Raw genomic sequence first — 50,000 nt, forward strand, 5'->3', positions numbered from 1 at the left:
ATCACTCCTGATACCCCCGACCGGTCAGCCAGGGGCGGGTTCAAACATGGGTCAAATCTCAATGGAAACTTATGCCCCTCCCGGGTCACTTCTCAGCGCAAATCTACAATCAGCAGCAACATCACACCCGAAGCGCCGATGATGGCCGCCAGCAGCGGCGAGGCGAGCGCAAGGGCCCCCGGGACCGAGGCAAGAAACGCCGTTACGAGGCTTATGGCTTCAAACAGCGCGCCGCCGATCAGGCACCACCACCAGCCACTGATTGCGGCGACGGGCGGCTGGTCGGGGCGCTGGTCCGCAGCTTGGCCGTTGCGCCAAAGCTCGCGCATGGCGCGGGGCGGGATAACGAGGTTGATCCCCGGCACGAACCAGCTACTCGCAGCCCATAACGGCGCATAGGCGAGGGAGGGAAAACCCAGATCGCGCAAGTTGGCATGCGCGCGCCAGACCCATAGCGCTGCTGCCACCACGATCAGGCAGAGTGTAGGCAATACCGCAAAGAAATTGAGCAGCAGCGCCGCGCCAAGGGCATCGCCAATCGCGCTGCCGTTGTCGGTGAAGGTCAGAACGCCGTAGCCGAACGAGAGGACCGTCCATAGGATGTGCAGGGCGAGCGCGCCGATCAGCAGCCGGGCACGCCAGCGCAGCGCAGCGTTCAGTCGGCTTTCCCCCATCCGGCCCCGAACCTCCCCTGCGTCAACCGGCCCGGCTCTGCGGCGCGGCGTCGTCTCCGGCCTTTACCCCTTCATCGCCGCCTGCAGCTGGCTCAGGATCACCTGGCTCTGCTCGGCGCCCGATTGCGGCACGAAATCGCCGGTACGGTCAGAGATTTCGGCCCAGTGCGCAGCAAAGCCTTCGACCGAGCGGTCATCGCCGGTCAGCAGCACGCCCTTGTTCATCGTGACCCATGCCGAATGATAGACGCCCGCGCCTGCGCCGACGATGGCGTTGCTCGGCGCATCCTCCGAAACGAGGAACAGCGCGGCGGGCACGACGTTTTCAGGGCCGAACGCTTTGTAGGCCTCTTCGGGGAAGATATCCTCGGTCATCCGCGTGCCCGCCACCGGGGCGAGGGTGTTGACCCGCACGTTGTTTTTCGCGCCTTCGAGGTAGAGCGTCTTGGTGAGGCCTGCGAGGCCAAGCTTGGCCGCGCCATAATTGGCCTGACCGAAATTGCCGAACAGCCCGGTCGACGAGGCGGTCATCAGGATGCGGCCATAGTTTTGCGCGCGCATCGTATCCCAAACGGCCTTGGTCGCATTGGCCGAGCCGATCAGGTGCACTTTGACGACGAGGTCGAAATCGGCGGGCTCCATCTTGGTGAAGCTCTTGTCGCGAAGGATGCCCGCGTTGTTGATCAGGATGTGAACCTCGCCCCAGGCTTCCTTGGCTTTGGCGACCATTTCGACCATCTGCTCATATTCGGTGACCGAGCCGCCGTTCGACATCGCTTCGCCGCCCGCTGCCTTGATTTCCTCGACCACGGCCAGCGCAGCATCGGAATGGCCGGTGCCGTCACGCGCTGCGCCCAGATCGTTGACCATGACCTTTGCGCCGCGCTTGGCCAGTTCGAGGGCATAGGCCCGGCCCAGACCGCCGCCTGCACCAGTTACGATTGCGACCCGGTCTTTGAACGAAATGCTCATGCCCATTGCTCCTGCAAGCCCTCATCGGGGCGTTATATGACCGCGCGGATGCCACGCCATTGCGCGATTGGCAACTGCGATGGAGCCATCGCCGGGAGGGGTTTCAGGCCCCGGGCCTTTAGGCGATGCGCTTGACCCAGCCGTGCGGGTCGGGCGCGTGGCCGCGCTGGATCGCCACCAGCCGCTGGCGCAGCCGCTCGGTCAGCTGGCCGGGGCCGCCGCTGCCGATCGTGAACGCGCCGGATGCGTTGGCGACTTTGCCCACCGAAGTGACCACCGCCGCAGTGCCGCAGGCAAACGCTTCAACCAGCTTGCCGCTCTCCGCATCGGCGCGCCACGCATCGAGGCTGTAGCGTTCTTCGCGCACAGTGAGGCCTTCATCGCGGGCGAGCGTGAGCAGGCTGTCGCGGGTGATGCCGGGCAGGATCGTGCCGCCCAGCGGCGGGGTGATCAAGCTGCCATCGTCGAACGCGAAGAACAGGTTCATGCCGCCCAGTTCCTCGATCCATTTGCGCTCGGCCGCATCGAGGAACAGCACCTGATCATGGCCGCGGGCAAAGGCATCGGCGGTGGGCACGAGGCTGGCGGCGTAGTTGCCGCCGCACTTGGCCTCGCCGGTGCCGCCAGCCGCAGCGCGGGTATAGTCGCTCACCCAGATCGAGACTGCGCTGGCGCCCGATTTGAAGTAATTGCCCGCCGGGCTGGCGATGACCAGAAAGCGATAGGCCTTGGCCGGGCGCACGCCCAGAAACGCCTCGGTCGCGAACAGGAACGGGCGCAGATAAAGCGAGCCGCCCGGCACGGTGGGGAACCACTGCCGATCGGCAAGCACGAGCTGCGTGACAGCATCGACGAACAGCGCGGGCGGCATCTCGGGCATCGCCAGACGGCGGGCGGAAGCATTGAAGCGCGCGGCGTTGGCCTCGGGCCGAAACAGCGTGATGCCCCCCATAGTTCCGGCCGTAGTTCCGGCATCCTCCAGCGCATAGGCCTTCATACCTTCAAAGATTTCCTGCGCGTAATGCAGCACAGCGGCGGCCGGATCGAGCGCGATCGGCCCGTAAGGCAGGATCTGGGCATTGTGCCAGCCGTGCGCTTCGGCCCAGTCAATCGACACCATGTGATCGGTGAAGGCCGTGCCGAAGCCCGGGTTGGCAAGGATTGCCGCGCGCGCATCCTCGGCCATCGGAGCGGGATGGGGGTTTTGCGCAAACGGGATCATATCGGGGCCGGGCATTAGTAAGGAGTCCTCTGAGTGGCGAACCGCGCCACGCCCTGCTTGTACTATTGTTGCGCGAAAGGCAACAGTAAAGCAATAAATGTGAAGGGCCGCGTCCGCCTGACGGACACGGCCCTTCGCATGGTCAGCGGCCGGAAAGTGCCGCTTACGAAGCCTTTATCGCCAACTGGTGGTTAGCAATAATGCTCCGTGATACGGTTTACCGACCTCGCTGCTGAACCATGAGACATCGGATCACCTCCTTTCGCTGTGTTGAACCAGAGTTGCCGCCGTTTCAGACGACCCGACCGGACAAGCTTCGCTTGATCACGGCCTTGAGCCGGAATGTGATTCATCTGAGAGCGCAGAACAAGTCTTGCATTCATTTATTTTCACGTCAAAATAGCAATTTCCCGCTGCTTCGTTGTGGATAAACCGTCGCTCTTTTGGCGGCCTCATCACCGCCCTGCAGGTCCGCTTTACCGGCAATCTTCGATCACCCGCCCCACTTCCGCCCATGCTGGCAGGACCAGCGTGGGCAAGCCGCTGATATCCAATGTAAACCTCCCCTTGCTGAAGGCCATTTGATCGAGCACCCGGTCTTGCGGATCGAGCTCGATCGCGAGCGCTGCGGGCTTGACATTGGCGGCTGGTCTGGCAGCGATATTGCGGGTGCCGCTGCTGGTGCTGATCGATGCCGCCACGGCGCTCTGGCCGGGCGCCGGACGCAGCAGGATGATCATGCGCCGCGCGCTGTCGCAGCGCAGCACGAGGAGCGGCATCGCGCCCGTAGCGGCAAAACGAGCGGCGGTGCCGCCTTTTTCTGCGGTATAGGTCCAGCTGCCGGGTGTCTGCGCCGCTTCCCGCGCGGCGGGCGGGGTGGCGGGCCGAACCACTTGGACGGGGCGCGGCGCAGGCAATGCCGCGCCGCTGCTGGCGCGCATAGGCGGTGTTAGCGGCAGCGGCGGCGGCGCAGCGCAACTGGCAAGGCCCAGCATCGCCGCCAAGACCGCCGCCAGCGCCGCCGGAGCGCGGGTCAGGAGGGGCTGGACAGGGGCGCAGACAACGGAACGGTTGATCTTCATGCCCTCGCTATGGAAGAGAGCGCGCGTGACCTCAAGCCGAACCACCAAAGGAAAGCTGCGCGCCGACCAGCTATTGTTCGAGCGCGGCCTCGCCGAGAGCCGTTCGCGCGCGCAGGCGCTGATCTTGGCCGGGCTGGTTTTCGCAGGCGAGACCAAAGTTGCCAAGGCGGGGCAGCTGTTCGATCCCGATGCTGAACTTGAAGTGCGCGGGCGCGATCATCCGTGGGTTTCGCGCGGAGGGATCAAGCTGGCGCATGCATTGGGGCATTTCGGGCTTGATCCGGTGGGCCGCACCGCGATGGATATCGGCTCGTCTACCGGGGGCTTTACCGATGTGTTGCTGCAAGGCGGCGCGGTGCATGTGTTCGCGGTGGATTCAGGCACCAATCAGCTGGCGTGGAAACTGCGGCAGGACCCGCGCGTCACTGTGCTCGAACAGACCAGCGCGCGGGTGTTGAGCGCGGCGCAGATCGACCGCCCGGCCGATTGGGTGGTGTGCGACGCCAGCTTTATCGCTCTGCATAAAGTGCTTCAGGTGCCGCTAGCGCTGGCGGCGCGGCCGACGCAGTTGGTTGCGCTGATCAAGCCGCAGTTCGAAGTCGGCCGAAGCGAAGTGGGCAAGGGCGGGGTGGTGCGCGATGCGGCGCTGCACGAGCGCGTTTGCGCGGAAGTGCGCGCGTGGCTGGTGGGCGAAGGGTGGGAAGTGCAGGGTATTGTCCCAAGTCCGATCACCGGGCCCGAGGGAAATGTGGAATTCCTTATTTCCGCTTTCAGGACACTCGCGTAAAGCAAGCGTTGCCGAACAGCGGTCCGGTCGCCAATGTCGGCATCTAATCAATTGGGGGCGATTTCGGCACACAATGATACGACATCTTGCTTCTCCCGTGCAGCTTCGCGCCAGCCTCATCCGCTGGGCGCTGTTCACCGTGCCGCTGACCATCGGCCTTGGCTTTTTGTCGGGAGGCGCCGGGGGCAGCGGACCGGACAATGCCTGGTTTGCGGCGCTGACGCGGCCCGCGATCTTTCCGCCGCCCATCGTCTTCCCGGTGGCGTGGACGCTGTTTTACACGCTGATGGGAACGGCGCTGGCGATGGTGGCGGCGGCGCGCGGCGCAACGGGACGCTGGATCGCGGTGGCCGGTTTCGTGGTCCAGTTCGCGCTGAATCTGGCGTGGAGCCCGGTGTTCTTCGGCCAGCATCAGATGGCGGTGGCGCTCGGGATCATCGGCGGGATGTTTGTGACAACGGCGATTACGCTGGTGCTGTTCTGGCGGGTGCGCCCGCTCGCCGGCGCGCTGCTCATTCCGTATCTGGCGTGGATCTGTTTTGCCGGACTGCTCAATTATCAGTTTCTGGCGCTGAACCCAGCGGCCGAAGGGGCATCTGGCGCGGCGGTCCGGGTTAAGATTTAGAAGCCTTGCGGCGGAGCACCGCCAGCCCCATCTCGGGCGCTCACTTGCTAGCTAGGGCACGATACCATGCAATCCGAAAACCCGATGATCGCCGATTTCGTCAAGCTGATGAACAGCGCCGCTGCGACGCTGGCCGGCATGGGCCGCGAGGCGGGCGAAAGCGCACGCGAAAAAGCACGCGAGATATTCGGCGGGATGGACTTCGTCAGCCGCGAAGAATTCGACGCGGTGAAAGACATCGCGACCACTGCCGCTGCCGAGGTCGATACGCTGAAGGCGCGGCTCGATGCGCTTGAGGCCAAGCCGAGCGGCGCCGCCGAGGCCCTATAAGCCAGCCTTGGTCAGCGCCTGATCGAGGTCTTCGATCAGGTCGTCAGGGTCTTCTAGCCCGATATTCAGCCGCAGCAGGCCTTCCCCCACGCCCATGTCGGCGCGGGTTTCGGGGCCGACGCCGTGGTGCGTCGATGAAGCGGGATGGCACATCAGCGAGCGCGAATCGCCAATGTTGTTCGAGATATCGATGAGTTGAAGCGCATCTAGCAGCGCGTGCGCCTGTTCGCGTCCGCCCGCCAGATCAATCGAAAAGATCGTGCCGCCCGCGCTCATCTGCTTGAGCGCCAGCGCATGCTGCGGGTGGCTGGGAAGGTAAGGGTAGAGCATGCGCGGCACGCGCGTCTCGACAAACGCGGCGACCTTGAGCGCGTTCTCGCTTTGACGGCGGATGCGCAAGTCGAGCGTTTCGAGGCCTTTGAGCACGACCCAAGCGTTGAACGGCGCGCAGGTCGGCCCGGTGTTGCGCTGGAATGGCATGAGCACATTGTTGATGAAATCGGCGCTGCCGCAGATCGCGCCGGCCATCACCCGGCCTTGCCCGTCCATCATCTTGGTGGCCGAATAGGCGACCACGTCTGCGCCGAGATCGAGCGGGCGCTGCAATGCGCTGGTCGCAAAGGCATTGTCGACCACGGTGACGATGCCGTGTGCCCGGGCCAGCGCGCAGACATGGTCGAGATCGACGATGTCCATTGTCGGATTGGCTGGGCTTTCGAAGAAGAACACTTTGGTATTGGGCCGGATCGCAGCCTCCCATGCGGCGTTGTCCGCCGCGTGGATCGTGGTGCTTTCGATGCCGAAGCGCGGCAGCAGATTGTCCACCAGCCAGCGGCACGAGCCGAACGCGGCTTTGGCCGCGACCACATGGTCTCCGGCCGAAAGCTGGCACAGTAGCGCCGCGGTCATCGCCGCCATGCCGCTGGCCTGCGCGCGGCAGGCCTGCGCGCCTTCGAGCAACGCGATGCGTTCTTCGAGCATCGCCACGGTGGGGTTCTGGACCCGCGAATAAGTCATGCCATCGGCTTCGCCGGCAAAGCGCGCGGCGACTGTGGCGGCGTCATCGTAAGTAAAGCCGGAGGTGAGGAACAGGGCTTCAGAGGTCTCGCCCATTTCCGAGCGCCAGGTGCCCCCGCGCACGGCCTGCGTTGCAGGGCGCCATGTGGCTGTGATCGAGCGGTCTTGTCCTGTGGTGCGTTTCATGGTGGCAGGCTTTAGGTTTGCGGCGCAGCCCGCGCAAGCGCTGCCATTGCGCGTTCGAGGGCAGTTGGCGTAGGGCCTGCGCCGACGATGTTTGCTGCCCATCAACCTCTGCGCGGCCAGGACCGCGATCCGCTGCTCTGGACATGCGCACTGGCGCTGGTGTTTTTTGCGCTGGTGCTCAATCGCTTGACGATCCCGGCGCGGCCGATGTTCGACGAGATTCATTATCTGCCCGCCGCGCGCCGCCTGATCGAGCTGACCAGCCGGCTCAACCCCGAGCATCCGCTGCTTGGCAAGGAATTCATCGCGCTGGGCATGAAGCTGTTTGGCGATGGGCCGCTAGGCTGGCGCATGCCGAACGCGGTGCTGGGCACGATCGGCGTGTTTGCGGCGACGCGCGCGCTGTGGTGGGCCAGCGGATCGCGCGCGGCGAGCCTGATGTTCGGCGCGCTGCTGGCGAGCAATTTCATCTGGTTCGTGATGAGCCGGATCGCGATGCTCGATATGGCGATGGCAGCGATGCTGGCGCTGGCCTTCTGGCAATGGGCGCTGGCGTGGCGGCGGCAGAAGCGGTTGCATCTGGCGCTATGCGGGGTGTTTCTGGGCCTGTCGCTGGCGGGCAAATGGAATGGCATTCCGCTGCTGGTGATGCCCGGTCTGCTTTTTGCCTGGGATCGCGCCTGGGCGCTGGGGCCGCGCTGGCGCGCTGTGCTGACGGCGCGTGATGTGGGGCCGGTGCGCGGGGTGTCGCTGCTCGAAGCGGCGCTATGGCTCGGCGCGGTGCCGCTGGCGGTCTATTTCGCCACGTTTGCGCCGACGTTTTTCTACAAGGTTCAGCCGATGACACTGCGCGGGCTGATCCCGTGGCAGCAATACATGCTCCAGCTGCAGGACAGCGTGGTCAAACCGCACCGCTATATGAGCCGGTGGTGGCAATGGACGCTGAACTTGCGCCCGATCTGGTTCCTCTATGAGAAGACCGCAGGGGGCCTACGCGGCATCCTGCTCGTGGGCAATCCGTTCACCATGCTGGCGGGGCTGCCCGCGCTGCTGCTGTGCTTGTGGGAGGGCGCGCGCCGCCCCGATCGGCTGCGGATTGGGGTGGTCATTATGTATGTCGCGGCGCTCATTTTCTGGGCGCTCAATGGCAAGCCGGTGCAGTTTTTTTATCACTACGAACTGGCGGCGACATTCCTGATGGCGGCGCTCGCGATCACGCTGGCGGGATGGTGGGAGGCAGGCACCCGCTGGCCGGCGGTGGTTTCGCTGGCATTGGCGGTGGCCATGTTCATCGGCTTTTATCCTATCCTCTCGGCGGGCAAGCTGGCGAACGCGCGGTCTTATGAATGGTATGTCTGGATGAACGGCTGGCACTGATCCCGCCTCGGGCGGGGTGCGGGGCCGCTCAGTATTTGCCCCAGACGAATTTGCTGGAAAGCGCGAAATTCCAGACCGAACCCAGCACGATGCCGATGATCACCGAGATCGCATCGTGAAACCCCATCGTGCGCAGCACCGCCGCCGCGCCGACATTGGTCAGCAGCCCAAGCGAGCAGGTGGCGGCAAACTTGGCCCAGCCACGCAGCAGCGGCAGCACCCCGCGCAGGCGCTTGTCCTGATAGGTCAGTTCGTTGTTGAGCACGAAATTGAACGACATCGCCACCACTGCGGCAATCGTGTTGGCGATGTTGAACGCGGTGTTCGAAGACCACTGACCATAAACGAACGGCGCACCGAGCAATCCGCTGCGCACCAGCCAGAGCACCCCGAACTGGACCGCCACGCCCATCGCGCCGACTGTGCCGAACAGCGCGAAACGGGTGGGGATGATCCGGCCCAGCCACTTGTCGTAAAGCCCGACGAGGAATTCGAACACGACCGTGCGATCAAGCTTCGATTCGCCGGTGGCGCGCGCGGCGAAATTCATCGGAAATTCCTTGACCCGCAGCGGCGCGTCGACCGTAGCGAGGATATCGAGCAGGATCTTGAAGCCCACGCCTGAAAGGCGGTGGGCATCGGCGCGCAGGATATCGGCGCGCAGCATGAAAAAGCCGCTCATCGGATCGCTCAGCTCAACCCCGGTGACGCGGCGGGCAATCCGGTTGGCCAGCCCCGAGGCCTTGACCCGGTCCGGGCGGCCCCACGCCTCGGTGCTGGCGCCCTCGGCAAAGCGCGAGGCATAAGCGACATCGTATTCGCCGCCGACCACCGCTTCGTACATCTTCGGCAGCAGGACCGGATCGTGCTGATGATCGGCGTCCATCACGCTGACGACCGGGGCGGCCGTGGCGCACATCCCTTCGATCGCGGCAGAGGCGAGGCCGCGCCGCCCGATGCGCTCGATCACGCGCACCCGCGGATCATCGCGACCGATCCGGCGCGCTTCGTCGGCGGTGCCATCGGGGCTGTTGTCGTCGACGAAGATCGCTTCCCAGTTCAGCCCGGTGAGCGCCTTGTCGAGGCGTTCAACCATCAGCGCGATGTTGCCCCGCTCGTTGTATGTTGGCAAAATAACGGCAAGTTGCAGCATAACGAGCGCACTTACAGCCTTGCGAGCACCGCGTCACCAATTTCCGTGGTGCCTGCGGTTCCGCCCAGATCGTGGCCGAACACGCCGTCCGCAATCGCGCGGGCCACTGCTGTCTCGATGCGGAGCGCAGCGTCAGCCAGCCCCAGCGAATGGCGCAGCAGCATCGCAGCGGAAAGGATCGTGGCCATCGGGTTGGCAAGACCCTTGCCCGCGATGTCTGGCGCGGAGCCGTGGATCGGCTCGTAAAGGCCAAATGTGCCGTGCGTTGTCTCGCGGCTGCCCAGCGAGGCGGAGGCCAGCATCCCGATCGAGCCGACGCACATGCTCGCCTGATCAGAGAGGATGTCGCCGAACAGATTGCCGGTGACGACCACATCGAACTGGCCGGGATTGCGTACCAGCTGCATCGCGGCATTATCGACATACATATGGCTGAAGGCGACATCGGGGTATTCGCGCGCCACTTCGATAACGATGTCGCGCCAGAGCTGCGAGGTTTCCAGCACATTGGCCTTGTCCACCGAGCATAGTTTGCTGTTCCTGCCTTGCGCCGCGCGGAACGCGACGTGGGCGATCCGGCGCACTTCGGTTTCGCAATAGGACATCACGTCATAGCCCTCGCGGGTGCCATCGGCGGCGGTGCGAAAGCCCTTTTCGCCAAAGTACACATCGCCATTGATCTCGCGCACGATCAGCAGATCGATGGCCGCCGCCACTTCGGGCCGGAGCGCGGAATGATGTTCGAGGCCCTTGAACACAGTGGCGGGACGCAGATTGGCAAACAGGCCGAATGCTTTGCGAAGCCCAAGGATCGCTTGCTCGGGGCGCAAGGCGCGCTCCAGCGCGTCGCAATCGGGATCGCCGACCGCGCCGAACAGCACGCCGTCTGACCCCTCGACCAGCGCCAGCGTTTCGGGTGGCAGTGGATGGCCGTGCGCCTTGTAGGCCGCGCCGCCGACCAGCGCCTCGCCGCGTTCGATATCGAGGCCGAGCGCATCCAGCACCCGCAGCGCCTCATGCGTCACTTCGGGGCCAATACCGTCACCCGCCAGGACCGCAATTTTCATATCTTCCCCTTAACTTGCGCTGATGCGTTTCAATCGATCCATCAGAATCGCGCGCGCCGCCATAACATCGCGCCTGCGATCGGCAAGCAGCCGGTTGCCGATGGCTGCGCCTTGCCGGTCGAGCAAGGCCAGCAGCTGCGCCCATGGCATGTCTGCCGGCGGCGCGGCGCTCAGCCCTTGGCCAACGGCATATCCCGCCTCGCGCAGCACCAGCGCCTCGTAGCCGGCCAGCGCGCGCGCCCAGCCACGCGCCGAGGGCGCATGGCAAATGGCATCGAGCAAGGCGAGGAGCGCGCTATGGAGCGCGGCATAAGGCTGGCCTTCGGGCAAGGTGGCGGCCGTGAGCGCGGCGGCCCAGCCGATCCCTGCGCTCGCCAGCGGCTCGGTCAGCCAAGGCCCCCGGCTGACGACCAGTTCGAGCCGCACCGACGCCAGCTGGCTATCGCCGCGTTCATTGAGCTCGATTTCCAGAACATTGCCCGGGATCAGCAAAGGCCGCAGCATCCGCCCGCGTGCGCCCGCGACATAGGCCGCGAGCAGCCCGTGATCGGCGGTAAACAGGCGCGCCACCGCGCCATGTTCGCCATGCGCGAAGGACGCGCAAAGGATGGCCGGGGCGCGGATCAGCATGCGGCGGGCTGTGCAGCCATTCGGGCAAGCCCGCAAGACTTGCGATTCCCCCGTTGGAACGCGGCGCAATGTGCGGTAGTTTGCCTGCTATGAAGCAACTTTTCCAGCACGCTGCCGTAACCGATGGCATCACCGTTCGCGTGGCGGTCAATTTCCTGCCCGAGCAATCGCGCGTGGACGCGGGAAAATGGTTCTGGGTGTATCACATTCGGATCGAGAACGGCTCGGACCAGCCGGTGCGCTTGCTGACCCGCCACTGGCGGATCACCGATGGGCGAGGGCAGACCAACTTTGTCGATGGCGAAGGCGTAGTGGGCGAGCAGCCGCTCCTTAAGCCGGGCGAAGCGCATGACTATGTCTCAGGCTGCCCGCTCGGCACGCCGCGGGGCACGATGCAGGGGCATTACATCATGGAGCGCGGCGACGAGTCGCTGATCGAGGTGGCGATCCCCCGGTTTCCGCTGGCGGCCCCGGCCACCGCGAATTGAGCGCGGAGCGCGCGCAATGAAGCGGACCCATCTGCCGCTTAACGGCCTGCGCGTGCTGGATGCAGCCGCGCGGCATCTTTCCTTCACCCGCGCAGCCGATGAACTGGCAGTGACCCCGGCCGCGGTCGGCCAACAAATCCGCGCGCTGGAGGATCTGCTGGGGGTGGTGCTGTTTCGCCGCACGACCAAGGGGCTGGTGCTGACGGAGGAGGCCTGCGCCGGACTCAACGCGATCCGCGAGGGTTTCCTGCGCTTTGAAGAAGGCGTGCAGGCGATGCAGGCCGGGCAATCGAGCCACGTCTACACCATCGCCTGCCCGCGCGACTTTTTCGCGGCTTGGCTTTCGCCCCGGCTGGCAGCATTCCGCGCGCAGAGCCCAGCGATGCGCTTCGCCTTGGCAAGCGGGGATGGCGAGACCGACTTTACCGAGGCCAACCTCGATTTGGCGGTGCGCTGGGCCGAAGGGCCGGGCGAGCTTGAAGGCATCCCGCTCGGCGCGCCGATGGTGCAGATCGTAGCTGCGCCAGGGCTTGGCAACGCGGCCCCCTGGATCAGCTGGCCCGGCGATCCCGCGCCCGACGATGATCAGCGCGAGCCGCAGTTTTCGGTGGGCGATGCCGGCACCGCGATCAGCGCCGCTGCCGCCGGGCTGGGCAAGGCGCGCGTGCCCTTGCTGCTGGCAGAGGCCGCCGCTGCCATGGGCCGGATCGAGCTAATGGGCGTGCCCGAGACCGGGCGGCGCGGCTATTGGCTGGTCGCCCCGTTGCCGCAATGGCGGCAAGCCAAAGTGAAGGCGCTGGTGGCGGCGCTGACCGCCTGATCGTGCTACTCCCGGGCGCTATCGGCCCTCTCGCAAGCGCAAGAAAGGCACCATGGCCGAAATCATCGTCCGCCCATATGTCGAGGCCGATAACGGTGCTGTGCTCGCCCTTATCCTCCCGATCCAGCAGGATGAGTTCAGCATTCCGGTCACGGCCGAGGACCAGCCTGATCTGAAAGCCATCGGGCATGTCTATCAGTCCGGCACTGGCGGGTTCTGGGTTGCGGAGAACGCTGGAAGGATTGTCGGCACCATCGGCCTGATCGGCTTCGGCAAGCGGGAGGGCGCACTGCGCAAGATGTTTGTCGCAGCCGATGCGCGCGGCCGCGAACATGGCGTTGCGGCAAGATTGCTGGCCATCTTGCTCGATCATGCCCGCGCGCACGGGCTGACCGCGATCACGCTGGGCACGATCGAGCGGCTTCATGCGGCGCGGCGCTTTTATGGAAAGAGCGGCTTTGCCGAGATTGCTGCCGATGCTCTGCCGGAGGGTTTTCCGCGCATGCCGGTCGATACCCTTTTCTTTCGCCTCGCTTTGCGCTGATCCGCTTTGGCTCAGCCCGTCCGCTCCAGAAACGCATCGAGCGCGGCATTGAAGTCTGCGGGGGATTCCCATGGGACGAAATGGCCGCAATCGGGCACGGGCACCAGCGTGAGGTCGGGGATCAGCGCCTCCAGGCCATCGAGATTGGCGGGGGGCAGCGCCATGTCATCCAGCGCCCAGATCACCAGCGTGGGGATGCCGAGCGGGGGCAGCGGCGGGGGAGCGAAACCTTCGGGCAAGGCAAACGGTGCGTCCATCGTGGGCACATCCATCGGGCTGGCACGATACCAGTTCAGCATCGCGATGGCAGCATCGGGATTGGCCCAATCCTGCATCAGCGCCGCTTGCTCTGCGGGCTCGATCACGGGGGTTCGTTCCCATTTCAGCGCTTGTTGCAGCAGCGCGCCAAGGCCGTGTTCGCGCACCATCGGATCGAACGCGGTGTTGCGGAAATCGCGCATGTATTGGCTAGCGGCGCGCTGCACCGGATCGAGATAGAGCAGGCGCTGAAAGATGGCGGGGTGCGGCGCGTTGGCGATGACCGCGCGGGTGACGCGCGTGTTCTGACCCATGAGCGCCACGCCCCATGCAATCGCGCCGCCCCAATCGTGACCGACCACGGTGAACTGCGCCACGCCGAGCGCATCGGCAAGCAGGAAAACGTCACCGATCAGCTTGTCCGGGGTGTAGCTCCCCACATCCTGCGGCTTTGACGAGCCGCGATAGCCGCGCTGGTCGGGGGCGATACAGCGGAAGCGCCCCGCCAGATGCGCGATCTGGTGGCGCCAGGTGCGGTGCGATTCGGGAAAGCCATGGAGGAACATCAGCACCGGGGCATCGCGCGGGCCTGTGTCGACGACGTCCAGCGCGATGCCGTTGGCCAGCGTGACGCGTTGCATTTCGGCGCTCATTGCGGTGTCTCCATCCGCGTGGCGTAGCCGGCGGCGACCCAACCGGCGACTTTATCAAACAGCGCGTCGGGGGTGCGGCGCGCTTCGCCGAGCTGCTTTTCGGCCCCCACGGCTACAATGATCTCGCGCTCGTCTGCGGCGATGCCGGCCAGCATTTCGGCGACGGCGACATCGGGGTCGATCCCGGCGTCGATATGTGGATCGCTCGCGCCGCGCGCGGTGCCGTCTGCGGTAAGCGCATTGCGCGCGACATTGGTGCGCACCGATCCCGGCGCGATGACATGGACCTTGAGCCCAAGGTGCGCCACTTCGCTGCGCAGCGCATCGGCATAGCCGATCAGCCCGAATTTGGCGGCGCTATAAGCGGTTCGCAGCGGCACGCCGAATTTGCCCGCTACGCTGGAGATCATCACGATCCGCCCCGATCCGCGCGCGACCATATGTGGCAAAACTGCCTGGGTCAGCGCGATGGGGGCCAGCAGATCGACCGCGATGATCCGTTCATAGACTGGATAATCGGTATCGACCGCCAGCGCGCGCTGCGAAATGCCCGCATTGTTGATCAGCATGTCGATGCCATCAGACCATTGCGCGGCTTGCGCAGTGGCGGCGAGCATAGCTGCCTGATCGGTTACTTCGAACGGGAGCAGCAGGGTTTCGCCCAGCCCCTCGGCCACTGCGGCCAAGGCCTGCTCATTGCGGCCCGACAGGATCAGCCGCGCGCCCTGCGCCCCAAGCGCGCGCGCCAGTGCGGCGCCGATGCCCGATGAAGCGCCGGTGATCCACACCGCCTTGCCTGAAAATTCCATGTCTTCCTCTCCTGTTTTGTTCTTATGGATTTGCAAGTGTGATCGGGATTTGCGGCAACGGAATGAATTCATCCTCATCACCGGGCACCGCGGGAAAGCGCCCCTCGGCCCAGTCGCGCTTCGCCTGGTTGATCCGCTCGCGGCTGGAACTCACGAAATTCCACCACACGTGGCGCGGGGAAGCAATCGCCGCTCCGCCCAGCAGCATCACCCGCCCGCCGCGCGCCGACGCCAGCTTCATCGCCGCGCCGGGGGCCAGCACGGCGAGGCTGTAGAGCGCCAGCGCCGTGCCATCCACGCTCGCTTCGCCGCCGACCAGCATGACCGCGCGCTCGTCCGCCTCCGCATCGAGCGGGATTGCGCCGCCGGTGCCGAGGATGATCTCGGCATAAATCGTCGGCGAATGCTGCGTTGTCTGCGCGGCCGCGCCCCATAGCGTGCCCATGATCACGCGCGCGGATACACCGCCGTCCTCGATCAGCGGCAAGTCCGCGTGCTGTTCGAACGCCGGGTCGATCTCTTCGCGTCCGTCGGGCAGCGCGAGCCAAGTCTGCATGCCATAAAGCCGAGGACCGGCGGCTCGCTCTGCTGCGGGGCCGCGCTCGGAATGGACGATTCCGCGCCCCGCTGTCATCAGATTGACCTGCCCCGGGCGGATCGTGGCAAAGCTGCCCAGACTATCGCGGTGCTCGATTGCGCCGGCATGCTCGCCATCAAACAGCCAGGTGACGGTGGCGAGGTTGATATGCGGGTGCGGCCGCACGTCCATCGCCGTGCCAACGGGCAACACGGCGGGGCCGAACTGGTCGACAAAAATGAACGGGCCGACCATTGTTCGCGCCGGGCTGGGGAGCACGCGCCGCACCTGAAACGCGCCAAGGTCGTGCGTCACCGGCAGCAGCGTCTGAACAATGGGCTCGCTCATGGCGCTTCCTCTCCCAATGGGTGGGCGCTATTCGCCCGGTGCCTTGGCCTTGACCGCCAGCGCATGTACCCGCTGGCCAGGAATATCGCCCAGCGCGGCATTGACCAAGCGCTGGCGCTGAAGCCGCGAGACGCCTGTAAAAGCGGCGCTCTCGATCTCGACGGTGAAGTGCGATTCGCCCGATCCATCATCGCCCCGGTGGCCGCTGTGGCTGGCGCTGTCGTTGATCACGGCAAGCCGCGACGGGGCGAAGGCGGTGGTGAGCTTTTGTTCGATTTCTTGGGCAATTGGTCCGGTCATGGCTTCCATCTTAGCGAAAGAACCATCATGTGCCAAAGGCCGATCCAGCGAAAGCGAGAATGCGACACGACAAATTTCACGGCCGCGTCGAAGGCAGCGGCAGGGCCTGCGATGCGCCGGGTTGCCCCACTGCGGGCGAATTTCGCGCACCCGGCGGACGCTCGCCCGGGTTTGACGGGCCGGGCGATTATCGCTGGTTTTGCCTCGATCATGTGCGCCAGTTCAACGCGGGCTATGATTTCTTTGCCGGCATGAGCACGGAGGAAATCATGGCCGCGCAATCCCCGCTGGCAGGCTGGGAGCGCGAAACGCGCGCCTTTCGCCCCGATGCCGGGATCGATGGCGCGCCGCGCTGGAACGATTTTGCCGATCCGCTCGATGCGATCGCGCGCCGCGCGCGGATGCGCCGCGAGGATGCGCTCCACCGGCAGGATGCTGCGCGGCGGGGCATCGGGCCGGAGGAGCGCCGTGCCTACGAGATCATGGGGCTGGGCTTCGACGCGGATCGCAAGGCGCTGCGCGCGCGCTATTCGCAGATGGTGCGCAAATATCATCCCGATCGCAACGGTGGCGATCGTAGCTATGAGCGGCAGTTGCAGGAAGTGGTCGAAGCTTACAACCGGCTCAGGGCGAGTAACGCTTTTACCTAATCGAACAAAGATCAGAGGGAGAGAACATGATGAGCGACGCGCGGACAGGTGAGCATAGTTATGATCAAATCGTGCTGGGGCGGCGCAGCATTCGCGGGTTTCAGCAACGGCCGGTGCCGCGCGCGTTGATCGAGCAAGTGCTGGCGCTCGCGATGCGCGCGCCTTCCAGTTACAACACGCAGCCGTGGAATTTCACCGTGGTCAGCGGCGCACCGCTTGATCGGATTCGCGAGGAGAACGCGCGCCGCACTTTGGCCGGCGTGCCCGATTCGCGGGAAGGCCGCCGGGGCGGAGCCTATCTCGGCGCGCACCGCGAGCGGCAGATCGAAGTGGCCAAACAACTTTTCAGCGTGATGGAGATCGGCCGCGAGGACAAGGACAAGCGGCAGGACTGGGTGATGCGCGGGTTCCGGCAATTCGATGCGCCGGTCTCGGTGGTGGTGACGTACGACCGGGTGCTGCTGGAAAGCGACATCGGACCGTTCGATTGCGGCGCGGTGACCAATGCGCTGGTCAACGCGGCATGGTCGCGCGGGCTGGGCTGCGTGATCAACAGCCAGGGCATCATGCAATCCCCCGCTGTGCGCGAACATGCAGGGATTGCCGAGGATCAGGTGATCATGATCTGCGTCGCGATGGGATATCCTGACGAGGATTTTCCCGCCAATAGCGTTGTTTCAAACCGCAAACCGGTGGCCGAAGCCGCCCGGTTTGTGGGGTTTGAGGATTAGGCCAGGGTCAGCCGCTCAGGCCTGCCGCTCAGGCAGCCACTGGCGCTGCCTGACGCACGCTTTCATCGACGTGGGCGGCGAACTCTTCGAAGTTGGCGATGAACTTGCGCACCAGTTCGCTGGCTGTCACGTCATAGGCATCGCCGTCGGCCCACGCGCCGCGCGGATCGAGCAGCTTGCTGTCGACGCCGGGCACCGCAATCGGCACTTCGAAACCGAAGTAGGGGTCTTCGCGGAATTCGGCGTTGTTCAGGCTGCCGTCGAGCGCAGCATTGAGCAGCGCGCGGGTGGCCTTGATCGGCATGCGCTTGATGCCTTCCATCGTCGCCTTGCCGCCCGACCAGCCGGTGTTGACCAGCCAGCACTTGACCCCGCCCTTGGCGATCCGCTCTTTCAGCAGATTGCCATAGACCGAGGGATGGCGCGGCATGAACGGCGCGCCGAAGCACGTGCTGAAGGTTGCCTCCGGCTCGGTCACGCCGATTTCGGTGCCCGCGACGCGCGCGGTATAGCCCGAGAGGAAGTGGTACATCGCCTGATCGGGGGTGAGCCGCGCGATCGGCGGGAGCACGCCATAGGCATCGGCAGTGAGGAAGATCAGGTTGGCCGGAACCGGGCCCAGGTTCTGCTCGCTGGTGTTGGGAATGAATTCGATGGGGTAAGAACCGCGGCTGTTTTCGGCGAGGCTGGCATCGTCGAAATCGAGCGTGCGGGTAACAGGGTCGATCACCACGTTCTCAAGGATGGTGCCAAAGCGCTTGGTCGTTGCGAAGATTTCAGGCTCCGCCTCGGGCGAAAGGCGGATCATCTTGGCGTAGCAACCGCCTTCGAAATTGAACACGGCCGAATCCGACCAGCCATGCTCGTCATCGCCGATCAGCGTGCGGCTGGCATCGGCTGAAAGCGTGGTCTTGCCGGTGCCGGAAAGGCCGAAGAAAACCGCCGTATGGCCATCGGGACCGATATTGGCCGAACAATGCATCGGCATCACGCCCTTTGTCGGGAGGAGATAATTGAGAATGCCGAACACCGATTTCTTCATTTCGCCCGCATAAGCGGTGCCGCCGATCAGGATCAGCTTCTCGGCGAAATTGACCGCGACCACAGTCTCGCTGCGGCAGCCGTGGCGCGCAGGATCGGCGCGGAAGCTGGGCAGATCGATGATCGTGTATTCCGGCACGAAATGCGCCAGTTCAGCGGCGGTCGGCCGGACCAACAAGGTGCGCACAAACAGGTTGTGCCAGGCCAGCTCGTTGATCACCCGCACATTCACGCGGTAGTCCGCTTGGCTGCCGCCAAACAGATCGGCGACATAGAGCGTGTCGCGCTCGCCCAGCGCGGCGATGAAATCAGCCTTGAGCGCGGCGAAATGCTCCGGCGACATTGCCACGTTGGTCTTGCCCCACCAAACGGTGCTTTCGGTGGTCTCATCGCGGACAATGAACTTGTCCTTGGCGCTGCGCCCGGTGTGCTTGCCGGTGGCAACCACGAGCGGGCCGTCTGCGGCAAGGATGCCTTCGCCATTGTGGATCGCGCGCTCGATCAGCGGCGCCGTTCCCAGATTGACAAAAAGGTGCTCCGGCTCGGGAAAACCCTGCTGCGAAAGCGAAACATTCAGCGCATTATCAGACACGGCAGGTCTCCCAATTGGCGGATCGTCGGCGGCCTTCGAAAAAGGCTTTTCGCCGCCGGGTTTGCCGCCAGAGTCGTTAAGGTTCGAATACGAATGCATAGAATCGACGCCAAGCGCATAAGCACTGCGCATTGCGGCGTCAAACTGCGCAAAGCAAAGAAGTTTTTTTGCGCAGCAAAGTGCATGGGGCGCAACCAGCGGTCGGGGAGCAGGCGGGGTGATTGCCAGCGCGTGTGCCAGGCGCTATTCATCATTTGCGGGGGCACAAGCAGGGATGGCAATCTTGCCGCTGGCAGACCGGAAGATCGCCGTGACACTTACTCCGCCAGAGATAGCAGGATCGGCGATATCAGGCGCGGGGCCAGAGGCCCCTCCTGCCAATCCCCAAGTTGCTTCCCAGCCACCTTCCACAATCGCGCTGGTCGATGATGACCGCAACATTTTGACCACAGTGTCGATCGCGCTGCAGACCGAGGGTTTTGCCACCCGGCTCTATTATGATGGCTCCGCAGCGCTCAAAGCGCTGCTCGATAATCCGCCCGATCTTGCCGTGTGCGACATCAAGATGCCGCAGATGGACGGGCACGAATTGCTGCGGCGCTTGCGCGAGAAGAGCCAGCTCCCGGTCATTTTCCTGACCAGCAAGGATGATGAAGCGGAGGAAGCGCAAGGTCTGGCGATGGGCGCGGATGACTACATCACCAAACCGTTCAGCCAGCGGCTGCTCATCGCCCGCATCCGCGCGATTCTGCGCCGGACCGAGATTGCGCGCCGCGATCCTGCCGGACCGGGCCCGATCGAAGCGCTGCCCGAGCCGATCCGCCGGGGGCGGTTGCTGATCGATCCGGCGCGCCATGCGGTCGAATGGGATGGGAAGCCAGTTTCGCTGACGGTTACCGAATTCCTGATCCTTGAGGCGCTGGCGTTGCGTCCCGGTGTCGTCAAGACGCGCAACCAGCTAATGGATGCGGCGTATCACGATGATGTCTTTGTCGATGATCGCACGATCGATAGCCATATCAAGCGTCTGCGCCGCAAGTTCCGCCTCGCCGATCCGCAGTTCGCCGGGATCGATACGCTTTACGGGGCCGGATATTCCTTCGCCGATTCCTGATGCCCCGCCACCGCGTTTGACCACGCGGTTCGCTTCGCGCCGCCGCGTTTGGCGCACGCGCGGGCTCTCGCTCACGGTGCGCATCCTTGCGGTGAACGTGATCGCGCTGGCGCTGCTTGCGGGCGGGTTTTTCTATCTCGACAGCTACCGCAACCAGCTGCTCGAAGAGCGTTTCAAACTCGCGCGCGCCGAGGCGGAGATCGCCGCCGCTGCGCTGGCCGGCGCAAAGATCGCGCAGCAGCGTGCGTTGCTGGCCCAGATCGGGCCGACGCAGCGGCTGCGGCTGACGCTGTATAGCGCCAAGGGCGGGCTGATCGCCGATAGCTTTGCGCTCGCCCCACCGCCGTTTGCCTTTGTCGACCCCACCGACGAGCCATGGTTCAAGACTGCCGCGCGCTGGCTTGATCGCGCGGTTGAGTTTGTGGTGGGTACGCCCCCGATCGAGCGCTTCCGCGCGCTGCCGCAACCGGCTGCGGCCAATTGGCCGGAGATCGAACGGGCGCGTTCGAGCCAGCATGCCGAAGTCGAACTGCGCTTTGCGCCAGATCGCACCCCCGTCATCACCGCCGCCATTCCGGTTGGCAGCAAGGGCGAGATGCTGCTGACGATGCGCAATGCCATCGACGTCACCCAGTCGGTGCGCGATGCGCGCCAGACGCTGGCGTTGATCGTGGGCTTTGCGCTGCTGCTCTCCATCCAGCTGTCGCTGTTTCTGGCGCGCACGATTGTCCAGCCGCTGCGGGTGCTGGTGCGCGCTGCGGTGCGGGTCCGGCTGGGCCGTGACCGCGCGGTGGTGGTGCCGCGCCTGCCTGATCGCGGCGATGAGATCGGCCTGCTCGCGCGCGCCTTTTCAGACATGACCACGGCGCTGAGAGAGCGGATCGACGCAGTGGAAAGCTTTGCTGCCGATGTGGCGCACGAATTGAAGAATCCGCTGGCGTCGCTTTCGAGCGCGCTTGAATCGATGGACAAGGTCGAGGACCCGCAGCTTCGTCGGCAACTTGCGGCGATTGCCGCGCATGATATGCGCCGGATCGACCGCCTGATCACCGAAATCGCCGCAGCGAGCCGGATCGATGCCGAGCTTACCCGCGTGCCGTTTGCCGCGCTTGATCTGGCGCAGACGGCGCAGGCCGTTGTGGGCGCGCGCGGGATGCGGGCGGAGCAGACCGGCGCCGATATCCGCTTTGCGTTCGGCGGCGGGACGAGCATCGTTCTGGGCGACGCGCTGCAACTAGAACGCGTGCTGGAAAATCTGCTCGACAACGCGGTTTCCTTTTCGCCGCCGGGCGGCGTGGTCGAAGTCGCGGTGCGCGCCGATGGCGGCCGGGTGTGGCTCACGGTTTCAGATCAGGGGCCCGGCATTCCAGACAGCGAGCGCACGCGGGTGTTCGAACGCTTTCATTCGGTGCGTCCGGCAAACGAAGCCTTTGGCGCGCATAGCGGCCTTGGGCTGGCGATCGCCCGCACCATCGCCGAGGCACACGACGGCGCGCTGACCATTGCGGATCGCAAGGACGGCGGGCCGGGCGCGGTGCTTGTGCTCGATCTGCCGATGGCCGAAGAGGACGAGAAATGAGCCCGAGCGAGCGCGATTGGGCGCCCCTTACAGCGCACCAGCCCGCGGAACAATGGCAGGCCACCTGCGTGGCAATCGGGGAGCGCGGCGTTTTGATCGAGGGCGCGCCGGGCATCGGCAAATCGAGCCTGGCGCTGGCGCTGATCGATCGCGGGGCGCAGCTTGTGGGCGATGATGGCGTGCTGCTGCACAGGGACGGACAGGCGCTGCTCGCCAGCCCGCCTCCCACCATCGCGGGCAAGATCGAAGTGCGCAATCTGGGCATTCTTGACATGGCCTGCGCCGCCGCCGCTGTGCCAGTTGCGCTGGTGATCGTGCTCGACCGCGCCGCACCGCGCTTCATCACCGGCCCCGAAGCCGCAGTGCGGGCCGGACATGCATTGCCGCTCATCCGGCTGTGGCCCGACAGCCCGCAATTGCCGCTGCGCGCCGAACTGGCGCTGCTCCATTATGGCGCAGGCGGGGATGGATTTGAGCTGCCAGCTGTGCGCTGATGGGACGGTTGCGCCCCTCGCGGTGCCGCGGCGGATGCTTACGGGCTTTCCATCGTCATGGGTTCGGCGCAAACCCGGCTGATGGTGCCCGATTCGGAGAAACAGCCTCAACGTATCCTGCTGGTCACCGGCGTTCTCGGCGCGGGCAAGACCACGGTGTTGCGCACGCTGGAAGACATGGGCTGGGAAGCCATCGACAATTTCCCGATCCGCTTGCTCGATCGACTGCTGGAGACCGAACCGGGCTCGGCCCAGCTCGATGCCGGCTCGCCGCTGGCGATCGGTTTTGATACGCGCACGCGCGGGTTCGATCCGGCGCGCACGATCGAACGGGTCAAGCGGCTGACCGAGCGCGCCGATCTGATCGTCACCACCCTGTTTCTCGATTGCGGGGGGATCGAACTTGCCCGCCGCTACAACGAGACCCGCCGCCGCCACCCGATGAGCGAGGACAAGCCCGCCGCCATCGGCATTGCCGCCGAACGCGAATTGCTCGAACCGCTGCGCCGCTGGGCCGACGTCGTCATTTCGACAACCGACTTTACCGTGAACGATCTGCAACAGGCGATCCGCGAACAATTCGCCGCGATTACGCCGCACCGCACAACGGTCACCATTAGCAGTTTCGGCTTTTCGCGCGGGACTCCGCCGCTGGCTGATCTGGTGTTCGATATGCGATTTCTGACCAATCCGCATTGGGATCCCGCCTTGCGCCCGATGACCGGGATGGATGCCCCGGTGGGCGACCATATCCGCCAGGATCCGGTATTTTCCGAGGCTTTCGAGCGTATCCGAGACTTGTTGGTGATGCTGCTTCCGCGCTTTGAGGCGAACGGGAAAGCCTATGTCAACATTGCCTTTGGCTGCACCGGCGGGCGGCACCGTTCCGTGTTCATGGCAGAAGAGATCGCAAGCGCCTTGCGCACGCACGGATTTTCGCCCACATTGCTGCATCGCAATCTTGCCTCGCGCGCGGCCGATATGATCGAAGGCGCGCAGACATGATTGCGCGCGGTGGCCGGAGAAAGGTTGCCCGATAAGCATGATAAAAAATGGGGATCGGTGTGTTCTGGAAGACAGAGCGTTTGGCCACCAGAGTTTCGGGCGGGAGCAGACTGCGCTCCGTTGGATTGTCTGGTGTGGCTGGCGCATACCGGCAGGTTGACTTTCGGAGCCAGATTCCCAGATGATCGGTCTTATCCTTGTGACGCACGGCGCGCTCGCCGTCGAATTTATCAACGCCATGGAACACGTTGTGGGCCGCCAGCCTGATATGGCGGCCGTCTGCATCGGCCCAAGCGACGACATGGAAAAGCGCCGCCGCGAGATCGCAGATGCCATCCGGCGGGTCGATAGCGGCGCGGGTGTCATCATCCTCACCGACCTGTTTGGCGGCACCCCATCAAATCTGGCTATTTCGCTGATGGAAGCGGGCCGGGTCGAAGTGATCGCCGGGATCAACCTGCCGATGCTGATCCGGCTGGCCAAGGCGCGGGCGAGCATGACGGTGCGCGAAGCAACGGCGGCGGCCCGCGATGCCGGGCGCAACTACATCACGATTGCATCGGAATTTCTGGGACAGGACGCATAGGATATGACGGAGCAGGGAGCGGAAACCGAATCGGCTTTAGGTGCGCTCGATCCTGCAAACATGGCCCGCGAGGTCATCACCATCGTTAACGCGCGCGGATTGCACGCACGGGCCAGCGCCAAGTTTGTGAACGCGGTGGCCAAGCTGCCCGAAGAGCTCATCATCAAGGTGAGCAAGGACGGGTTCGAGGCCAATGGCAGCTCGATCATGGGCCTCATGATGCTTGGCGCGGCAAAGGGCGATCGCATCGAGATCGCGGTGACCGGCGCAGATGCGCAAGGCGTGCTGCTGAAGCTGGCCGGGCTCGTCAAGGATGGGTTTGGCGAAGATTGACCCAGTCTCGGACAATCCGATGACGCGCCGCACGATCACGGGTTTTTCCAACCCCACGGTCAAATTCGTGCGTTCGCTCCGGGAGAAGAAACACCGCAAGCAGGAGCGCAAGTTCCTGGCCGAGGGTCTGCGTCTGCTCACCGATGCGCGCGATAATGGCCGCATCCCCGAAATCCTGCTGATGGCCGAACGGCGCGAGGCGCATCCTTTGGTGGAGGCGCTCGAAGCCGCGGTCGATGATGCCGGCGGCGATGTTATCGAACTGCCTATCGAACTGCTCGCCAAAGTCACCGGCAAGGACAATCCGCAGGCGGTCGCCGGGGTCTATGCCGAATGGGATACCGCGTTGGAGCGCATAGACCGCATGAGTGCGCCGATCTGGCTGGTGGCGCAGGCGATGCGCGATCCCGGCAATCTGGGCACGATGCTGCGCACCGCCGACGCGGTTGGCGCAGGCGGGCTGATCCTGATCGATGAGTGCGCCGATCCGTTCTCGGTAGAGGCCGTGCGCGCCAGCATGGGCGCGATTTTCACGCAGCATCTGGCGCAGGCCCGCTGGGATGAGTTCATCGGCTGGTTGCGGCAGGGCGCGGGCGGGCAACTCGTGGCAGCATCGCTGCGCGAGGCGCAGCCCTATCGCGGCGCACCTTATCAAAGCCCGTGCTTTGTTATGGTCGGCAACGAGTCACGCGGCCTGCCCGAAGCGATGGAAATGGCGTGCGATCTGCGTGTCACGATGCCGATGAAGGGGCAGGCCGACAGCCTCAATGCCGCGATTGCCGCCGCCGTGCTGGCCTACGAGGTACTGGCCACCATCGGCGGTTAAGCCTGCACTAAGACAAGTGGGGGTATGTCAGCCGCCATGTCGCGCAAGGTTTCCCTCCTCGTCCTTTTCGGCCTTGCGCTGGCAATGCCGGGTTGCACTTCGGCTGCTGCCGAAGGCGGCTCGCCGATGGTTGGCACGCGGTGGCGGTTGACCGCCATCGATGGGCTTGCGCCGGACAAGCCAGAGGCCGCGCGGATGACATTCGAGCGCGACCGGTTCAGTGCCAGCGCGGGATGCAACACCATCGGCGGCGACTATCGGCTGGAAGGCGGGCGCATGATTGCAGCGTCCGTGATGGCGACCCAGATGTATTGCGCGAGCCAGATCATGAGCCAGGAGCAGGCTGTCAATGCGTTGCTGGCCGGTGCGCCCCAAATCGAGCGTCAGGGCCAGCGGCTGCGGCTGGCATCGGCTGGGCATTCGCTAGAGGCCATATCGCTGGCAAATTAGTGCGCCTCGGGGACAACCACCGGGCGGTCTACACCCGGCGGTGTGAGGCGGCGGAACAGCTTGCCCTGTTCGCTCCACAGCACGGCCAGCAGCGCGACAATTCCGCTGAGCAAGAACGCCAGCGCCAGCGGGCGCGCGGTGCCATCGTACGCGAGGCCGATCAATAAACCGAGTAGCGAGCCACCGGCCATGCGCAGGAATGCCTGCACCGACGCGGCGGCACCTGCCATATGGGCAAAGGGCTGGAGCGCGATCGAACCAAAGTTGGCACCGATAAACCCCACCATGCAGATATTCATCGCCATAACCGGCATGAATTGCAGCAGCGTCTCGTGCGGGCTGTAGGCCAAAACGCACTGTAGCGAGCTGATCGCGATGAACGCGAACAGCGCCGCATGCGAAACGCGGCGCGCGCCAAAACGCTCGACAATGCGCGAATTGAAAAAGCTGGCAACCCCCATGCCCAGCGCGGTCGCGCCGAAGATCAGCGGAAAGGCGGTGCCTGCGCCAAAATGCTCCCCGACCAGCTGCTGCGAGGAATTGACGTAGCCGAGCAAGGCCGCAAACGTGAGCCCGCCGCCCACCACATAGCCGAACGCCGAGCGGTTCGACGCCGCGATCAGCATGTTGGAGGCAATGGTCATCGGCAGGATCGGCTGGCGATATTCGGGGCGCAGCGTTTCAGGCAGCCTGATTGCGACCCACACCATGACCATGAGCGAGAGCAGCGCGAGCATGACGAAAATCCAGCGCCAGCCAGCGAACAGCAGCACCGCTTGCCCCATCGATGGGGCGATCATCGGCACCAGCATGAAGATCACGAAGATCGTCGACATCATGCGGGCCATGGCATCGCCCGAATGGCGATCGCGGATGATGGCGCTGGGCAGAACGGAAAGCCCCGCGCTGCTGATCGCCTGCGCCGAACGCAGCGCCAGAAGCGCAGTAAAATCCTGCACAACGGCGCAACCGAGCGAAAACACGATGTAGCAAGCGAGGCTGACAAGCAGCACCGGGCGGCGGCCATAGCGATCGGCCAGTGCGCCCGGAACCAGCGCGCCAAGGCCGCCTGCAACCAGAAACACGCCGACCACCAACTGGCGGCGGTTCGGATCGGCGACATCCAGATCGCTGGCGATCTGCGCGAGCGCGGGCAGCATGGCATCGATCGCCAGAGCCTGCAGCGCCATGATCATGGCCATCAGCGCCACAAATTCGCGTTGCCCCATGATCGGGGCCGGGGTTGCATCACTCATAACTGCCATGCCCCGGCTATAAGCAGAAGTCGGCGCAGTTCACAGTGCTTTATGTTGCACTGCGAAATAGGATAGCTTGCGCCGATGGACAGCGCGCGACGCCATGCAGACAGCGAGGATGAAGAGACTGCGGCGGGGTTCCGCAAGATCATCCATGTCGATATGGATGCCTTCTTCGCCAGCGTGGAGCAGCGCGACGATCCCTCGCTGTGGGGGCGGCCGGTGGCCGTCGGCGGCTCGTCCGATCGCGGCGTGGTCGCGACGGCCAGCTATGAGGCGCGCGCATTTGGCGTGCGTTCGGCGATGCCTTCGGTGCGCGCGGCGCGGCTCTGCCCCGAACTGATTTTCTGCCGGCCCCGGTTCGATGTCTACAAAGCGGTTTCGCAGCAGATCCGCGCGATCTTTCTGGACTATACGCCGCATGTCGAGCCGCTTTCGCTGGATGAAGCCTATCTCGATGTAACCGCCGATATCCGCGGCATCGGCTCGGCGTCGCGGATCGCCGAGCTTATTCGCCAGCGGATTCGCGCCGCGACCGCGCTGACCGCCAGCGCCGGGGTTTCGTACAACAAATTTCTGGCCAAGCTGGCGAGCGACGAAAACAAGCCCGATGGCCTGTGTGTGATCCGGCCGGGCGAGGGAGCGGCGTTTGTTGCGCGGCTGCCGGTCAAGCGGTTTCACGGGGTGGGGCCGCGCAGCGCGGAGAAGATGGCCGCGCTGGGCATTGCCACCGGCGCCGATCTCGCCGCCAAGGATCTAGCCTTCCTGCGCAGCCATTTCGGCAGCCAGGCCGATTATCTCTATCGGGCGGCGCGCGGCATCGATCTGCGGCGGGTGCGGGCCGATCGGCCGCGTAAATCGGTGGGCGGCGAGCGCACTTTCGCGCGCGACATCTCCTCCGGCCCGGCGCTGCGCGCGGCGCTGGAGCAGACCATCGATACGGTGTGGGAGCGCATCGAACGCGGCGGCGCGCAAGGGCGGACAGTGACGCTCAAGCTCAAGTTCATCGACTTCCAAGCGATGACGCGGGCGCGCTCGCTTCCTGCATTCGTCGCAGACAAGCGCCAGTTTGAGCAGGTCGCGCGCGAATTGCTGGAGGCCGTGTTGCCGCTGCCGCAGCCGGTTCGGCTGATGGGCCTTTCGCTTTCAGGGCTGGCCGGCGATGCGCCAGAGCCGTCCAGCCCGCCGGGTCAGGGGGAAATGCCCTTCTGACCCGGGGGTGCCAAGTATTCTTCAGCCCGTCAGCCGAGCAAGGCGCTGAGGAACCAGACGCGCTTCTGGGCTTCGTCGGTCCAATCGTCGGCCATGCCTTCTGTCGCGTTGTCGCCGGCGGTGGAGGCCGCAGCTTTTGCGGCGCGAATTCGCTCGACCAGCTTGGCGTTGTCATCGCGCAGGGATGCGATCATGTCGGCGGCGGCAAGCCCGCTGCGATCGTCGTTTTCGATCACGCTGTGGGCCTGCACCACGCCGATTGAAGTGAGGGTCGCGCCGCCGTTTTTGCGCACGCGCTCGGCGATGATGTCGGTCAGCGCAAAAAGCTCGGCGGATTGCTGGTCAAACAGCAAGTGCAGATCGTGGAAATTCGGCCCGGTGACATGCCAGTGATAGTTTTTGGTCTTCAGATAAAGCGCGAAATAATCGGCCAAAAGGCCGTTCAGGCTGTCAATCAGGGCCTTGGTGGCGTTGTCGCTCGACATAAGAATGTTTCCTTCGGTGCAAGAGCTGTCTGAAACTTGCCAAGCTATCTGGTGTTCCCCGGACCTGGCATCAAGGGCGCTTTTGCGCGTGTTCAGTCAGGTTTGAGCGCCGCCGGGCGCGGCGCGAACCGCAGGACCAAGCCGCCGCAAAGCGCCGATAGGAGCGATCCGGCAAGCACGCCCAGCTTGGCTTCGCTAGCAAGGTCCGGCTGCGCCGGAAACGCCAGCGCTGCGATAAACAGGCTCATTGTAAAGCCGATCCCGCATAGCAGCGCCATCCCCCAGATATGCCCGAAGCCCGCACCCTCAGGGCGCGGTGCGACGCCGAGCCGCTCGCAGGCGAGCACCGCCAGACCGATCCCGAGCTGTTTGCCGAAGAACAAGCCGAGCGCGATGCCCAGCGGCAAGGCCTGACCGAAGCTGGACCATCCGCCATAACCCAGCGAAACGCCCGCGTTGGTGAGGCCGAACAGCGGCACGATGGCAAAGCCGACCACCGGGACCAGCGCGTGCTCAAACCGCAGCAGCATGCTGTCTCCGTTGCGGTCCAGCGCCAAAGGGATGGTGAACGCAGCCAGCACGCCCGCCACTGTGGCATGAATGCCCGAATGGAGCACCGCGAACCACAATGCGCCGCCCAGAAGCGCATAGAGTGCGCGGTGTCCGAGCGCGACCCGGTTCATCGCCGCCATTGCTGCAAACACCGCGCATGCGCCGCCTAACCACAGCATATCCAGCGACGCGGTGAAGAACAGCGCGATGACTGCCACCGCGCCAAGATCGTCGACGATGGCGACAGTCAGCAAAAACATGCGGATCGAGCGCGGCACGCGCGGCCCCAGCAGCGCCAGCACCCCCATGGCAAACGCGATGTCGGTCGCGGCAGGGATGGCCCAGCCGCGAAGAAGATCGTTGTGCCCTTGCGTAACGGCAACAAAGATCGCCGCTGGCATCGCCATTCCCGCAATCGCCGCGATAACTGGCAAGCGGCGGCGCTTTGGCTCCGATAGTTCGCCGATCAGGATTTCTCGCTTTATCTCGAGGCCAACGACAAAGAAAAACAGCGCCATCAGGCCATCGTTGATCCACTCATGCAAGGAATGGAGCCTCGCAATCGGAGTCCATGGCATGGGATCGTGCAATACCGCGTGCCAACCGGGCGCGACCGATGAATTGGCGAGCACCAAGCCTACCGCAGCGCAGGCCATCAGCGCCAGCCCGGGCGCCGCCTCGCTTTGCATAAACTTCCGCACCATCGATCCTTTTCCTTTGGAATCTCGCCATTTTCGAACCATCTGGTGGTTCTTGGTCATTGCTTGCAAACGCATCGTGCGCATACACTGCGCGTTGGAACTTGGCGCTATCAAACGGGGGCCAGGCACGCGGGGGCGCGATCATTATGCCGGTTGTCACCGGTTTCCAATGGCTGGCTCATGCCGAGTACGAGCTGTTGCTCTTTTGTGCGGTTTGGTTCGCGATTGGCGCGCTGGATGAACTTGGCGTCGATATTCTGTGGCTTTGGCTGCGTGTCACCGGACAGGTTCACACCGGGCGTGCCCCTGCCGATACCGATGCGCCACTGCGCGGCATGGCCGCAGTGTTCGTGCCGGCTTGGAATGAATCCGCCGTTGTGGGGGCGATGCTGGCCCATTGCCTGCGGGTCTGGCCGCAGGCGGAGCTGCGGATCTACGCTGCGTGCTACCGCAACGATACCAGAACGCTGCAGGCCATGATTGCCGCTTCGCGCGATCCGCGGCTACGCATCGTCATTCATGACCGCGCCGGGCCGACAACCAAGGCGGATTGCCTCAACCGGCTTTATGCGGCGCTGTGCGATGATGAGCGTCGCGGCGGTTTTCGCGCGCGCAGCGTGATCTTGCACGACGCCGAAGATATGGTTCATCCAGCGGGGCTGGCGCTGCTCGATCGCGGGCTGGACGATGCGGACTTTGTGCAGCTGCCTGTGCGGCCTGAGCCGCAGCGCCAATCGCGCTGGATCGCCGGGCATTATTGCGATGAATTCGCCGAATCGCATGCCAAAGCGATGGTCGTGCGCGATTGGCTGGGGGTGGGCCTGCCCGCCGCCGGCGTGGGCTGCGCCTTCTCGCGCACCGTGATTGAAACCATCGCGGCGCAGCGCGGATCGAGCGATCCGTTTGCGGCCGAATGCCTGACCGAAGATTATGAATGCGGCCTGTTGATCGGCGAAGCTGGTGGGCGCACCCGCTTCCTCAGAATGCGTGACGCACAGGGACAGCTCATCGCCACGCGCGAATTTTTCCCGGCAAGTCTGGGATCGTCGGTCCGCCAGAAGACGCGCTGGCTTCATGGCATCGCCTTTCAGGGGTGGGACCGACTGGGTTGGAGCGCGCATCCGCTCGAGCTATGGATGCGGCTGCGCGACCGGCGTGGGCCGATGACCGCCATTGTGCTGGCTTCCGCCTATCTCCTGATCGCGCTTTTTCCGTTTTTGCTGACAGCGCGCCTCATGGGGCTTTATGTTCCAGAGCCGGTCGGCCCCGCGCTGGGCGTTCTGCTCGTGATCAACTTTGGCGCACTGCTATGGCGCGCGGCGTCGCGCGCGCTTTTCACCGGACGCGAGTATGGCTTTGCCGAGGGCATTCTGGCTGTCTTGCGCATGCCACTGGCCAATGTGATCGCCATCATGGCTGGGCGCCGGGCGTTCGGCGCTTATCTGGCCGCACTGCGCTCCGGGCGGGTAACATGGGATCACACTGCGCATATCGGTCACCCGACGCTGGCTGGCGTGGGGTGAAAGCCACCCTCGCTGACAGGCCGCGGATGGGACGGAGGGGGCAACCCTTGATCGTGCTGGCTGCGGTGCTTATCGGCTGGATCGCGCTCAGAATTGCGATCGTCGGTGTCGTGGCCGCAAACGCCGGGATGGAGAAAGCCAAGTCGGCTGCCTTTTGTATAGTGCCTGCTTGTCGCGCAGCCAGCATTGCAACAGCGCCAGCGACCTTGCCTGCGGCGCAGGCAGGCGCTTGGCCCGTCCTGCGCGGTGCTTTCCGCCGGTCCAAGATCGGCGTTGCCGCGGCAAAGACGTGGCCCCCAAACGCTAAGATTGCGCCGTCTGCGCGTTGGTTGCTTGGCTCCCCGCCAACAGAGGGAGAGGGGCAAGGGGGGGTGATGCTCGCATCCGAACTGCCTGAGCGGCAACCGTTCAGCCTTCTGCCTGCCACCGCTTCTCCCATCGAGAGCACGAACATGGCGTTGGCCGCGCCGCGCCGCGCGCGCTGGTCTGCCGATGGCTGGATGCTCTTGCGGCCCAGTGGCGGCTCGCCGGCCCTCGCGGCGATGCCGGCGGCTTATGGGTCTAGCCAGTTTGGCGCGGTAATCCGCTATGATCTGAAACCTGAAAGCGCCGTGCGCAGCCAGCTTTATCTGCGCGCCACCGGGGCGATTGGCGCAAGCATTCAGGACCGGCAAGCGGCGCTGGGCGCCGCGCTCCGACCGTTCCCAAAGATCCCGGTCGTCGGCCTGATCGAGGGCAGGGTGCAACAAGGCAGCGATACCTTGCGCTTGCGGCCAGCCGCCGCCGTGGTCAGCGAACTTGCGCCATTTCGCTTGCCGTTTGACGCGGTGGGCGAAGTGTATGGTCAGGCCGGGTTTGTCGGTGGGCGCGATGCGGCAGGCTTTTTCGATGCGCAAGCAACCGCGACCCGCGCCGTGCTGAACCTTGGCTCCGAAGCGGAACTGGACATTGGCGCAGGGCTATGGACCGGGGGGCAGCGCGGTGCGGCGCGGCTCGATATGGGGCCGCGCGCTGTGTTGCGTGCGCGGCTTGGAAACCTGCCGGTGCGCGCTGCGCTCGATTGGCGCGAGCGCATGGCGGGGAATGCTTCGCCAGGTTCCGGGCCGGTGCTGACGCTGTCTGCAGGATTCTGATCGGAGCGCGGATTTGCGCGCGCCGAGACAAGCAGCTCAAAAATTCGGTTTCCCGGCATTCCCAAGCGCACTCTTGGGGGCTAGCCTGCATTTCGACATGGACGTTTATCTTCCCATTGCGAATCTTGCGGTGAACGGGCTTGTCATTGTCGGGCTGGGGGCGCTGACCGGGCTATTGTCGGGCATGTTTGGCGTTGGCGGCGGCTTTCTGACCACGCCTTTGCTGATCTTTTATGGGGTGCCGCCGACCGTCGCCGCGGCCTCGGCGGCAAGTCAGGTCACCGGGGCCAGCGTTTCCGGGGCCTTTGCCCATGCGCGGCGCGGCGGCATCGATTACCAGATGGGCGCGGTGCTGGTGGCGGGAGGGATTATCGGCACGGGCATCGGCGCCTTGCTGTTTCGCTTGCTGCAGGCGGTGGGGCAGATCGATACGGTGATCAACATCCTCTATGTTCTGCTACTGGGCGGGATCGGCGGTTTGATGGCCTACGAAAGCATCACCACCTTGCGCCTCCAGCGCAGCGGCGCGGTGGTCCCCCCGCGCAAACGCAGACACCATCCGCTGGTGGCGAGCCTGCCGCTGCGCTGGCGGTTTTATCGCTCCGGCCTCTACATTTCGCCGCTGGCGCCGCTGATGCTGGGCATTTTCACCGGCATCCTGACCATGTTGATGGGCATCGGCGGCGGCTTCATCCTGGTGCCAGCCATGCTCTATATCCTCGGCATCGGGGTGAACGTGGTGGTGGGGACATCGCTGTTTCAAATTCTGTTTGTCACCATGGCGACGACGATGATGCATTCGTTGACCACCCGCGCGGTCGATCTGGTGCTCGCGGTGCTGCTTCTCATTGGCTCCGTCACCGGCGCGCAGATCGGGGTGCAGTTCGCGCAGAAGGCGAAGCCCGAGGTGCTGCGGCTGATTCTGGCTGCGCTGGTTCTGGCGGTCGCCATGCGGCTCGCGCTGGGACTGGGCTATCGGCCTGACGAAATCTACACCGTGATCACGCAGTGATGCGGCCAAGAGGAAACAGGTTTGCGTTGCGGCTCATGGCGCTGATGCTCGCGTGCGCAGCGCTTGGCGGCGCGCGCAATCCCATTCTCGTGCCCGAAATTTCAGAGCATGAAATTCAGGTAAGGCAGGGCTTTACCGGCGCCGATCTTTTGCTGTTTGGCGCGATCCTGACCCCCGAAGGCGCGCGCGCGGCCGAAGAATACGACATCGTCGTCTTGCTCGAGGGTCCAGTGCGCTCGATCATTGTGCGCGAAAAGCAGCAGATTGCCGGCGTCTGGGTCAATGCCGCGAGCACCCAGTTCCGCTCTGCGCCAAGTTTCTTTGCCGTCGCCTCATCCCGCCCGATCAAGAAGATCGTCGATGACAAGACTGCTGCGATCTATGAACTTGGCCTTGGCTGGCTTCAGCTTTCGCCGATCGGCGTGATCGACCCTAAGGAACAGCAGCGCTTTTCGAGGGGGCTGGTCGATCTGATGCGCCGCCAGGGGCTCTATCAACAAAACGAAGGGGCCGTGAAGATCAGCGGTCAGGTGCTTTACCAAGCGCGGATCGCGTTGCCCTCCAATGTCCAGACCGGAACCTACACTGCTGAGACTTTCGCCATCCGCAAAGGCCGCGTGGTCACGTCCGCGATCTCGCGGGTGATCGTCCGTAAAGAAGGCTTCGAGCGTTTCGTTGCTGCCAGCGCGGATCAATACGGGTTCTATTATGGACTTTTTGCCGTGATCATTTCGGTAGGCATGGGCTGGATTGCAGGCCGCCTTTTCGCGCTAGTCTGATCTGGGTTCTAATCTGATCTCTGATCTGGGCTTTCATACGAAATGTTAGCCAGTATTTAACCAGCATCGCTTAATCCCTTGCAGATGAGGACCGCATGATGCGGAGGGATTTTGCAGCGATGTCTGACATGAACGCCAAAGGGTATGACGGGGCGGGGCGGGCAAGTCCCGCCGACCTCGCAGCCAATGGCGCTGCGCCCGCCGTTCAACACGCTGCGCAGGCCGGACCAAGCCCCAAGTCGGACAATGCGCGCCGTCCGATCGGCTATGTGCTTGAAGTTTCTGGTGCCGGCAGCGCGATCGCGCTTGATCTGCGGCGGCTGGATGAATGCATGGCGGACACCGATCCGTCGATCTCGCTGTCCGGGCAGGTTGGCAGCCAGATCAAAATTCGTGTTGGCAACGGCTGGCTGCTGGCCAGCGTGCGCACCCAGCGGCAGGACATGGCCGCTGGCAATGAGGGCGTGATCATCGCCCAGATCGACTTTCTGGGCGAAGGCGACGAAGAGCGCCTGACCAGCCGGATCTATGGTTTCCGCCGCGGCGTGACGCGTTATCCGGTGCCCGGCTCAGCGATCTATCCGGCAACCAGCCCTGATCTTCGGCAAATCTATGCCAGCGACGGCCGGACAAACATTACCATCGGCACGGTTTTCCCCACCCGCGACATCCGCGCCGGGCTTTATGTCGATGCTCTGCTGGGCAAGCATTTTGCGTTGCTGGGTTCCACCGGCACCGGCAAATCGACCAGCGCCGCGCTGATCCTGCACCGGATCTGCGAGCTTGCGCCCGAGGGTCACATCGTGATGATCGATCCCCACGGCGAGTATATGCAGGCCTTTCGCCACACCGGGCAACTGTTCGACGTCTCGAACCTGCAAATGCCTTATTGGCTGATGAATTTTGAGGAGCACTGCGAGGTATTTCTGACCTCGACCGGGACCGATCGCCAGGTCGATTCCGATATTCTTGCCAAGTGCATTCTTCAGGCCCGTCTGAAAAACCGTCTGGCCGAGCAGATCGGCAAGATCACCGTCGATTCGCCGATCCCTTACTTGCTCTCGGATCTGACCAATATCCTGCAAAACGAGATGGGCCGGCTCGACAAGGGGAACACCTCGGTCCCTTATCAGCGCATCCGCAGCAAGATCGAAGAGATCAAGGGCGATCCGCGCTATCAGTTCATGTTTTCCGGCATGCTGGTGGGCGACACCATGGCCGAATTCATCGGCCGGGTTTTTCGTTTGCCCGCATTTGGCAAGCCGATCTCGATCATCGACGTTTCGGGCGTGCCGTCCGAGATTACCTCGACCGTCGTCGCCGTATTGTCGCGACTGGTGTTCGATTATGCAATCTGGGCGCGCGATGAAGAGACTCGCCCGGTCTTGCTGGTATGCGAGGAAGCGCACCGGTATGTGCCCAATGAAAAGACCGCCAGTGGTTCGTCGGTTGGCCGGATCCTCTCGCGCATTGCCAAGGAGGGCCGCAAATATGGCGTTTCGCTGGGTCTGATTACACAGCGCCCCTCAGACCTTGCCGAGGGCGTGCTTTCGCAATGCGGCACGATCATTGCGATACGCCTTAACAATGAACGCGATCAGGCGTTTGTGAAAGCGGCCATGCCCGAGGGCGCGCGCGGGTTTCTCGATGCGATCCCGGCCTTGCGCAACCGCGAATGCATCATTTGCGGCGAAGGCGTTTCAATCCCTATCCGCGTTTCGTTTGATGACCTTGAGATGAATCTGCGCCCGGCTTCGGCCGATCCGTCGTTCTCGGAACTGTGGAGCCGCTCCGGCGGCGAAGACATGGCGGTGGAGCGCACCGTCCAGCGCTGGCGCGCGCAATCACGCTAAGGGCTGACCCAGCCCAATCGCGATCACTAAGGCGTCATGCTTGCGGGGCCATGCGACCGGCGCAATCGCCATCGGCGCTGGTTTCTTCCGAACCGGCGGTGTTCGGCAAAATCTGCGCCCGCTTACGCCATTCGGGGCGGTGATAGGCCAAAGCCGCCATCGCCACCGCCGCAAACGAGCCAACCGGATAGGCCAGCCAGATCGCGTCTGCGCCGATTGCGGGATAGGCTAAGGCATAGAAACCCAGCCGAACCGGATAAAGCGCGGTGCCCATGACGAACAGCGGGACGAGCACCACGCCGCCAGCACGCATCGCGCCGAACAGCATGACGGTGATTCCGAACATGATAAAGCTCCAACTGGCGAGCAGCTGGATATGGCGGGCTAGCATCACCGTCTGTTCCTGACCGCCGAGGAACAGTTCCATCACCGACCGGTCGAAAACGGCGAGCAACACGGCCATCGCGCCGGTGATGGCGAAGTGAAGGATCAGCGCCGCTCGGGTTACTTTATCGAGCCGGTCGGTCAGCCCCGCGCCAAGCGCCTGCGCCACCATGGCGCTGAGCGAGGCGGCAATCGCCATCGCTGGCATCTGCAGATAGGTCCACACCTGCAGCGAAGCGCCATATGCCGCGCTGGCCATCGCTCCCTCGCGGTTCACGAGGCCGATCATGATCAGGCCAGCGGCGGCGATCATGAGCATTTGAGCGCCCATCGGCAAGCCTTTGCCCAGAATGAAGCGCATTTCATCGAGGCGCGGGCGGAGGAAGCCAATTTCCGACCAGCCCAGCCGCACGGGCAAATTGCGCGCATAGACATAGAGCAACATGGCGGCCATCGCGGTGATCGAGGCAAGCGTGCTGGCCAGCGCTGAGCCTGCAATCCCGAGGCGGGGAAACGGCCCGATGCCCAGAATGAGCAGCGGATTGAGCGCAGTGTCCAGCACCACCGAAAGGACCATGAAGCGCAGCGATGTGGCGGCATCGCCCGCACCGCGCAGGCCCATGCCGATGATCAGCGTCACCATGGCGGGCGGCAGCCCGATGAGAAGCACGCGCAGGTAAACGAGCGCGAGCGGAAAGATTTCGGGCGGGGTGGCCATTGCCCGCAGCAATTGCGGCGCAAACAACCATCCGGCCGGGGCGATGATCAGGGCCAAGCCGGTGCACAACGTGAGCGCGTTGGCGAACGTGAGCCGCGCGGCGGCGACATTGCCCGCGCCAAAAGCCTGGCCGACTTTGATCATCGCGGCCATGCCAAAGCCGAACACGGTCGCAAAGACGAGGAACATGATCACATTGGCGTTGGCCGTGGCCGCCAGCGCATTCGGCCCCAATGTGTGCCCGACCCAGATCGAATTGATTGATCCGCTGAGCGACTGGAGAATGTTGGAAGCCAGCGTGGGCGCTGAAAACATCAGCAAAGTGCGCAGGATCGGGCCTTGGTTGAGATCGCGGTAGCCGCTGCGGGTTGGCGACGGGCCGGCGCGCGCGACTGGGCTGTTCGCCAAGGTCAATCCGCCTTGCGCAGCGCGGCCAGCGCAGCGAACGGCCCGGCCGCAGCGGCTTGGTCCAGACCGTGTTTGGCGCGGAACGCGGCAGCGCCGGGCCCCTCGGCAAAGAGATCGATGGCCAGCGCGAGCGACTGTGCGACAGCCTCGCCCAGATCGAAAGCGGTTCCGTCATACTCGATATCGTCGCAATCTGCGGCGGTGATCTCGATCTCCTTGTCGGGCACGAGCGCGGTGACTTGGGGCACGAAGCGCAGTGTCACCGGCTCGTCGATACGGACGGGAAAGTCTTCGCCCGAGATCGCGCATGGCTGGATCACATCGGCGTTCAGCCGCCCCGAGGCGTTCACCACGTTTCCAGCGCGCAACAGGGCGATCTCAGCGCGCATCGCGGTGATGTGCGAAAGGCCGAACCGCGCCGCGAGTCGGCGCCGCGCCACTTTGTCCGGAACGATCACCACGGGCGCTTCGAGAATCTGCCGCACGTCGATCATCAGGCTGAATTCAGGCGCGTTCACCGGCCGATTTCTCCGGCCAGCACGCGGTATCCGGGGACCAGCGCGAGGCCTGCGGCCAAAGCGCGGGCGCGCTGCGCCGTCGCCAGCGGCGGCGCCGATGGCAGCAGCGAGACATTGCGCGCCACGGCCTCGACCATCGCCGCCTCGCCGCTGGAGAGGCCATCGCGGTACGCTCCCAGTCGTCCGCCCAGCGTGCTCATCAACTTGCCCATGTGCTTGCCCACCACATCCGCACCCACGCCTTGCTCGCGCATTTGGCCATCCATGTCTTCCACAAAAAGTTCGGTCAGGCGCACCGATGGCGCGATCAGCTCGGTCTCGCGCTCCATCCGAAGCAAGACCAGCGAGAGCACCAGAGTGATCATGTCAAAACGTCCGGCGAGCGTATCGGCGACCCCGCAATCGCGGTACCATTCCTTTTCGCGCGCGATTTCGACCACACGGTGCCACAATTCGCGCAGCGCGGCGCGGTCATCGCGCTGGAGGTCGTTCCTGGCATCCTGCCAGCGATTCAGCAGCCGGGCGAAAAGCGACATGGGCGGTGATCCTTTTACGTGCACGGTCCGGTCAAGCGAGAATGTGCCAACCTCTCGCCAAACTGCCTCTCGCCAAGCGGCGGCATGCCTGCCATTGCGGGATTGCGCTTTGGACCTTATGGCTTGCCGCGATACTATGCCGACCGCGCGATACAAAGGGGCGGTTTGGCAAATGCCCCCATGGGGCGGGTTTTTTGATGCGGAGTGATGCATGCGCGTTTGGGCTCAGATGAAGCAAGCAGCGACAGCAGCGGCGTTGCTCGGGCTGGCGGTATCGGCTGCTGGCTGCGCAAACATCCGCGACCACCGCGGCTACCTGATCGACCCGGCGCTGACCAACACGGTGCAGCCGGGGGTGGACAACCGGTTTTCGGTCGAGCGCGCGTTGGGCCAGCCCACGTTCAAGAGCCAGTTCGGCAAGCCGACGTGGTATTATGTGTCGGTCGATACCCGCCAGCGCCCGTTTGCGCGACCGCGCACCAGCGCGCAAACCGTTCTGACAATCAATTTCGATGCCAAGGGCAATGTAACAAGCGTAGAACGCGGCGGCATGGAAAAGGTCGCGCGGATCAATCCCGACGGCCACAAAACCGCGACGCTTGGGCGCAACCGCAGCTTCTTTGAGGATCTGTTCGGAAATATCGGATCGGTCGGGGCACTTCCCGGAGCCGGTCAGGGCGGCGGCGCACCCACCGGAACCGGCCCGAACGGCAGCTGATCGGCACTGCCAGGCTATCTGTATGGCCGCGCTTGAACGCCGCTTGCCGCATCCCATATCGGTTTCATGGATACAAACAGGGCCAGCCACGGCCTGATCGAATGGCACGGAACCACCATTATCGGCGTCAAAAAGGGCGGCGTTACCGTTATTGCGGGCGATGGCCAGGTGTCGATGGGCAACACAGTGATGAAGCCCAATGCCCGCAAGGTGCGGCGGCTGGGCACGGCAGACGAACATGGCAAAGGCAAAGTGATCGCCGGTTTTGCCGGCGCGACAGCCGACGCCTTCACGCTGTTCGAGCGCCTCGAACGCAAGCTGGAGCAGCATCGCGGCCAATTGATGCGCGCGGCGGTTGAGCTTGCGAAGGACTGGCGCACCGACAAGTACTTGCGCAATCTTGAGGCACTCATGATCGTGGCGGACGCCGAGACCATGCTGATCCTCACGGGCAACGGCGATGTGCTTGAGCCTGAAGGCGGCCCGGGCGGCCAGATCGCCGCGATCGGATCGGGCGGAAACTTTGCCTTGGCGGCGGCCAAAGCGCTCACCGACTACGAAGACGACGCGGAGAAGATTGCGCGCCGCGCCATGCAGGTGGCCGCCGAAGTCTGCGTGTTCACCAACGACCGGGTCTCGGTCGAAGTTATCTGAATTGAAGCTCCCCTCTCCGGCCGTGGCTGGAGCGCTCAAGGACCATCATGAACGACAATCTTACCCCCAAAGCCATTGTTCGCGCGCTCGATGAGCACATCGTGGGCCAGCGCGATGCCAAGCGCGCGGTGGCGGTCGCCCTGCGCAATCGTTGGCGGCGCCAGAAGCTGAGCCCCGATCTGCGCGATGAGGTGAGCCCCAAGAATATCCTGATGATCGGGCCCACGGGCTGCGGCAAGACCGAGATCAGCCGCCGTCTGGCGCGGCTGGCCGAAGCCCCGTTCGTCAAAGTCGAAGCGACCAAGTTCACCGAGGTTGGCTATGTCGGCCGCGATGTCGAGCAGATCGCGCGGGATCTGGTCGAGGAAGCGATCCGGCTGGAGAAAGAGCGCCGCCGCGGCGCGGTGCGCGAGGCCGCAAGCAAGAGCGCGATGGACCGCCTGCTGAAGGCGCTGGTCGGCGACGGCGCAAGCGAGGCGACGCGCGAGAGCTTTCGCCAGCGCCTCCACGAAGGCGCGATGGATGATGCCGAAGTGGAGATCGAGGTTGAGGAAGCGCCGACCATGCCGATGGACATACCGGGCATGGGCGGCGGCATCGGCATGATCAACCTGAGCGACATGATGGGCAAGGCGTTTGGCAAGCAGGCCCTCAAGCGGCGGAAACTGCGCGTGGCCGACGCTTGGGACAAGCTGGTCGACGAGGAGTCCGAAAAGCGGATGGATCAGGATGACGTGGCGCGCACCGCGCTGCACAACGCCGAGACCAATGGCATCGTTTTCATCGACGAGATCGACAAGATCGCGGTTTCGGATGTGCGCGGCGGCTCAGTCAGCCGCGAGGGCGTTCAGCGCGATCTCCTGCCGCTCATCGAGGGGACCACGGTGGCCACAAAGTATGGCCCGATGAAAACCGATCACGTGCTGTTTATCGCCAGCGGCGCGTTTCACATCGCCAAGCCCAGCGACATGCTGCCTGAGCTGCAGGGGCGCTTGCCGATCCGGGTCGAACTCGCGGCGCTGAGCGAGGACGATTTCGTGCGCATACTATCGGAAACGCGGGCAAACCTGGTCGAGCAGTACAAGGCGCTGCTCGGCACCGAGAAGGTGACGCTGGAGTTTTCAAGCGATGCGGTGCGCGAGATTGCGCGGATCGCCTGCGCGGTGAACGACAGCGTCGAGAACATCGGCGCGCGGCGATTGCAGACGGTGATGGAAAAACTGCTCGAAGAAGTAAGCTTTGAGGCCGAAGACCGCGCCGACACCACCGTGGCCATCGATGCAGCCTATGTGCGCGACAAGCTGGCGGGGCTGGCGGGCAATGCGGATTTGAGCAAATACATCTTGTGATGGCGCTTTGTTGCCTGTATGTTCCGTTTTAAAAGGGCGGGAGATCGAGCATGGAATTGAGCGGTGGATGCCAATGCGGCGCAGTGCGTTATCGGGTAACGGCGGAACCTCAGCATGCCACGCTGTGTCATTGCAGCGATTGCCGCAAGAGCGCGGGCGCGCCGATGGTGGCTTGGGCTGGCTTTGCCGAGGCAGACTTTGCGGTGACAGCAGGTGAGCCAGTCACGTTCAATTCGTCTGGCGCGTCGTTTCGATCGTTTTGCGGCATGTGCGGCACCGGGCTGATTTTCCGCAATGACGAGATGCTGCCGGGCATTGTCGATATCCAGAGCGCCACGCTCGATGATCCAGAGCAATTGCCGCCCAGCGCACATATTCAGGCGCTGGAAGAACTCGCGTGGATGAAATCTGCGCACGAGTTGCCGCGGTTCGAGCGGTACCCGTCAGAATAGGGCCGAGTGCCTGCCTGCGTCAGAGTTCAGGCAGGTACAGGTGAACCAGCAGTGCCTTCAGATTTGAGATCGCGCGGCGCGACCTCTGCGATTGGCGCAAGCAAAGGGCGCAAGAAGGGCGCGGCCAGCCAAAATACCAAACCGGCGCCGCTGCAGATCGCGGCGCTGAGTAGCCAGAATGGGCCCGGGGAGAGCGCCTCATACAGGCCGCCCATCCATCCGCTGATAAGGATGCCTGCCGCCACGGCCAGCATGTTGATCCCGACCAACGTGCCGCGCAGCGATGCTGGCGCGCGGGTCGCGTAAAGCCCGAGGATGACAGGTGCAAAGTACATGGCGCCGAAATTCGAAAACACATGAAACAGTAGCGGCAGGATAACCGGCGCGCGCCCTTGCGCATTGGCAAGCAATGGACCCGCCGCCAAAAGTGTCAGGCTTGCCCCAAACAGCACGCATCCGAATGCCAGCTTGCCAAACACATCCGGCTCACGCCCCCGTTCGGCCTGGCGCGCCCAGATCCACAGCACCAGCGGGATGAACAGGCCGGGCGCCAGCCCATCAAGCGCCTGAAACCATGGAACCGGGATGGTGAAACTGCCGAGCCGCAGGTCGACTGCATCGCGCAGCCACACGTTGTAGACGTTCCAGATCTGGGCCTGCGCGATCCAATAACACACGGCGAGCGGCCAGATCAGCAAGAGGGTTATCACCCTGCTCCGTTCGGCCTGGGTAAGCGGCGCGCGCGTGCCTTTTGCTGTCCGGTGCCGCGAAGATTCTGCCGGGAGCCACCGCTGGCCGCTCAAGTAAACGAGCAACCCGATCAGCATGCCGAAGCCCGAAACGGCGAAACCAGCGTGCCAGCCCCAGATCGCGGCAACCGTCCCGCTGGTAATGGGCGCGATGAACGCGCCGAAATTGATACCCATGTAGTAATACTGGAAGGCATTGACCTCGCGCGGGTCGCCATCTGCATAAAGCGATTTGACCTGCGCCGAGAGATTACCGCGCAGCAGGCCCGCGCCGCACATCAACAAGACCAGCGCGATCAGGAAGGTTCGATCGAACGCCAGCGTGAAATGACCAGCCGTCATCAGCGCTGCGCCGCCGCTGACGGCCACCTTGCGCCCTGTCACGCGGTCGCCGATCCAGCCGCCCAGCAGCGGCAGACCGGTGACAAACGCATAATAATAACCAAAGGCCTGCACCGCCAGCGCCTGATTGCTGAGCGGCCCGCTCATGCTTTCGAGCAGATTGCGGAAGGCGGCGAAGCCGATGAGAGTCGCCACCCGCTCTGGATGGAGGAGCAGATCGCCGGTCATGTCGAGCACCAGCATCGCCACCATGCCATGAAACGAGATGCGGTCCCACAGCTCGGTTCCGGCCAGCACCCATAGCCCGCGCGGCTGGCCGAACAGGTCGTCGGTTGGTGCAGGCACTGCTGGTTCAGCCATCGATCACGCCCTCTAGCAAGAAGTGAACGAAATTGGGGGGATTGCAAGGATTGGTGATGCGCGGCGGGCAACGCTGCCTTATAGGACTGGCATGTATCAGACCCCCGAAGACCGCCCGATCTATCGCCTGCTCACCGGAGCCGACGACCGCGCCTTTTGCGAGCGCGTGTCAGAAGCCTTGATCGAAGGCTGGCGGCTGTATGGCTCGCCGACGATCACGTGGGACGAGGAAGCTGGCTGCATGAAAGCAGCGCAAGCGGTGGTCTGGCACGAGGCGGACGTGGTCAAATAGCGGTGGCGCAGGTTCGGCGGCTGGGGACAGGCGATCTTGCCACATTGCGCGCCATAAATGCCTTGTTTGCCGCCGCTTTTGAAGACCATGCGAGCTATTCCGCCCATTCGCCGCCCGACGCCTACCTTATGCGGTTGCTTGGCCGCGAACAATTCGTGGCGCTGATCGCTGAACAGGACGGCGCGGTTGTTGGCGCACTTGTCGGGTATGAGCTTGAAAAGTTCGAACAGGCGCGCAGCGAGTTCTACATTTATGATCTCGCGGTGGCACAATCCGCGCGCCGCCAAGGCATTGCCACAGACTTGATTGCGCATCTGGCAGAGATCGCGCAGAAGCGCGGCGCAAGCGTGATCTTCGTGCAGGCTGACTATGACGATCCGCCGGCCATTGCGCTCTATGCCAAGCTTGGCACCCGTGAAGAGGTCTTGCACTTCGATATTGCAGTCAAAGCGCCGCTTCGCTGAGTTCTTCGCCTTCGGCCGCCTGGCGCATCCACATTTCGGCATAGAGGCCATCGCGCCGAAGCAGTTCGGCATGGCTGCCTTGCTCGGCCAGTCGCCCTTGATCGAGCACGAGGATCGTATCCGAATCCGCGATGGTTGAAAGCCGGTGCGCGATCGATAGCGTGGTGCGCTGCGAGGCGACCGCGCGCATCGTGCCCAGAATGTCCTGCTCGGTGCGGGTATCGAGCGCACTGGTGGCTTCATCGAACAGCAGGATCGGCGGATTTTTGACCAGCGTGCGCGCGATTGCGACGCGCTGCTTCTCGCCGCCCGAGAGCTTCAGGCCGCGCTCGCCCACTTCGGTCTCGAGCCCCTTGGGCAGGCGTCCAATCAGCTGGCTCATCGATGCGCCCTGAACCGCCCGCGCGACGTCTTCGGCGCTTGCCCCCTCCCGGCCATAAGCGATGTTATAGCCGATGGTGTCGTTAAACAGCACCGAATCCTGTGGCACGATGCCAAGAGCCGCGCGCAACGATGCCTGCGTAACGAGCGCGATATCCTGCCCGTCGATAAGGATGCGCCCCGCCTGCGGGTCGTAGAAGCGGAACAGGAGCCGCGCGATGGTTGATTTGCCCGCTCCTGAGGGCCCGACAATCGCGATCCGGCTGCCAGCGGCAACCTCGAACGACAGGCCGTGCAGGATTGTGCGGTCGGGTTCATAGCCAAACACCACGTTTTCAAAGGCGAGGCTGGGTTGCTTGATGATCAGCGCCGGTGCGCCCGGCACATCGGCGACCTCGATCTCGGTATCGATCAGGCGAAACATTTCCGCCATGTCGATCAGCCCCTGGCGGATGGTGCGATAGACCATGCCGAGCAGATCGAGCGGGCGAAACAACTGGGTGAGGTAGCTTTGCACGAAAACAAGCTGGCCTGCGGTATAGAGCCCTTTGGACCAGCCCCACGCGGTATGGGCCAGCGCGCCCGCCATCAGCAGATTGACCACCAGCGCCTGCGCGATGTTGAGCAGGGCGAGGCTGTTTTCGCTGGTAACGGCGGCATCGGCATAAGCGCTGGTGGCCTGCGCATAGCGCGCCTGTTCGCGTGCTTCGGCCCCGAAATATTTCACCGTCTCATAATTGAGCAGCGAATCGACCGCGCGGCCCAAGGCCTGCCCGTCGAGCCTGTTCATCCTCTCGCGCAGGGCGCTGCGCCACTCGGTGATCGCGCGGGTGATCCAGATATAGGCGATGACCGCGATGGCGGTGGCTGCGACCAGCCCCCAGCCGAATGTGACATAGAAGATCACCGCGACCACGATCAGCTGGAGGATGGTCGGCGCGATGTTGAACAGGATGAAGTAGAGCATCGTGTCGATGCTTTTGGTGCCGCGCTCGATCACTTTGGTGACCTCGCCCGTGCGCCGCGCCAGATGAAAGCGCATAGACAAGCTGTGAAGCCGGGCAAAAACGTTTTCGGCGAGGCTGCGCGTGGCATCCTGCGCGACGCGCTCGAATACGAAATTGCGAAAATTATCAAAAACAACGCCGATGAAGCGCCCGGCCGCATAGCCAAGCACCAGCAGGATCACGAACAGCGCAAGGCGGGGGCCGCGCACGTCCATCGCATCGACCGCCCATTTGAGCAGATAGGGCAGGGCGAGCTGCGTTGTGGTCGACGCGAGGATCAACGCGCTGGCAATCACGATCCGCCAGCGCAGCGCCGGTTTGTCGCTCGGCCAGAGATACGGGAGGAAGCGGCTGAGCGTGTTCCACCCGTCGTGCCGGGCGTTCGGGTCGGTGGCGGTATCTGGTGGCATCCTGCCCAAATAGGGGCTTTGCGCAAAAGCGCCAGTGCCAGTGCCAAAGCGAGCGCTACCGCTGGCCGGCCAATACCGAGTGCGGCACGTCGAACAAAACGCGTCGTGTGGAAAAATCAATCGCGACCCGGCGAAACAGCCGAAGCTGGTTCATTCCCAGCAGCAGCGCCGGGCGTTTGCCAAGGCCAAGCTTTTCGAATGCCAAGGTATCAGCAAAAGCGATTTCGGTGTTGTTAATGAGGACGCTGTCCAATTTGAAAACGCGCGCATAGCCGATATCCGCGAAAATCGATTGGCCGGTCACCGAGACCAGCTTGGTTGTTTCGATCTTGTGTCGCCGCGCCAGCGCACGTTGCAAAGCGCGATTGCCGATCGACACGTCCGAGCCTGTGTCGACAACAATATCGGTGCGAACGCCATCGATCAGCGCATTGGTCATGATCAGCTGGCCAGACCGGCGGCGCGCCTGAACTACGATCTCAAAGCCCTTGTTGCCGCCGAGGCTGGTCGCATCGCCGATCAGCATATGCTTTTGGTCGAAGTCGAGCAGCACGCGCTGCTCTTGAAGGCTGTCGATGCCCAGAATTCCGTCGGCACCGATATTGTGCCCTTCGATCAGCGGCGCGGTCAGCCCATAAAAGCTGCGGCGGCCAAGATTGATCTCATCGACTTCGACCAAGTCCACTGTCTCAGAGCCAGCAATGCCGATCAGCGTGGCCGAACCGGCAGGCATTAGGTTGAGTTGCCGCGCAATACCGCGGGACAGCACCGTGCGTTCGGATCCGGTATCGATAAGGAACTCGTAAGGGCCCGCCTTGCCGATGTGCACCGGCACGGTCATCCGGTCGTCGCGGCCTACTACGACTGCGATCGCTTCCTCAGCGGCGGCGGCGGGCTTGAGCGGGGGCGCTGTCGCCAAGAGCGGCAAGGCGGCAGCAACCGCTAAAATGGCTGGAATTGCCATGACGATGTTCTCCTGCAGGGCAGCTTACGCCCTCTGCGCGGAGCACGCCATTGCCTATCTGCGCGTTTTTCAAGACGCTGCGGTGATCAGGCCCGCCAGGGCAAGCGCTTTGCATAAAGGCGCATCCTCCACAAAACGCCCTGGATCGAAGGCACCCGCATCCCCGCGATCGCCTTTCCAATTGTTGGAGATGGCCTTGAAATGGCGAAACGAGAAATCTTTCGAAATCAGTTTGTTGGCCTTTAGTCCGAACAGATTGTGGACCGACCAGCTGTGCCGCCGATCATCGCAGGCGGATGGCACCACGCACCATTTGGGCGGGCAGACATCGGTCTCGCGCAGATCGCGGTATACAAAATCGCCGTGGCGGCAATCTGCCGGCGTTACCGGGTGGGGCGCGGCGCTCGTCACCCATTGTCCCGGAAATTTGATAAACCCGCCGGGCGCTGCTTCGGCGGCGGCAAAGATCGACTCGGGGCCGACGACCAGTTCGTCGATGTCGGCATTCAGGACGCTGCGCGCGCGCCTCAGGAACCGCAGCCGCGCATGTTGCAGCGATCCGGTCGGGCAATAGTCGGAGTCCCACGGCGCGGGCTGGCCATCCACCGCGCCGGCCATGCCGCCTTGCGGCCCGTATTTGAATGGCCAGCTGACCACGACGACGACCATTGCCGGGAATGCGCCGGCCAGTTGGGCTTGAAGTTCGCTCACCGAATAGCGGCTTGATCCGTTGTCGTAAAAGAGCACGGCATCGGCACTATGAACGCGCTCGTGATAGCGGATCCAATCTATGATCCAGCGCACTTCGTTGTCCTTGGACAGCGTATGGAGCACGCGGCGCCCGGCGAAACGCTCGATTTCCGAGGGCTGGACGGCAATCTCGAACCTGCCGAGGGGCGTCTCGAGTGTCAGCTGCGTGCTGGAATCGCGCAGCCACACTTCGTTGGCGTTGACCCGCTCCACGCGCCGGGTGCGCGGGAACAGCGGTCCGAAGCGGTTGCGCAAAGACTGCGCGCTGAGGAGCGGGGCCGCCAGATTGAACAGTGGCGGCCCTTGCAGCACGATGTGCTCGCCAACCCGGTAGACATCGTAGAACAATGTGTCCCAATCGAACTGTTCGGCATAGCGCGCGTTGCGCAAGTGCGGCGGCCGTGGGCTTTCGCGGCGGAAGCTAGCGTCCGGCGGGATCATGACCGATGATAGCGTGATGGGCAAAGTCATCATCACGGCGCCGGATTGAGCTTGGGAAACAGGCGGCGGGCGAGCGGTAAGCCGGCGGCGAGCGCGCTGAATTCCGCCATTGTCGGATGACGCAGCAGGATCATCGCGGCCAACCATGCGGCGCCGCCAGCCAGGACCGTGCCACACAGCGCGAGAAACGTGATGGTCGCGGGCGGTGCCCAGAACGCATATGTCAGGGCGAGGGGGGCAATCGCGGCCAAGGTCGCGCCGGCGCTGCGCGCATAGATTGCGAGCATTGCCCGGGCATCGAAGCGCACCAGACCGTGCATGAACTGCCAGTAAAGGCACAGCCAAGCCAGACCGTAGACGAGGCGGGAGGCGGCAGCCCCTTCAACCCCCCACAGACATCCGACCGCCAGCAGAATGATCGACAGCGCGGTATCAACAAGATTGTAAGCCAGAAGTCGGTTCAACCGCCCGAGCAGGATCGGCAGATCGCTGACCAGCGGGAGCGAGATCAGCATCACTTCCGTCAGCGCGATCATCGAGAGCAGGGGCGCCGTGGGCAGCCATGCCTCGCCATAAAGCAGCCGCACAAGTGGCTCTGCCGCGAGGGCGAGGCCCGCCATGCCTGGCCAGATGATCGCGGAATAGCCCGCACATACGCGCAAGTAGGCAGGGCCAAGCGGCTCCCCGCGATCGCGAATGCGCGCGAAAGCGGGATAGAAAACGCTGCCGATCGCGCCCGCCACCAGCATACGGAACTGATCCGACAAGCTCACCGCGCGGCTGAACAGGCCTACGGACCTCAGGCTCAGCAGTTTGCCGACGATGAGATCGGGCGAACGCGTGCCCAGCGCGCCGGTGAGATAAAGCACGCTGGACCGCGCGCCGAAATGGAGCACCGGGCGCAGGCCATCGGTGCGCAGCGGCCACGGCGGCGAAGGGCACAGCACTTGTGCGATCAGCGCGCGCGCGCCGCCCGTCGCCAGCGTGGCCCAGGCAAGCGCGAATGAGGAGTAGCCTAAGGCCGCGAGCGTGACCGCAACCGCAGCTTGCGTGATCGCGCCGCCGACATTGACCGCGAAGTGCCCGCCAAATTGCATCGCGCGGGCCATCCGCGCCATCGGCACGACCGCGAAGGGAACCACCAGATAAGTCGCAGCGATGATCAACAGGATGGGCGCTAGCGCGGGTTGGCCATAACCCCCGGCAAGCGGCGCGGCGCAGAGGGCGATGAAGCCGGCGACGATCAATGAAAACAACAGCGCGACTGAACTGCAACGGGCAATATCTTCGGGGCCAAGCGTGGGCAGGCCCGAGATATAGCGGGACAGGCCGAAATCCTGCAAAATCGCGACCAGCAACGCGGCGGCCAGCGCAATCGAGAACAAACCGACTTCAGCAGGGCTGAGAAACAGCCGCGAAATCACTACCGAGCTGGCGAACTGGATGGCGAACGACAGATATTGGCCGGCCATCGCCCACACCGCCGCGCCGCGCACGCCCATCGCGGCCGGCTCGCGTTCTGTGGATGGCGCCTGGGCCGAAGATGGGCTGGCTGTCACAAGGGTTGGCTAGACGCGTTGGGCTTGCGCGGTTGTCGTCGCGAGCGTTAGTGCCAGCCGCGCCGCGCGCATCGGTTTCCCAAATCTGACCAGCCGCGCGACGGTGCGCCACATCCCGGCGTGCGCTCCGCCTTCGCGCAAATGCCGCACCAGCACTTCGAAGCCATGATCCTGCAATCCCGCCTTTGAATAGAGCAGACCGGGGGCGACCTGTGTTCGCACAGAGCGCGCAATACCTTCGCGCGCAAACAGCGCATCGAGAGCATCGATCGGGGGAAGCACGGTGAGCTTCTCGGTAGGGTCTGGACGGCCTTCGCGCCGTTCGCGGTAGGCCAGCCGGGATACGGCGGCGCCGACTTGCTGCTCGGTGGCGTGGCGGCTGGAAACCTGCTGCTCGTAATGACGATAGCGGAACAAGCGCTCAGGCAGGTTGCAAAGGCGGGTGATCCCGGCCAGCCGCAGCCACAGATCAAGATCCTCGCAATGCCGAAATGCGGCGTGATAACCGCCAACCGAGCGCACCATATCAAGCCGGAACATGACGGCCGGATGGCAAAGCAGCGGTTCGCGCCGTTCGATCGCGGCCAGAAAGCCCTCGTGCGTATCGGGATGATCGGCCCCTGCAAGCGGATAGGGCTCGCCCTTCTCGCCAATATCCGTAGTCCAGCATCCGATCACACCGTGATCCGGATTGCTTTCCAAAAAGGCGATCTGCTTG

54 protein-coding genes (1 of these 54 running past the window's edge) are annotated in these 50,000 nt (G+C 64.0%); 29 read left to right on the forward strand and 25 right to left on the reverse strand.

Translation table 11 applies throughout. The annotated features are described in order from the left end of the window. Positions 1-92: 92 nt before the first annotated feature. From Q0O40_RS03045 to Q0O40_RS03060, 4 genes are all read right to left on the reverse strand, one after another. Positions 93-674: a DUF4328 domain-containing protein gene (locus tag Q0O40_RS03045; protein WP_295526015.1), complete on the reverse strand. Its 582-nt coding sequence runs from the start codon at positions 672-674 to the stop codon at positions 93-95. Between the two features lie 63 nt (positions 675-737). Continuing rightward, positions 738-1,646 carry an SDR family NAD(P)-dependent oxidoreductase gene (locus Q0O40_RS03050; protein WP_295526016.1) on the reverse strand — a complete coding sequence of 303 codons (909 nt, stop codon included), beginning with the start codon at positions 1,644-1,646 and terminating at the stop codon, positions 738-740. A 118-nt stretch (positions 1,647-1,764) separates the two neighbouring features. Continuing rightward, the gene (locus Q0O40_RS03055; RefSeq protein WP_295526019.1) at positions 1,765-2,883 is read right to left on the reverse strand and encodes a branched-chain amino acid aminotransferase; all 1,119 of its coding nucleotides are present in this window, start codon (positions 2,881-2,883) and stop codon (positions 1,765-1,767) included. A 461-nt stretch (positions 2,884-3,344) separates the two neighbouring features. After that, positions 3,345-3,950, reverse strand: coding sequence for a hypothetical protein (locus tag Q0O40_RS03060; RefSeq protein ID WP_295526022.1), 606 nt, complete (start codon positions 3,948-3,950; stop codon positions 3,345-3,347). Between Q0O40_RS03060 and Q0O40_RS03065 the strand changes: the two genes are divergently transcribed. The 3 genes from Q0O40_RS03065 (at position 3,949) to Q0O40_RS03075 (ending at position 5,692) form a co-directional block, all read left to right on the forward strand. Beyond that, on the forward strand, positions 3,949-4,737 hold the full coding sequence (locus tag Q0O40_RS03065; protein ID WP_295526025.1) for a TlyA family RNA methyltransferase: 789 nt from the start codon (positions 3,949-3,951) through the stop codon (positions 4,735-4,737). The two genes, Q0O40_RS03060 and Q0O40_RS03065, sit on opposite strands and share 2 nt — an antisense overlap. 97 nt (positions 4,738-4,834) lie before the next feature. Continuing rightward, a complete protein-coding gene (locus Q0O40_RS03070) occupies positions 4,835-5,362 on the forward strand; it encodes a TspO/MBR family protein (RefSeq protein ID WP_367183710.1) in 528 nt (175 codons plus the stop codon). Positions 5,363-5,428: 66 nt separating this feature from the next. Then, positions 5,429-5,692 (forward strand): accessory factor UbiK family protein, encoded by a 264-nt coding sequence (locus tag Q0O40_RS03075; protein WP_295526029.1) that lies wholly within the window; start codon positions 5,429-5,431, stop codon positions 5,690-5,692. Here the strand turns inward: Q0O40_RS03075 and Q0O40_RS03080 are convergent. Then, positions 5,687-6,895: an aminotransferase class I/II-fold pyridoxal phosphate-dependent enzyme gene (locus tag Q0O40_RS03080; protein ID WP_295526032.1), complete on the reverse strand. Its 1,209-nt coding sequence runs from the start codon at positions 6,893-6,895 to the stop codon at positions 5,687-5,689. The genes Q0O40_RS03075 and Q0O40_RS03080 overlap by 6 nt on opposite strands. Before the next feature lie 87 nt (positions 6,896-6,982). Here Q0O40_RS03080 and Q0O40_RS03085 point away from each other — a divergent pair, with 87 nt between their 5' ends. Beyond that, a complete protein-coding gene (locus Q0O40_RS03085) occupies positions 6,983-8,272 on the forward strand; it encodes a phospholipid carrier-dependent glycosyltransferase (RefSeq protein ID WP_295526035.1) in 1,290 nt (429 codons plus the stop codon). A gap of 28 nt (positions 8,273-8,300) precedes the next feature. Here the strand turns inward: Q0O40_RS03085 and Q0O40_RS03090 are convergent, their stop codons facing one another. Genes Q0O40_RS03090 through Q0O40_RS03100 form a run of 3 tightly spaced genes read right to left on the reverse strand, consistent with a single transcriptional unit; the run spans position 8,301 to position 11,122 of the window. After that, a complete protein-coding gene (locus Q0O40_RS03090) occupies positions 8,301-9,425 on the reverse strand; it encodes a glycosyltransferase family 2 protein (RefSeq protein WP_295526038.1) in 1,125 nt (374 codons plus the stop codon). A gap of 11 nt (positions 9,426-9,436) precedes the next feature. Beyond that, positions 9,437-10,492: a 3-isopropylmalate dehydrogenase gene (gene leuB / locus Q0O40_RS03095; RefSeq protein WP_295526040.1), complete on the reverse strand. Its 1,056-nt coding sequence runs from the start codon at positions 10,490-10,492 to the stop codon at positions 9,437-9,439. 9 nt (positions 10,493-10,501) lie between these two features. Next, positions 10,502-11,122 (reverse strand): recombination protein O N-terminal domain-containing protein, encoded by a 621-nt coding sequence (locus Q0O40_RS03100; RefSeq protein ID WP_295526043.1) that lies wholly within the window; start codon positions 11,120-11,122, stop codon positions 10,502-10,504. A gap of 89 nt (positions 11,123-11,211) precedes the next feature. Between Q0O40_RS03100 and apaG the strand changes: the two genes are divergently transcribed. Genes apaG through Q0O40_RS03115 form a run of 3 tightly spaced genes read left to right on the forward strand, consistent with a single transcriptional unit; the run spans position 11,212 to position 12,974 of the window. Continuing rightward, complete coding sequence (gene apaG, locus Q0O40_RS03105; RefSeq protein WP_295526045.1) at positions 11,212-11,610, forward strand: Co2+/Mg2+ efflux protein ApaG; 399 nt, start codon at positions 11,212-11,214, stop codon at positions 11,608-11,610. Positions 11,611-11,626: 16 nt separating this feature from the next. Beyond that, complete coding sequence (locus Q0O40_RS03110) at positions 11,627-12,430, forward strand: LysR family transcriptional regulator (RefSeq protein WP_295526048.1); 804 nt, start codon at positions 11,627-11,629, stop codon at positions 12,428-12,430. A gap of 52 nt (positions 12,431-12,482) precedes the next feature. Continuing rightward, the gene (locus Q0O40_RS03115; protein ID WP_295526051.1) at positions 12,483-12,974 is read left to right on the forward strand and encodes a GNAT family N-acetyltransferase; all 492 of its coding nucleotides are present in this window, start codon (positions 12,483-12,485) and stop codon (positions 12,972-12,974) included. 11 nt (positions 12,975-12,985) lie between these two features. On the opposite strand, the gene Q0O40_RS03120 is transcribed toward Q0O40_RS03115, so the two are convergent. From Q0O40_RS03120 to Q0O40_RS03135, 4 genes are read right to left on the reverse strand one after another with little or no spacing between them, the layout of a single operon-like run. Beyond that, complete coding sequence (locus tag Q0O40_RS03120; protein WP_295526053.1) at positions 12,986-13,885, reverse strand: alpha/beta hydrolase; 900 nt, start codon at positions 13,883-13,885, stop codon at positions 12,986-12,988. Beyond that, on the reverse strand, positions 13,882-14,694 hold the full coding sequence (locus tag Q0O40_RS03125) for an SDR family NAD(P)-dependent oxidoreductase (RefSeq protein WP_295526055.1): 813 nt from the start codon (positions 14,692-14,694) through the stop codon (positions 13,882-13,884). Before Q0O40_RS03125 ends, Q0O40_RS03120 begins: the two co-directional genes overlap by 4 nt. A gap of 22 nt (positions 14,695-14,716) precedes the next feature. After that, positions 14,717-15,619, reverse strand: coding sequence for a pirin family protein (locus Q0O40_RS03130; RefSeq protein WP_295526056.1), 903 nt, complete (start codon positions 15,617-15,619; stop codon positions 14,717-14,719). Between the two features lie 27 nt (positions 15,620-15,646). Continuing rightward, positions 15,647-15,928, reverse strand: coding sequence for a BolA family transcriptional regulator (locus tag Q0O40_RS03135; protein ID WP_295526059.1), 282 nt, complete (start codon positions 15,926-15,928; stop codon positions 15,647-15,649). A gap of 50 nt (positions 15,929-15,978) precedes the next feature. On the opposite strand from Q0O40_RS03135, the gene Q0O40_RS03140 reads away from it, so the two are divergent. Both Q0O40_RS03140 and Q0O40_RS03145 read left to right on the forward strand, forming a co-directional pair. Next, on the forward strand, positions 15,979-16,569 hold the full coding sequence (locus Q0O40_RS03140) for a J domain-containing protein (protein ID WP_295526061.1): 591 nt from the start codon (positions 15,979-15,981) through the stop codon (positions 16,567-16,569). A 26-nt stretch (positions 16,570-16,595) separates the two neighbouring features. Beyond that, positions 16,596-17,300 carry a nitroreductase gene (locus tag Q0O40_RS03145; protein ID WP_295526064.1) on the forward strand — a complete coding sequence of 235 codons (705 nt, stop codon included), beginning with the start codon at positions 16,596-16,598 and terminating at the stop codon, positions 17,298-17,300. 28 nt (positions 17,301-17,328) lie between these two features. Here Q0O40_RS03145 and Q0O40_RS03150 read toward each other — a convergent pair whose 3' ends face one another. Then, positions 17,329-18,933, reverse strand: coding sequence for a phosphoenolpyruvate carboxykinase (locus Q0O40_RS03150; protein WP_295526149.1), 1,605 nt, complete (start codon positions 18,931-18,933; stop codon positions 17,329-17,331). A 274-nt stretch (positions 18,934-19,207) separates the two neighbouring features. On the opposite strand from Q0O40_RS03150, the gene Q0O40_RS03155 reads away from it, so the two are divergent. The 8 genes from Q0O40_RS03155 to Q0O40_RS03190 all read left to right on the forward strand — a co-directional run bounded on the left by Q0O40_RS03155 (position 19,208) and on the right by Q0O40_RS03190 (position 25,320). After that, positions 19,208-20,047, forward strand: coding sequence for a response regulator transcription factor (locus Q0O40_RS03155; RefSeq protein ID WP_295526067.1), 840 nt, complete (start codon positions 19,208-19,210; stop codon positions 20,045-20,047). 16 nt (positions 20,048-20,063) lie between these two features. Next, on the forward strand, positions 20,064-21,626 hold the full coding sequence (locus tag Q0O40_RS03160; protein WP_295526070.1) for an ATP-binding protein: 1,563 nt from the start codon (positions 20,064-20,066) through the stop codon (positions 21,624-21,626). Beyond that, positions 21,623-22,120, forward strand: a complete 498-nt coding sequence (locus Q0O40_RS03165) for an HPr kinase/phosphorylase (RefSeq protein ID WP_295526073.1) — start codon at positions 21,623-21,625, stop codon at positions 22,118-22,120. Before Q0O40_RS03160 ends, Q0O40_RS03165 begins: the two co-directional genes overlap by 4 nt. 57 nt (positions 22,121-22,177) lie before the next feature. Further along, on the forward strand, positions 22,178-23,125 hold the full coding sequence (gene rapZ, locus Q0O40_RS03170; RefSeq protein ID WP_295526076.1) for an RNase adapter RapZ: 948 nt from the start codon (positions 22,178-22,180) through the stop codon (positions 23,123-23,125). A 181-nt stretch (positions 23,126-23,306) separates the two neighbouring features. Continuing rightward, entirely contained in the window at positions 23,307-23,711 is a 405-nt protein-coding gene (locus Q0O40_RS03175; protein ID WP_295526077.1) for a PTS sugar transporter subunit IIA, read from the forward strand. Positions 23,712-23,771: 60 nt separating this feature from the next. Beyond that, positions 23,772-24,044 (forward strand): HPr family phosphocarrier protein, encoded by a 273-nt coding sequence (locus Q0O40_RS03180; protein ID WP_295526152.1) that lies wholly within the window; start codon positions 23,772-23,774, stop codon positions 24,042-24,044. A gap of 19 nt (positions 24,045-24,063) precedes the next feature. Beyond that, the gene (locus Q0O40_RS03185; RefSeq protein ID WP_295526155.1) at positions 24,064-24,870 is read left to right on the forward strand and encodes an RNA methyltransferase; all 807 of its coding nucleotides are present in this window, start codon (positions 24,064-24,066) and stop codon (positions 24,868-24,870) included. Between the two features lie 24 nt (positions 24,871-24,894). Next, the gene (locus tag Q0O40_RS03190; RefSeq protein WP_295526079.1) at positions 24,895-25,320 is read left to right on the forward strand and encodes an META domain-containing protein; all 426 of its coding nucleotides are present in this window, start codon (positions 24,895-24,897) and stop codon (positions 25,318-25,320) included. On the opposite strand, the gene Q0O40_RS03195 is transcribed toward Q0O40_RS03190, so the two are convergent. Next, a complete protein-coding gene (locus Q0O40_RS03195) occupies positions 25,317-26,576 on the reverse strand; it encodes a multidrug effflux MFS transporter (RefSeq protein WP_367183711.1) in 1,260 nt (419 codons plus the stop codon). The genes Q0O40_RS03190 and Q0O40_RS03195 overlap by 4 nt on opposite strands. Before the next feature lie 84 nt (positions 26,577-26,660). Between Q0O40_RS03195 and dinB the strand changes: the two genes are divergently transcribed. Next, positions 26,661-27,788: a DNA polymerase IV gene (gene dinB / locus Q0O40_RS03200; protein ID WP_295526084.1), complete on the forward strand. Its 1,128-nt coding sequence runs from the start codon at positions 26,661-26,663 to the stop codon at positions 27,786-27,788. A 29-nt stretch (positions 27,789-27,817) separates the two neighbouring features. Here dinB and Q0O40_RS03205 read toward each other — a convergent pair whose 3' ends face one another. Both Q0O40_RS03205 and nhaA read right to left on the reverse strand, forming a co-directional pair. Continuing rightward, the gene (locus Q0O40_RS03205) at positions 27,818-28,273 is read right to left on the reverse strand and encodes a DNA starvation/stationary phase protection protein (RefSeq protein WP_295526087.1); all 456 of its coding nucleotides are present in this window, start codon (positions 28,271-28,273) and stop codon (positions 27,818-27,820) included. Between the two features lie 92 nt (positions 28,274-28,365). Continuing rightward, a complete protein-coding gene (gene nhaA / locus Q0O40_RS03210) occupies positions 28,366-29,529 on the reverse strand; it encodes a Na+/H+ antiporter NhaA (protein ID WP_295526089.1) in 1,164 nt (387 codons plus the stop codon). 143 nt (positions 29,530-29,672) lie between these two features. On the opposite strand from nhaA, the gene Q0O40_RS03215 reads away from it, so the two are divergent. The 5 genes from Q0O40_RS03215 (at position 29,673) to Q0O40_RS03235 (ending at position 35,826) form a co-directional block, all read left to right on the forward strand. Further along, complete coding sequence (locus Q0O40_RS03215; RefSeq protein WP_295526092.1) at positions 29,673-31,049, forward strand: glycosyl transferase family protein; 1,377 nt, start codon at positions 29,673-29,675, stop codon at positions 31,047-31,049. A gap of 374 nt (positions 31,050-31,423) precedes the next feature. Beyond that, positions 31,424-32,182, forward strand: a complete 759-nt coding sequence (locus Q0O40_RS03220; RefSeq protein WP_295526094.1) for a hypothetical protein — start codon at positions 31,424-31,426, stop codon at positions 32,180-32,182. 97 nt (positions 32,183-32,279) lie between these two features. Then, the gene (locus Q0O40_RS03225) at positions 32,280-33,194 is read left to right on the forward strand and encodes a sulfite exporter TauE/SafE family protein (RefSeq protein WP_295526096.1); all 915 of its coding nucleotides are present in this window, start codon (positions 32,280-32,282) and stop codon (positions 33,192-33,194) included. A 35-nt stretch (positions 33,195-33,229) separates the two neighbouring features. Continuing rightward, a complete protein-coding gene (locus Q0O40_RS03230; protein WP_295526099.1) occupies positions 33,230-33,973 on the forward strand; it encodes a TIGR02186 family protein in 744 nt (247 codons plus the stop codon). 95 nt (positions 33,974-34,068) lie between these two features. Continuing rightward, on the forward strand, positions 34,069-35,826 hold the full coding sequence (locus tag Q0O40_RS03235) for a DUF87 domain-containing protein (RefSeq protein ID WP_295526102.1): 1,758 nt from the start codon (positions 34,069-34,071) through the stop codon (positions 35,824-35,826). A 34-nt stretch (positions 35,827-35,860) separates the two neighbouring features. On the opposite strand, the gene Q0O40_RS03240 is transcribed toward Q0O40_RS03235, so the two are convergent. From Q0O40_RS03240 to Q0O40_RS03250, 3 genes are read right to left on the reverse strand one after another with little or no spacing between them, the layout of a single operon-like run. After that, positions 35,861-37,336, reverse strand: a complete 1,476-nt coding sequence (locus Q0O40_RS03240) for an MATE family efflux transporter (protein WP_295526105.1) — start codon at positions 37,334-37,336, stop codon at positions 35,861-35,863. A gap of 2 nt (positions 37,337-37,338) precedes the next feature. Next, entirely contained in the window at positions 37,339-37,854 is a 516-nt protein-coding gene (locus Q0O40_RS03245; protein WP_295526108.1) for a DUF177 domain-containing protein, read from the reverse strand. Beyond that, positions 37,851-38,390 carry a ubiquinol-cytochrome C chaperone family protein gene (locus Q0O40_RS03250; RefSeq protein WP_295526110.1) on the reverse strand — a complete coding sequence of 180 codons (540 nt, stop codon included), beginning with the start codon at positions 38,388-38,390 and terminating at the stop codon, positions 37,851-37,853. The genes Q0O40_RS03245 and Q0O40_RS03250 overlap by 4 nt, the downstream gene beginning before the upstream one ends. Before the next feature lie 229 nt (positions 38,391-38,619). On the opposite strand from Q0O40_RS03250, the gene Q0O40_RS03255 reads away from it, so the two are divergent. The 4 genes from Q0O40_RS03255 to Q0O40_RS03270 all read left to right on the forward strand — a co-directional run bounded on the left by Q0O40_RS03255 (position 38,620) and on the right by Q0O40_RS03270 (position 41,563). Continuing rightward, complete coding sequence (locus Q0O40_RS03255; RefSeq protein ID WP_295526113.1) at positions 38,620-39,108, forward strand: outer membrane protein assembly factor BamE; 489 nt, start codon at positions 38,620-38,622, stop codon at positions 39,106-39,108. Positions 39,109-39,174: 66 nt separating this feature from the next. Continuing rightward, the gene (gene hslV, locus Q0O40_RS03260) at positions 39,175-39,762 is read left to right on the forward strand and encodes an ATP-dependent protease subunit HslV (protein ID WP_295526115.1); all 588 of its coding nucleotides are present in this window, start codon (positions 39,175-39,177) and stop codon (positions 39,760-39,762) included. 47 nt (positions 39,763-39,809) lie between these two features. Next, positions 39,810-41,111 (forward strand): ATP-dependent protease ATPase subunit HslU, encoded by a 1,302-nt coding sequence (gene hslU / locus Q0O40_RS03265; RefSeq protein WP_295526118.1) that lies wholly within the window; start codon positions 39,810-39,812, stop codon positions 41,109-41,111. 50 nt (positions 41,112-41,161) lie between these two features. Further along, complete coding sequence (locus Q0O40_RS03270; RefSeq protein ID WP_295526120.1) at positions 41,162-41,563, forward strand: GFA family protein; 402 nt, start codon at positions 41,162-41,164, stop codon at positions 41,561-41,563. A 26-nt stretch (positions 41,564-41,589) separates the two neighbouring features. Here the strand turns inward: Q0O40_RS03270 and Q0O40_RS03275 are convergent, their stop codons facing one another. Beyond that, a complete protein-coding gene (locus tag Q0O40_RS03275) occupies positions 41,590-43,014 on the reverse strand; it encodes a peptide MFS transporter (RefSeq protein ID WP_295526123.1) in 1,425 nt (474 codons plus the stop codon). Between the two features lie 91 nt (positions 43,015-43,105). Between Q0O40_RS03275 and Q0O40_RS03280 the strand changes: the two genes are divergently transcribed. Continuing rightward, on the forward strand, positions 43,106-43,306 hold the full coding sequence (locus Q0O40_RS03280) for a DUF1737 domain-containing protein (protein ID WP_295526126.1): 201 nt from the start codon (positions 43,106-43,108) through the stop codon (positions 43,304-43,306). Between the two features lie 2 nt (positions 43,307-43,308). Beyond that, a complete protein-coding gene (locus Q0O40_RS03285; protein WP_295526129.1) occupies positions 43,309-43,770 on the forward strand; it encodes an AAC(3)-I family aminoglycoside N-acetyltransferase in 462 nt (153 codons plus the stop codon). Here Q0O40_RS03285 and Q0O40_RS03290 read toward each other — a convergent pair. From Q0O40_RS03290 to Q0O40_RS03310, 5 genes are all read right to left on the reverse strand, one after another. After that, positions 43,751-45,568, reverse strand: a complete 1,818-nt coding sequence (locus Q0O40_RS03290; RefSeq protein ID WP_295526132.1) for an ABC transporter ATP-binding protein/permease — start codon at positions 45,566-45,568, stop codon at positions 43,751-43,753. The genes Q0O40_RS03285 and Q0O40_RS03290 overlap by 20 nt on opposite strands. 55 nt (positions 45,569-45,623) lie before the next feature. Then, a complete protein-coding gene (locus tag Q0O40_RS03295; protein WP_295526135.1) occupies positions 45,624-46,532 on the reverse strand; it encodes an aspartyl protease family protein in 909 nt (302 codons plus the stop codon). Between the two features lie 69 nt (positions 46,533-46,601). Next, positions 46,602-47,756, reverse strand: coding sequence for a hypothetical protein (locus tag Q0O40_RS03300; protein WP_295526138.1), 1,155 nt, complete (start codon positions 47,754-47,756; stop codon positions 46,602-46,604). Continuing rightward, the gene (locus tag Q0O40_RS03305; protein ID WP_295526141.1) at positions 47,756-49,225 is read right to left on the reverse strand and encodes an oligosaccharide flippase family protein; all 1,470 of its coding nucleotides are present in this window, start codon (positions 49,223-49,225) and stop codon (positions 47,756-47,758) included. Before Q0O40_RS03305 ends, Q0O40_RS03300 begins: the two co-directional genes overlap by 1 nt. Positions 49,226-49,291: 66 nt before the next feature. Beyond that, positions 49,292-50,000 carry the 3' portion of a glycosyltransferase gene (locus Q0O40_RS03310; protein WP_295526143.1) on the reverse strand. The gene runs 317 nt beyond the window's last position, so 709 of the gene's 1,026 nt are visible here — the last part of the coding sequence; its start codon lies off the right edge, out of view; it ends in the stop codon at positions 49,292-49,294.

The organism is Novosphingobium sp. Chol11 (genome assembly GCF_945870625.1).
GTDB lineage: Bacteria > Pseudomonadota > Alphaproteobacteria > Sphingomonadales > Sphingomonadaceae > Novosphingobium.

Coding starts and splice junctions, on each gene's coding strand:
- Q0O40_RS03195 (WP_367183711.1), bottom strand. CDS start 26,576: ATGAGTGATGCAACCCCGGCCCCGATCATGGGGCAACGCGAATTTGTG.
- Q0O40_RS03075 (WP_295526029.1), top strand. CDS start 5,429: ATGCAATCCGAAAACCCGATGATCGCCGATTTCGTCAAGCTGATGAAC.
- nhaA (WP_295526089.1), bottom strand. CDS start 29,529: ATGGTGCGGAAGTTTATGCAAAGCGAGGCGGCGCCCGGGCTGGCGCTG.
- Q0O40_RS03230 (WP_295526099.1), top strand. CDS start 33,230: ATGGCGCTGATGCTCGCGTGCGCAGCGCTTGGCGGCGCGCGCAATCCC.
- Q0O40_RS03085 (WP_295526035.1), top strand. CDS start 6,983: ATGTTTGCTGCCCATCAACCTCTGCGCGGCCAGGACCGCGATCCGCTG.
- Q0O40_RS03225 (WP_295526096.1), top strand. CDS start 32,280: ATGGACGTTTATCTTCCCATTGCGAATCTTGCGGTGAACGGGCTTGTC.
- Q0O40_RS03155 (WP_295526067.1), top strand. CDS start 19,208: ATGGCAATCTTGCCGCTGGCAGACCGGAAGATCGCCGTGACACTTACT.
- Q0O40_RS03300 (WP_295526138.1), bottom strand. CDS start 47,756: ATGATGACTTTGCCCATCACGCTATCATCGGTCATGATCCCGCCGGAC.
- Q0O40_RS03080 (WP_295526032.1), bottom strand. CDS start 6,895: ATGAAACGCACCACAGGACAAGACCGCTCGATCACAGCCACATGGCGC.
- Q0O40_RS03175 (WP_295526077.1), top strand. CDS start 23,307: ATGATCGGTCTTATCCTTGTGACGCACGGCGCGCTCGCCGTCGAATTT.
- Q0O40_RS03235 (WP_295526102.1), top strand. CDS start 34,069: ATGATGCGGAGGGATTTTGCAGCGATGTCTGACATGAACGCCAAAGGG.
- Q0O40_RS03050 (WP_295526016.1), bottom strand. CDS start 1,646: ATGAGCATTTCGTTCAAAGACCGGGTCGCAATCGTAACTGGTGCAGGC.
- Q0O40_RS03110 (WP_295526048.1), top strand. CDS start 11,627: ATGAAGCGGACCCATCTGCCGCTTAACGGCCTGCGCGTGCTGGATGCA.
- Q0O40_RS03100 (WP_295526043.1), bottom strand. CDS start 11,122: ATGCTGATCCGCGCCCCGGCCATCCTTTGCGCGTCCTTCGCGCATGGC.
- Q0O40_RS03045 (WP_295526015.1), bottom strand. CDS start 674: ATGGGGGAAAGCCGACTGAACGCTGCGCTGCGCTGGCGTGCCCGGCTG.
- Q0O40_RS03295 (WP_295526135.1), bottom strand. CDS start 46,532: ATGGCAATTCCAGCCATTTTAGCGGTTGCTGCCGCCTTGCCGCTCTTG.
- Q0O40_RS03255 (WP_295526113.1), top strand. CDS start 38,620: ATGAAGCAAGCAGCGACAGCAGCGGCGTTGCTCGGGCTGGCGGTATCG.
- Q0O40_RS03190 (WP_295526079.1), top strand. CDS start 24,895: ATGTCAGCCGCCATGTCGCGCAAGGTTTCCCTCCTCGTCCTTTTCGGC.
- dinB (WP_295526084.1), top strand. CDS start 26,661: ATGGACAGCGCGCGACGCCATGCAGACAGCGAGGATGAAGAGACTGCG.
- Q0O40_RS03280 (WP_295526126.1), top strand. CDS start 43,106: ATGTATCAGACCCCCGAAGACCGCCCGATCTATCGCCTGCTCACCGGA.
- Q0O40_RS03120 (WP_295526053.1), bottom strand. CDS start 13,885: ATGAGCGCCGAAATGCAACGCGTCACGCTGGCCAACGGCATCGCGCTG.
- hslU (WP_295526118.1), top strand. CDS start 39,810: ATGAACGACAATCTTACCCCCAAAGCCATTGTTCGCGCGCTCGATGAG.
- Q0O40_RS03145 (WP_295526064.1), top strand. CDS start 16,596: ATGATGAGCGACGCGCGGACAGGTGAGCATAGTTATGATCAAATCGTG.
- apaG (WP_295526045.1), top strand. CDS start 11,212: ATGAAGCAACTTTTCCAGCACGCTGCCGTAACCGATGGCATCACCGTT.
- Q0O40_RS03270 (WP_295526120.1), top strand. CDS start 41,162: ATGGAATTGAGCGGTGGATGCCAATGCGGCGCAGTGCGTTATCGGGTA.
- Q0O40_RS03290 (WP_295526132.1), bottom strand. CDS start 45,568: ATGCCACCAGATACCGCCACCGACCCGAACGCCCGGCACGACGGGTGG.
- rapZ (WP_295526076.1), top strand. CDS start 22,178: ATGGGTTCGGCGCAAACCCGGCTGATGGTGCCCGATTCGGAGAAACAG.
- Q0O40_RS03180 (WP_295526152.1), top strand. CDS start 23,772: ATGGCCCGCGAGGTCATCACCATCGTTAACGCGCGCGGATTGCACGCA.
- Q0O40_RS03165 (WP_295526073.1), top strand. CDS start 21,623: ATGAGCCCGAGCGAGCGCGATTGGGCGCCCCTTACAGCGCACCAGCCC.
- Q0O40_RS03135 (WP_295526059.1), bottom strand. CDS start 15,928: ATGGAAGCCATGACCGGACCAATTGCCCAAGAAATCGAACAAAAGCTC.
- Q0O40_RS03250 (WP_295526110.1), bottom strand. CDS start 38,390: ATGTCGCTTTTCGCCCGGCTGCTGAATCGCTGGCAGGATGCCAGGAAC.
- Q0O40_RS03185 (WP_295526155.1), top strand. CDS start 24,064: ATGACGCGCCGCACGATCACGGGTTTTTCCAACCCCACGGTCAAATTC.
- Q0O40_RS03275 (WP_295526123.1), bottom strand. CDS start 43,014: ATGGCTGAACCAGCAGTGCCTGCACCAACCGACGACCTGTTCGGCCAG.
- Q0O40_RS03065 (WP_295526025.1), top strand. CDS start 3,949: ATGCCCTCGCTATGGAAGAGAGCGCGCGTGACCTCAAGCCGAACCACC.
- Q0O40_RS03220 (WP_295526094.1), top strand. CDS start 31,424: ATGCTCGCATCCGAACTGCCTGAGCGGCAACCGTTCAGCCTTCTGCCT.
- Q0O40_RS03130 (WP_295526056.1), bottom strand. CDS start 15,619: ATGAGCGAGCCCATTGTTCAGACGCTGCTGCCGGTGACGCACGACCTT.
- Q0O40_RS03115 (WP_295526051.1), top strand. CDS start 12,483: ATGGCCGAAATCATCGTCCGCCCATATGTCGAGGCCGATAACGGTGCT.
- Q0O40_RS03055 (WP_295526019.1), bottom strand. CDS start 2,883: ATGCCCGGCCCCGATATGATCCCGTTTGCGCAAAACCCCCATCCCGCT.
- Q0O40_RS03205 (WP_295526087.1), bottom strand. CDS start 28,273: ATGTCGAGCGACAACGCCACCAAGGCCCTGATTGACAGCCTGAACGGC.
- hslV (WP_295526115.1), top strand. CDS start 39,175: ATGGATACAAACAGGGCCAGCCACGGCCTGATCGAATGGCACGGAACC.
- Q0O40_RS03090 (WP_295526038.1), bottom strand. CDS start 9,425: ATGCTGCAACTTGCCGTTATTTTGCCAACATACAACGAGCGGGGCAAC.
- Q0O40_RS03140 (WP_295526061.1), top strand. CDS start 15,979: ATGCGACACGACAAATTTCACGGCCGCGTCGAAGGCAGCGGCAGGGCC.
- Q0O40_RS03125 (WP_295526055.1), bottom strand. CDS start 14,694: ATGGAATTTTCAGGCAAGGCGGTGTGGATCACCGGCGCTTCATCGGGC.
- Q0O40_RS03215 (WP_295526092.1), top strand. CDS start 29,673: ATGCCGGTTGTCACCGGTTTCCAATGGCTGGCTCATGCCGAGTACGAG.
- Q0O40_RS03305 (WP_295526141.1), bottom strand. CDS start 49,225: ATGGGCGTGCGCGGCGCGGCGGTGTGGGCGATGGCCGGCCAATATCTG.
- Q0O40_RS03060 (WP_295526022.1), bottom strand. CDS start 3,950: ATGAAGATCAACCGTTCCGTTGTCTGCGCCCCTGTCCAGCCCCTCCTG.
- leuB (WP_295526040.1), bottom strand. CDS start 10,492: ATGAAAATTGCGGTCCTGGCGGGTGACGGTATTGGCCCCGAAGTGACG.